At 49.1% G+C, this 57,671-nt stretch carries 42 protein-coding genes (2 of these 42 cut by a window edge); 20 read left to right on the forward strand and 22 right to left on the reverse strand.

From position 1 onward, the window contains the following. From RGU75_RS05670 to RGU75_RS05685, 4 genes are all read left to right on the forward strand, one after another. Positions 1 to 1,421 carry the 3' portion of a 4Fe-4S binding protein gene (locus tag RGU75_RS05670; RefSeq protein ID WP_322233816.1) on the forward strand. It extends 610 nt beyond the left edge of the window, so the window shows 1,421 of its 2,031 coding nt (coding positions 611-2,031); its start codon lies beyond the left edge, outside the window; the stop codon is at positions 1,419 to 1,421. 10 nt (positions 1,422 to 1,431) lie between these two features. Beyond that, on the forward strand, positions 1,432 to 2,475 hold the full coding sequence (locus RGU75_RS05675) for an FAD:protein FMN transferase (RefSeq protein WP_322233818.1): 1,044 nt from the start codon (positions 1,432 to 1,434) through the stop codon (positions 2,473 to 2,475). A gap of 168 nt (positions 2,476 to 2,643) precedes the next feature. Further along, positions 2,644 to 5,508 carry an insulinase family protein gene (locus tag RGU75_RS05680; RefSeq protein WP_322233821.1) on the forward strand — a complete coding sequence of 955 codons (2,865 nt, stop codon included), beginning with the start codon at positions 2,644 to 2,646 and terminating at the stop codon, positions 5,506 to 5,508. Between the two features lie 458 nt (positions 5,509 to 5,966). Continuing rightward, positions 5,967 to 8,267 (forward strand): EAL domain-containing protein, encoded by a 2,301-nt coding sequence (locus RGU75_RS05685; protein WP_322233823.1) that lies wholly within the window; start codon positions 5,967 to 5,969, stop codon positions 8,265 to 8,267. Here RGU75_RS05685 and RGU75_RS05690 read toward each other — a convergent pair. Further along, positions 8,250 to 9,224 carry an alpha/beta hydrolase gene (locus RGU75_RS05690; RefSeq protein ID WP_322233824.1) on the reverse strand — a complete coding sequence of 325 codons (975 nt, stop codon included), beginning with the start codon at positions 9,222 to 9,224 and terminating at the stop codon, positions 8,250 to 8,252. The genes RGU75_RS05685 and RGU75_RS05690 overlap by 18 nt on opposite strands. A gap of 373 nt (positions 9,225 to 9,597) precedes the next feature. On the opposite strand from RGU75_RS05690, the gene RGU75_RS05695 reads away from it, so the two are divergent. Continuing rightward, positions 9,598 to 10,485: a dienelactone hydrolase family protein gene (locus RGU75_RS05695; RefSeq protein WP_322233827.1), complete on the forward strand. Its 888-nt coding sequence runs from the start codon at positions 9,598 to 9,600 to the stop codon at positions 10,483 to 10,485. 47 nt (positions 10,486 to 10,532) lie between these two features. Here RGU75_RS05695 and RGU75_RS05700 read toward each other — a convergent pair whose 3' ends face one another. From RGU75_RS05700 to RGU75_RS05715, 4 genes are all read right to left on the reverse strand, one after another. After that, positions 10,533 to 13,883 (reverse strand): DEAD/DEAH box helicase, encoded by a 3,351-nt coding sequence (locus RGU75_RS05700; protein ID WP_322233830.1) that lies wholly within the window; start codon positions 13,881 to 13,883, stop codon positions 10,533 to 10,535. 154 nt (positions 13,884 to 14,037) lie between these two features. After that, positions 14,038 to 14,433, reverse strand: a complete 396-nt coding sequence (locus RGU75_RS05705; protein WP_322233832.1) for an RHS repeat-associated core domain-containing protein — start codon at positions 14,431 to 14,433, stop codon at positions 14,038 to 14,040. 456 nt (positions 14,434 to 14,889) lie between these two features. Further along, on the reverse strand, positions 14,890 to 15,432 hold the full coding sequence (ssb, locus tag RGU75_RS05710; RefSeq protein ID WP_322233833.1) for a single-stranded DNA-binding protein: 543 nt from the start codon (positions 15,430 to 15,432) through the stop codon (positions 14,890 to 14,892). Between the two features lie 31 nt (positions 15,433 to 15,463). Continuing rightward, the gene (locus RGU75_RS05715) at positions 15,464 to 16,660 is read right to left on the reverse strand and encodes an MFS transporter (RefSeq protein WP_322240288.1); all 1,197 of its coding nucleotides are present in this window, start codon (positions 16,658 to 16,660) and stop codon (positions 15,464 to 15,466) included. A gap of 480 nt (positions 16,661 to 17,140) precedes the next feature. On the opposite strand from RGU75_RS05715, the gene uvrA reads away from it, so the two are divergent. After that, positions 17,141 to 19,990, forward strand: a complete 2,850-nt coding sequence (gene uvrA / locus RGU75_RS05720; RefSeq protein ID WP_322233835.1) for an excinuclease ABC subunit UvrA — start codon at positions 17,141 to 17,143, stop codon at positions 19,988 to 19,990. Between the two features lie 237 nt (positions 19,991 to 20,227). Beyond that, complete coding sequence (locus RGU75_RS05725) at positions 20,228 to 20,998, forward strand: phytanoyl-CoA dioxygenase family protein (protein ID WP_322233838.1); 771 nt, start codon at positions 20,228 to 20,230, stop codon at positions 20,996 to 20,998. A gap of 30 nt (positions 20,999 to 21,028) precedes the next feature. Here RGU75_RS05725 and RGU75_RS05730 read toward each other — a convergent pair whose 3' ends face one another. Both RGU75_RS05730 and RGU75_RS05735 read right to left on the reverse strand, forming a co-directional pair. Then, a complete protein-coding gene (locus RGU75_RS05730; protein ID WP_322233840.1) occupies positions 21,029 to 21,964 on the reverse strand; it encodes an alpha/beta hydrolase in 936 nt (311 codons plus the stop codon). Positions 21,965 to 22,130: 166 nt separating this feature from the next. Next, a complete protein-coding gene (locus tag RGU75_RS05735; RefSeq protein WP_322233843.1) occupies positions 22,131 to 24,119 on the reverse strand; it encodes a cation:proton antiporter in 1,989 nt (662 codons plus the stop codon). Positions 24,120 to 24,632: 513 nt separating this feature from the next. On the opposite strand from RGU75_RS05735, the gene RGU75_RS05740 reads away from it, so the two are divergent. The 8 genes from RGU75_RS05740 to hpf all read left to right on the forward strand — a co-directional run bounded on the left by RGU75_RS05740 (position 24,633) and on the right by hpf (position 33,049). Next, entirely contained in the window at positions 24,633 to 27,131 is a 2,499-nt protein-coding gene (locus RGU75_RS05740) for a S8 family peptidase (RefSeq protein WP_322233845.1), read from the forward strand. Between the two features lie 326 nt (positions 27,132 to 27,457). After that, positions 27,458 to 28,510, forward strand: coding sequence for a KpsF/GutQ family sugar-phosphate isomerase (locus RGU75_RS05745; protein WP_322233848.1), 1,053 nt, complete (start codon positions 27,458 to 27,460; stop codon positions 28,508 to 28,510). Then, the gene (locus tag RGU75_RS05750) at positions 28,510 to 29,082 is read left to right on the forward strand and encodes an HAD family hydrolase (protein WP_322233851.1); all 573 of its coding nucleotides are present in this window, start codon (positions 28,510 to 28,512) and stop codon (positions 29,080 to 29,082) included. The genes RGU75_RS05745 and RGU75_RS05750 overlap by 1 nt, the downstream gene beginning before the upstream one ends. Continuing rightward, positions 29,079 to 29,681, forward strand: coding sequence for an LPS export ABC transporter periplasmic protein LptC (gene lptC / locus RGU75_RS05755; RefSeq protein WP_322233853.1), 603 nt, complete (start codon positions 29,079 to 29,081; stop codon positions 29,679 to 29,681). The genes RGU75_RS05750 and lptC overlap by 4 nt, the downstream gene beginning before the upstream one ends. A 73-nt stretch (positions 29,682 to 29,754) precedes the next feature. Further along, positions 29,755 to 30,294 (forward strand): lipopolysaccharide transport periplasmic protein LptA, encoded by a 540-nt coding sequence (gene lptA / locus RGU75_RS05760; RefSeq protein ID WP_322233856.1) that lies wholly within the window; start codon positions 29,755 to 29,757, stop codon positions 30,292 to 30,294. Position 30,295: 1 nt separating this feature from the next. Beyond that, the gene (gene lptB, locus RGU75_RS05765) at positions 30,296 to 31,048 is read left to right on the forward strand and encodes an LPS export ABC transporter ATP-binding protein (RefSeq protein ID WP_322233858.1); all 753 of its coding nucleotides are present in this window, start codon (positions 30,296 to 30,298) and stop codon (positions 31,046 to 31,048) included. A gap of 26 nt (positions 31,049 to 31,074) precedes the next feature. Then, positions 31,075 to 32,562, forward strand: a complete 1,488-nt coding sequence (locus RGU75_RS05770; RefSeq protein ID WP_322233861.1) for an RNA polymerase factor sigma-54 — start codon at positions 31,075 to 31,077, stop codon at positions 32,560 to 32,562. Between the two features lie 133 nt (positions 32,563 to 32,695). Further along, on the forward strand, positions 32,696 to 33,049 hold the full coding sequence (gene hpf, locus RGU75_RS05775) for a ribosome hibernation-promoting factor, HPF/YfiA family (RefSeq protein WP_322233864.1): 354 nt from the start codon (positions 32,696 to 32,698) through the stop codon (positions 33,047 to 33,049). Positions 33,050 to 33,416: 367 nt separating this feature from the next. On the opposite strand, the gene RGU75_RS05780 is transcribed toward hpf, so the two are convergent. The 8 genes from RGU75_RS05780 to RGU75_RS05815 form a co-directional block, all read right to left on the reverse strand. Continuing rightward, positions 33,417 to 34,115, reverse strand: coding sequence for a DUF4197 domain-containing protein (locus tag RGU75_RS05780; protein ID WP_322233867.1), 699 nt, complete (start codon positions 34,113 to 34,115; stop codon positions 33,417 to 33,419). A 285-nt stretch (positions 34,116 to 34,400) separates the two neighbouring features. Then, a complete protein-coding gene (locus RGU75_RS05785; RefSeq protein ID WP_322233869.1) occupies positions 34,401 to 35,582 on the reverse strand; it encodes a deoxyguanosinetriphosphate triphosphohydrolase in 1,182 nt (393 codons plus the stop codon). 21 nt (positions 35,583 to 35,603) lie between these two features. Next, a complete protein-coding gene (aroKB, locus tag RGU75_RS05790; protein ID WP_322233872.1) occupies positions 35,604 to 37,406 on the reverse strand; it encodes a bifunctional shikimate kinase/3-dehydroquinate synthase AroKB in 1,803 nt (600 codons plus the stop codon). A gap of 257 nt (positions 37,407 to 37,663) precedes the next feature. Then, a complete protein-coding gene (pilQ, locus tag RGU75_RS05795; protein ID WP_322240290.1) occupies positions 37,664 to 39,808 on the reverse strand; it encodes a type IV pilus secretin PilQ in 2,145 nt (714 codons plus the stop codon). A gap of 101 nt (positions 39,809 to 39,909) precedes the next feature. Next, positions 39,910 to 40,458: a pilus assembly protein PilP gene (locus RGU75_RS05800; RefSeq protein WP_322233875.1), complete on the reverse strand. Its 549-nt coding sequence runs from the start codon at positions 40,456 to 40,458 to the stop codon at positions 39,910 to 39,912. Further along, positions 40,455 to 41,114 (reverse strand): type 4a pilus biogenesis protein PilO, encoded by a 660-nt coding sequence (locus RGU75_RS05805; protein WP_322233877.1) that lies wholly within the window; start codon positions 41,112 to 41,114, stop codon positions 40,455 to 40,457. The genes RGU75_RS05800 and RGU75_RS05805 overlap by 4 nt, the downstream gene beginning before the upstream one ends. Before the next feature lie 28 nt (positions 41,115 to 41,142). Further along, positions 41,143 to 41,781 (reverse strand): PilN domain-containing protein, encoded by a 639-nt coding sequence (locus RGU75_RS05810; protein ID WP_322233879.1) that lies wholly within the window; start codon positions 41,779 to 41,781, stop codon positions 41,143 to 41,145. After that, positions 41,781 to 42,860 carry a pilus assembly protein PilM gene (locus tag RGU75_RS05815; protein ID WP_322233882.1) on the reverse strand — a complete coding sequence of 360 codons (1,080 nt, stop codon included), beginning with the start codon at positions 42,858 to 42,860 and terminating at the stop codon, positions 41,781 to 41,783. The genes RGU75_RS05810 and RGU75_RS05815 overlap by 1 nt, the downstream gene beginning before the upstream one ends. Before the next feature lie 465 nt (positions 42,861 to 43,325). On the opposite strand from RGU75_RS05815, the gene RGU75_RS05820 reads away from it, so the two are divergent. Next, positions 43,326 to 45,641, forward strand: coding sequence for a penicillin-binding protein 1A (locus RGU75_RS05820; protein ID WP_322240291.1), 2,316 nt, complete (start codon positions 43,326 to 43,328; stop codon positions 45,639 to 45,641). Between the two features lie 206 nt (positions 45,642 to 45,847). On the opposite strand, the gene cyaY is transcribed toward RGU75_RS05820, so the two are convergent. Continuing rightward, positions 45,848 to 46,180 (reverse strand): iron donor protein CyaY, encoded by a 333-nt coding sequence (cyaY, locus tag RGU75_RS05825; protein ID WP_322233885.1) that lies wholly within the window; start codon positions 46,178 to 46,180, stop codon positions 45,848 to 45,850. Positions 46,181 to 46,232: 52 nt separating this feature from the next. On the opposite strand from cyaY, the gene lptM reads away from it, so the two are divergent. Continuing rightward, on the forward strand, positions 46,233 to 46,502 hold the full coding sequence (gene lptM / locus RGU75_RS05830) for an LPS translocon maturation chaperone LptM (RefSeq protein WP_322233887.1): 270 nt from the start codon (positions 46,233 to 46,235) through the stop codon (positions 46,500 to 46,502). A gap of 27 nt (positions 46,503 to 46,529) precedes the next feature. Continuing rightward, positions 46,530 to 47,819, forward strand: coding sequence for a diaminopimelate decarboxylase (gene lysA, locus RGU75_RS05835; RefSeq protein ID WP_322233889.1), 1,290 nt, complete (start codon positions 46,530 to 46,532; stop codon positions 47,817 to 47,819). A 123-nt stretch (positions 47,820 to 47,942) separates the two neighbouring features. Here the strand turns inward: lysA and msrQ are convergent, their stop codons facing one another. The 6 genes from msrQ to RGU75_RS05865 all read right to left on the reverse strand — a co-directional run bounded on the left by msrQ (position 47,943) and on the right by RGU75_RS05865 (position 55,337). Next, on the reverse strand, positions 47,943 to 48,608 hold the full coding sequence (msrQ, locus tag RGU75_RS05840) for a protein-methionine-sulfoxide reductase heme-binding subunit MsrQ (protein WP_322233891.1): 666 nt from the start codon (positions 48,606 to 48,608) through the stop codon (positions 47,943 to 47,945). Between the two features lie 270 nt (positions 48,609 to 48,878). Next, positions 48,879 to 49,859 (reverse strand): protein-methionine-sulfoxide reductase catalytic subunit MsrP, encoded by a 981-nt coding sequence (msrP, locus tag RGU75_RS05845; RefSeq protein ID WP_322233893.1) that lies wholly within the window; start codon positions 49,857 to 49,859, stop codon positions 48,879 to 48,881. 480 nt (positions 49,860 to 50,339) lie between these two features. Continuing rightward, the gene (locus RGU75_RS05850; RefSeq protein WP_322233896.1) at positions 50,340 to 51,050 is read right to left on the reverse strand and encodes an HAD-IA family hydrolase; all 711 of its coding nucleotides are present in this window, start codon (positions 51,048 to 51,050) and stop codon (positions 50,340 to 50,342) included. A 4-nt stretch (positions 51,051 to 51,054) separates the two neighbouring features. After that, a complete protein-coding gene (gene ccsB / locus RGU75_RS05855) occupies positions 51,055 to 52,200 on the reverse strand; it encodes a c-type cytochrome biogenesis protein CcsB (RefSeq protein ID WP_322240293.1) in 1,146 nt (381 codons plus the stop codon). A 115-nt stretch (positions 52,201 to 52,315) separates the two neighbouring features. Next, entirely contained in the window at positions 52,316 to 54,472 is a 2,157-nt protein-coding gene (locus RGU75_RS05860; protein ID WP_322233898.1) for a cytochrome c biogenesis protein ResB, read from the reverse strand. 202 nt (positions 54,473 to 54,674) lie between these two features. After that, positions 54,675 to 55,337 carry a c-type cytochrome gene (locus tag RGU75_RS05865; protein ID WP_322233901.1) on the reverse strand — a complete coding sequence of 221 codons (663 nt, stop codon included), beginning with the start codon at positions 55,335 to 55,337 and terminating at the stop codon, positions 54,675 to 54,677. 261 nt (positions 55,338 to 55,598) lie between these two features. Between RGU75_RS05865 and yihA the strand changes: the two genes are divergently transcribed. Together yihA and hemB are read left to right on the forward strand one after the other, a co-directional pair. Continuing rightward, on the forward strand, positions 55,599 to 56,324 hold the full coding sequence (gene yihA, locus RGU75_RS05870; RefSeq protein ID WP_322233902.1) for a ribosome biogenesis GTP-binding protein YihA/YsxC: 726 nt from the start codon (positions 55,599 to 55,601) through the stop codon (positions 56,322 to 56,324). 370 nt (positions 56,325 to 56,694) lie between these two features. Continuing rightward, positions 56,695 to 57,671, forward strand: the 5' portion of a protein-coding gene (gene hemB / locus RGU75_RS05875; RefSeq protein ID WP_322233905.1) for a porphobilinogen synthase. 49 nt of this gene lie beyond the right edge of the window; 977 of the gene's 1,026 nt are visible here — the first part of the coding sequence; it begins with the start codon at positions 56,695 to 56,697; its stop codon lies off the right edge, out of view.

Consider the following 57,671-nt stretch of genomic DNA (forward strand, 5'->3'; position numbering starts at 1 on the left):
TTAAAAAGACCGCCGGTGAAGGTCTTGATCCCGAAGCGGCGACGGATCCAAAATCCATCTTTATTGATCTCTATGTTGCCTATGTATCGGTCCCCAGTATTGGTCGCAATTTGTTGAGCGCAGATAGCTGGAAAAAACTCGAGAACCGTTTGGACAAAGGTGATCACGCACTTCTGGTGATGTCGAAAGGCCGTTATAGCGTACTCAGCGATACCTTTGTCAGTGGCACGATTCCAGACCGCTTGCAATTGCAGCAGGACAAGCTACCGATTGAAATGCGCGACCTGGATCTGGATATTGCCCTTGCTGGCAACGATGATCTGAAGATGGATTCAATCAAGGTATTTCGCGTCATTAGCCAATCCGGATTGGACCCTTCGCGATCACTTGATTTTTCACTGGCAGTGACGCGTAATCGTGGTGTCATTTATCCAGAACGCATCACCGAAAACTTTCCGTTCAGTTTTACATTACCAAAGCAGTTTTATCAGGAAGCAGAAGGAGATGACAAGACATGGAAAAGTAGTTGGATAAAACGATGGTGGGAGATTGCGCTTCTTGTCGCCGGACTTACCGTGCTTGCTGTTGCCTTGACGCTGCAGAAACGACTGACAACCAATGCCACGGCGTTTGTCTGGTTCAGACGCGGTTTTTTGACCTTCACGCTCTTGTTTATCGGATGGATCGCGCAAGGACAATTGTCGATCGTCAATATCACCGGTTTTTTGCAGGCAGTGATTGGACGCCGTAGTCTGGAATTTTTCTTGTACGACCCAATGACGGTCGTTATATGGGGATTTGTCGGCGTGTCATTGTTTGTGTGGGGGCGCGGCACTTTCTGTGGTTGGTTATGTCCGTTTGGCGCGCTACAGGAATTGGTCGGGAAGCTTGCCCATTTTTTTAAAATTCCTCAGCTTAAAATAAAATCAAAAACAGATGTAAAGCTCAAGCGCATTAAATATTTTGTCCTGCTCGGCATTCTGATCAGTACTTTCTTTACCCCCAGATTAACCGATGCATTAGTCGAGGTGGAGCCATTTAAAACCGCCATCACGCTGAACTTTATCCGTTCATGGCCGTATGTTGCGTACGCCGTTGGATTATTGATCGCCAGCAGTTTTGTCTATAAATTTTTCTGCCGTTATCTTTGTCCCTTTGGTGCGGCGCTAGCGGTGCTGGGACGCTTCCGTCTTTTCGAATGGCTACCAAGACGTAAAGAATGCGGAACGCCTTGCCAGACCTGTCGTCATCGATGCGACTATCAGGCGATTAAGCCGGATGGAAAAATCGTCTACGAAGAATGTTTTCAATGTCTGGATTGCGTCGTTATTTATGAAAGCGACGACAAATGCGCGCCACTCATATTAGAAAAAAAACGTGCCCGGATAATTCCAATTCAGCCATCCCCCGTCAACCTTTAAGGAGATTATCATGCGACGTCGCACCTTTATTTCAGCTTCTATTGGCGGCGCTGTGGCTGGTTTGACCGGTTTGGCGGGATGGCAATTTTTGCAACCGCAGGCCATCTCTGGTGAGTTTAGTCGCAGCGATGTGCTTCCATGCGGCCAACGACTATTTTCTGGTGCCGATCTGGCGTTTGGTACAACGATTGGGGTTCAATTGTTGCATCATGATCAGCGCCTAGCAGAATTGGCTATACAAGACGCAATACATGAGGCGAAGAAGATTGATGCACTCATGAGCATCTATAGTGACACTAGTCAGGTCTTTCAGTTGAACCGCGATGGCCGTTTGCCGCACCCCGATCCTCATCTGTTAGTCGTTTTGAAAGAGGCGCAACGCTTCTCGGCACTGACAGACGGTGCATTCGATATAACGGTGCAACCGCTTTGGGTTAAGTTTAGCCAAGCCGCTGCTGTCAATACATTACCGTCCTATGCCGAAGTAGAGGCCGCAAAATCTCTTGTCAATTGGAAAAAACTATCCATTGATGCGCGTCAGGTTCAGTTTGAGAAATCCGGTATGTCAATTACGCTCAATGGCGTCGCCCAAGGCTATGCTGTCGATCTGGCGCTCGCTGCGATCCAATCCCGCGGTATCAGGCATGCATTGCTTGATACCGGCGAATTTATCTCGATTGGAACTAAAACACCGGACCGTCGCTGGACTGTCGGGGTGCAAGACCCCAGGATTGTTGATGCATTTACCGCAGCTTTGCAGATGGATGGACGCAGCGTGGCAACCTCGGGCGATTATGAAACGACTTTCACACCGGATTTTGTCCACAATCATATCTTTGATCCCGCCACCGGCGACTCTCCTGTTGAGTTAGCCAGCGTCACCGTTATGGCGCCAACCGGATTGTTAGCAGATGGCCTGTCTACCGCATTATTTGTCCTGGGATCTGAAAAAGCCATGATTCTTGCACCCAAACTTGATAATGTGGACGTTCTGCTGGTCGACAAAAAAGGAAAGAGCTGGAAAACCCCCAACCTGCGCGAATCATTGATTTAAAGACATAGATTTTAAGACCAAATGATGTCCACATTAGCAATAATTGTGTGTTGTCCTTTCGCTTATTTCACGAGAGAAAATTGTGGATGAAATCGCTTTTGAAAACCGTTAATCGGGTTTTTCAGGCACTATTGAATACTGGTAATTAAACTATTCAATAATTCATACATGGCTTTCAAACAAACCCGTCTGCATTCTGTTCCTGCTCTCCGTGCTGTAGTAGAAGAATACGAAGACTCTTCCTTCGGCGCGCGTCATATACATTTGCGTACCGACGATCAGGAAATGGTATTTCTGGTCGCTTTCCCCACCATTCCAGAGACCAGCGACGGCCGGGCACACATCCTCGAACATTTATCGTTGTGTGGTTCGGCGCGTTTTCCCGTGCGCGATCCATTTTTCTCGATGACACGCCGCTCGTTAGGTTGGATGAATGCACTCACCTATCCCGAGAAAACCGTTTATCCATTTGCTACGACTGATCGTACCGATTTCTTCAATTTGCTCGATGTCTATCTTGATGCGGCTTTCTTTCCTACCCTGGACTATTACGATTTTCTGCAGGAAGGATGGCGTCTTGCTTTCGAAGACGGCAAACTGGGTGTGCAAGGTGTTGTGTTGAATGAAATGAAAGGAGCGTTTTCGGACCCGATGCGGGCTCTGGATCAGGGTATTAATCAGCATCTTTTTCAACACACGACGTACATGATGGAATCCGGCGGCGATCCGCTGGAAATTCCATCACTGACACACGCAGCGTTAAAAGCATTCCATGCAAAGCATTACCACCCATCCCAAGCGGTATTTATGACCGCCGGGAACGTTGATATTACAGCGGTGCAAGCCATTATTACTGAGCGTGTACTGACAAAATTACCCGGTCGTTCAGAACGCATGATGCCGCAACTCGCCGCGACATGGGATGCGCCCAAAAATGCGACTATCGTCATTCCTGCGCAAGAAGGAAATGATAATAAATATGGATTTCAGATGAGCTGGCTATTAGGCGAATCATCCGATGCCGCGGGTAATATTCGGGCCAAATTATTAGAAGCAGGGTTATTGGGAGACGCATCAGCGCCGTTATCGCGCGCGATGGAATCCGCAGGATTTGGCCGCCCATCTGCCCTGAACCATGCAGAAACCAGTTCACGCCAAATCACTTTTCACACCGGCATGGAAGGTTTGAAGAAATCAGAAATCAGCAAAGCCAGAACACGTATTTGGGATGCACTGGAAAAAACTGCCATTGAGGGCGTCCCATCGTCAACGCTACAAGCAAGCCTGCGCGACCTGCGGTTTCATCAGCGCGAAATTAAAGGCGGCGGTCTGCCGTATGGCCTGCATCTGTTGCTTAACGCCCTGCCCTTCGAGATGAATGGCGGCGATATCATCCAGGCCTTTGATGTCGAACCTGTTCTGCAACAATTTGACGATGAAATCAAAGATCCGGCCTTTTTCAAAGGATTGGTGCAAACGTTGCTCGATTCTCCGACGCGACTCGAGTCAAGTGTCGTCGCCGAAGCGCGTTATGGCACCGACCGCATGGAAAAAGAGACTGCGCGTCTGGCTGAAATCGAAAAACATCTCACCACTGACGATCGTGCGCGTATCGTTAACGAATCCGCGGAACTGCTCCATCGGCAACGGCAGACAGTCAACAAGGATATCCTCCCACGCATCCGCCCTGCTGACGTTTCGCCGGTAGCCAAACCCGGCTTCCCCATCCCGGAACCAAAACAAGGTGCAATCGTCCTCCCAATCGCTTCCAACGGGGTGAGCTACGCATCAGTTCTGTTTAACGTTTCAGATTTTTCAGCAGATGAGTGGTGCTGGCTAAATTTGTACGCCGGATTGATTCCGGATGTCGGCGTAGGAAAAAAGAACTATGAAACAGCAAGCGCCTGGCGACAGGATTTAGTCCCTGACTTTGAAGTCAATCTGGATGTACATCAGCCGCTGGACCACAATGCGGCATTGCATATTTCGGTGGAGTTTTCTGCCAAAGGCTTGCAAGAGGAGCAAAATCAACTCCAGCAATCATTGCACGAGACGATTGCCGATGCGCGCTTTGATGAACTCGATAGACTGGCATTTTTAATTGACAGCATGGTGCGCGACGTACAAAACGACTTAGCAGAAGATGGCAGTCGCTATGCTGCACTGGCAGCGTCGGCGCCGTTATCTCGCTCAAGTCAGTTTGAGGAAGCGGTGTTTGGCGCACCGGGACTACCTTTTTATCGGTATTTGCAAGAACAGCTTGAAGATGAAAAAGGCATTAAGGCAATCGCAGACCGACTGACCACATTACATCAAAAAGTCATCAGCAGCCCCGTCACAGTGATTGTTGCGGCGGAACCAGAGGTGGCGTCTCTATTTGCTCAGTCATTAGTCAAACCCTTCACAACAGCTTCACGACTGATGGGGGTCGCGCCACGCTCTGCCGCTCTGCCATTAGCCAATTCGGCATTGCATGCATCGGCCCAGATCAATCATTGTTTCGCTGTCTGGGCCGGACCGACTATCGCAGAGCCGGACGCCGCGTTTGTTTCCGTGCTGGCGGAATTAATGACCAACGAAGTGTTACACCGATCAATCCGTGAAGAAGGTGGTGCATACGGCGCGCAAGCCTCGCATGCGGTTGGATCCGGGCTTTTCAAAATGACGTCGTTCCGGGATCCGCGTCTGTCTGCCACGTATGCTGATTTTGAACAAGCGATTGCTTGGGTGTTGGCGTCCGAGTTGACCGAAGAAAGTATCGAAGAAGCAATCATTAGCGTCGTGCAATCAATGGACCAGCCCCGCTCACCTTACGCGGAAGCCCACAATAGTTGGTCGCGCAAGCAGATCGGTGTCACTGAAGACATGCGGATGCAATATCGTCAAAATGTTCTGCGCTGTACTTCGGCTGATCTAAAGACTGCAGCAAAAAAATGGCTACTCAACATTACTCCTAGCCGTGCTGCCTTTGTCGGAAAAATAGATCAGGATATGGCAGCACTTAGCGTCACCAAGTTGGCTTCGCTGATGTAAGTTGCATCCTTGAAAAACGTTTTCTTTCCACTTTTTATGTCCTAATCGTCGTAATTAAGCTGCCAAAAGCGGTGGTAAAAACGAAAACGAAAACAGCAGAAAAAACAGCGATAATGGCGGCAATAATGGCGTTCGTACGGAGCATATATCAAGCATGAACATCAGGCACCACGATCAGACATGAAGCTGCATGTGATCACGCGTACAAACAATACACAAAGCAAAGCACAAAGCGAGGTTAACGTTGTTAGCCCTTAATAATTAAAACGATAAGCTTCTCTAAGCTAAATTTTTACTCTACTAATGAAAAATAACACATTACCGCCACAGACTCTCTCAGTCTGGCGCTACCAAAAACGGTGCACCGATGTTCTTTCCAATCTAAAAAAAATCTCCGAAAACTTGTGGGTATTTTTTAGATCGTCGCATATATGCTGGCTATAACGTAAGGGCGTCGTATGCCACTCAAAGCTGCTCTCTTTCGTCGGGGCCACGAATCCTTGCTGGCCCTCCTCATCGCTTTCAATTTTTTATTGTTGGTGGGCTTATGGGTCGGAATAAATATATACACAAAAAATGAAAGTACGGCCGCTATTCATGCCGCTAATAGCGACATGGAAAACCTTGTGCGTGGCTACGAACAATACATTTTACGGACTCTCCATCACGATGACGAGGTGGTCAAGTTTTTAAAGTTTCAGTACGAAAGTAGAGAGGGCGCAATCGATCTACCAGACTTTGTTGAGCGCGGTCTGCTGTCGTCCGATGTGCTAACGCTGGCGTCCATCATCAACGAAAATGGTGACCTCATTGCAACCACGCGACCAGAACCGTTCGAGAGAGTCAATCTGCGCGATCGCGAGCATTTCTATACGCACGTCTCAGCAGACTCGCAGAAAATGTTCATTAGCAAGCCTGTCGTCGGTCGTGTTTCGGCGACAGAAACCTTACAGATGTCCCGTCGTCTTAATCATGCTGACGGGACATTTGCCGGTGTCGTTGTGTTATCTGCCGAACCCTCAACCTTCACCGATTTTTATAATAAAGCAGATTTTGGAACCCAAGGTTTAGTCAGCTTGCTTGGAACCGACGGTATCTATCGCGCAATCCGCATCGGTAATACCTCAAAAAGAAATATTACGGTCGACTTTACCAGCACGGTAAAACTATATTCTGAGGCCCGCAAAGCGGAGACCCCGGTAGTCATTAAAGCGATTGATAACACTCCCCGCGTTTCCGCCTACCGACAACTCGAAGAATATCCTTTTATTGTCAGTGTCGGTATTTCCATGGAGGATGTGTTGCGGGATGTCAATTTAGCAGCGGTGACCCACTATCGATGGGCAGCCGCCGCAACCTGTCTCATAGCTATATTTTTATTGGTCACTAGTCTGTTAGCTTTCAGACTCAAAAATCATCAGGCGCAGATGGAGTACTTGGCGGGACACGATACGCTTACCCAGCTGCCCAATCGCCTGTTATTTCTCCGCAGTCTGCAAAACGCGATTAACCATTTTCAGGAAGGCAATGGTGGTACCGCCGTACTGTTTATCGACCTGGATAACTTTAAAAATATTAACGATAGTCTGGGACACGAAACAGGAGATCAGTTGCTATGCGCTGTGGCCGAACGCCTGAAATCTTCTGTTCGCAGCACCGATAGCGTATTCCGACTTGGCGGCGATGAGTTTACCGTAATCTTAAATAATTTCACCGATGACAGACTGGCGGTATTGGCCTGCAACCGCATTCTTGCGGCACTGGAACGACCATTCCCGATGAATGAAAGATCGCTATCGATTGGCGCAAGTGTGGGCATCAGCCGATATCCGCTGGATGGCAACACAACGTCAGAATTGCTACAGCGCGCTGACATCGCAATGTACCAGGCCAAGACCGAGCAAAAAGGTGCTTATAGGTTCTTTTCAGCGCGATTGGGGAACGAACTGGCAGATCGACTGGCGCTGGAGCAATCAATCAGGGAAGGGATTTCTAACGGTGAATTCTTTCTCACATACCAGGCGAAGGTTGACTTAAGAACTGAGCGCATTGTCGGATTTGAGGCACTTATGCGCTGGCGACATCCATTTAAAGGGATCATTTTGCCCGGAGAGTTTATTCCTGTGGCAGAGGCGACAGGTCTTATCTTGCCATTAGGTCGGCGCGCATTAGAAATGGCTTGTGCGCAAATGCAATTCTGGCATCAGGCCGGATTAGGCTGGATACCCGTTGCGGTCAACGTCTCCGCCCGTCAATTTAATAGCGACAGTTTGCTAGAGGAAATTGTTGCGGTTCTGAAAAAGTATGACGTCCCTCCTTCCATATTAGAAGTCGAGCTAACCGAAAGTCTGGTAATGGATGACCCTGTGGCAGCCGAGGTGATACTGCTTGAACTGAGGGCAATCGGCGTCAAGATCTCGATCGATGATTTTGGCGCTGGCCATTCATCGCTTGCTTCGCTTATGAATTTCTCAGTAGACTGCTTAAAAATCGACCGTGCGTTTATCCAAAGCAGTTCGATCGAAATTATTCGCACTGTCATCGCACTGGCAAAAAGCTTTAAGTTACAAGTCATCGCAGAAGGTGTCGAAACCAGTATCCAGCGAGACATGTTAAAAGAACTCTCTTGTGAACTTGCACAGGGATATTTCTATAGCCGGCCGTTGCCGCCGGAAGAAATACCGGCTTTACTTGAGAAATTTTCTGGCATGACCGCGTTTAACCGTTCGGACGTTGGTGAACTACCGACGGTCGTTTAAGCCAGTGTCACCAGGATTAATCTGCATGGGCAAGACGCCTGAAGGAATAGAAATAGCCAGATCAGCTAATACCGGCGAGGTAACATTAGCGGTCACTTCAATATCGACAAGAACAGCCTCAGAAACTTCATTAAAATGTGTCGTAAGAAATTCAGCGATGCAATCCTGTGTTGATTCAAGATAAGGGATGGTGCTATGGTCCGAATCAGGAATGGTTTCATCGCGCAAAACGGAGGTCAATTTTGCCACTAGCAAGTCTGTGTGCGAAGCCGGAACAACGTCATCACTCGCAGCACGAATGACAAATGTCGGCGCAGATAGTAACGGCGCATGCTTGACTGAATCAAAGCGATGCCTCAGAACGAAGCCCGGTATCGAGGGAAAGCGGCGCTTTGCAATCGCCAGCAACGAATCATAAGGTGTGATTAACACCACCGCTGCGACAGGTCTGCTGACGGCTAACTGGACAGCCACGCCCGAACCGAGGCTGCGACCGACTACGGCGATTTTCCCCGCAGTGACATGCCGATGCTCGACCATCCAGTCAAACAACATGTGCGCGTCCTCAATCATTTTTAGTTCACCCGGAATTCCTTCCGAATCCCCATAACCACGATAGTTAATGGCCAGCACCGTCATATTAGGAAACATGCGCCAGGCATCGCGCGCCACCCAGGAAACCTCCTCCGAACGCCCACCAAAATACACGACCGCGGGATGCGGGCCGGGCGCACGCGGTGTCAATAACCAACCGGAAAGCCTTGTACCATCAATGCTGCGCAGCACGACTGGCCGAGTGCGATGCCCAATACTGCGAGGACGCTCAACTTCCTTAATGCGGACCGGCTTGAAAATCAGCTTGCGTTGCGTCACAGCGACTGCGGTGGTAAAAATCAACCACCCTAGGGCGACGATCCCGCCCATTCCCGTCATTTTTTTGTATTTAATTTGCTTCATATACAATCGATTGTACTAACCTCTTCCCGATGCCGCGATAATTAATTGGTCAGGAATTGTAACGGCGCAAGGGGTGCCGCTGCACATTGTGTCGGTAGATTAAGCGCGTATCTGCCCCTATTTCCTTTCAGAAAAAACCTGTAATTGTCGGAATGACGCAACTAAACTGCGCCGCCACTTTGCGCAAAGAAGCCAACTTAAACAAATAAACGCAAATTAACAAATATACAATTAGTCTACGCCAACATTACGTTATCGCACTGACGCAGGTCACTTTCCAATATATTGGCACCAAGACTGGAACAATTCATCGTCCACAATGTAGCGCAACAAAATGGCCGCATGCCTTTTACACATTCATGGACCGATACAGATGCAAAATAAAATAAAAACCTTTCTAGTCGGCTTCATATTAGCGCTGCTCAACAGCGCCTGCATGGCGCAAGAACCGATATTGAATGCCGCATTAGGCGAACAGGTCGTGATGATACCGGTCGGCTCCGGCATTTTTGGCGTCAAACTGGAAACCACTATTTTTAAACCGCCGGGAGAAGGCCCTTTTCCCTTGCTGATAATGAATCACGGCAAGGCTGCGGGCAATCCGCATTTTCAACCACGTGCGCGTTACACGGTCATCAGCAGAGAATTTGTCAAACGCGGCTATGCGGTGGTGATCCCGATGCGCAAAGGTTTTTCTCAATCCACCGGCCTTTACGTCGCGGGTGGATGCAATATTGCTGGTAACGGACGCGCGCAGGCCGATGATTTGCAAAGTGCGCTGGAATACGCGCTAGCCCAACCCTGGGCTGATAAAAAGCGCATTATCATTGCGGGCCAATCACACGGCGGATTGACCACAATGGCATTCGGATCGCGCAATTTTCCCGGCGTGAAGGGATTGATCAATTTTGCAGGAGGACTGCGCCTCGAGGATTGCACATGGCGATCTGCATTGGTGGATGCTTTTGCTGACTATGGCGCGAAGACAAAGGTGCCTAGTGTGTGGTTTTACGGCGCGAACGATAGTTACTTTAATCCGGAAGTCGCCACCAAAATGCTTGCTGCTTATAATGCTGCTGGCGGTCAAGCCATATTAATCGCCTACGGCCCATTTAAAAACGATTCACACGGCATGAGCAGCAGTCAGGACGGCGTGGACATTTGGTGGCCGGAAACGGAAAAATTTTTAAAGGGAATCGGCATGCCGACGGACACAGGGATCTCTCCGATTAACGCCTCGGCAAACGCGACATTGCAATAAAGTTGCCATCACCCAAACCAAAATTTCAATAGAACTCAAGGTAATTTCTATGGGAGATACATCGGCATTAACGGCGCAGCCTTATTCTGAGCCGATGCGTTCCTAACAGCATCGGCGACAAATTGGTCATCTTTACCATCAGAGGAAAACGCGCGTGTTAATTCCCCACCAAAGGTCGAAGTCTCCCATTTTTTGCGATTCCCCACTACGTAGAAACGTCGCTTTGCCCTTGTGGCTGCGACATTGATAATGTTTGGCTTGTTTCCGCCCCATCCTATGGCTCCGGCAGTTTGCCCGCCCAGGACAAAGATTACAGATTCACATTCCTTTCCTTGGAATGTGTGAACTGTTCCAACATGGCTCTTGAGCCACTTCTTGACCGCGCCTTCATCTGCCTGTGGAGCCCATTCTTTGAGTCGCTCAGCAAGGAGATTTTGCAGTCCGTCAGCAACTGACTTGAATGGCGAAATGACGAAGATATCTGGCAAGCCATCGATCTGATTTACCCATTTTTTTTGTTGGTATCGAATAACAATTTGCGTGGCAACTAAGCCTTCGGCGGTACTGAAATGCTCATCGAAGTCATCCGATTCCACATGAATCCATCGGGAACGCCCGAACAGAGGCCGAGAGATTGTGTTGGCTATTTCATCTTTTGGGTTGGGACCAAATACCATCTTATTATTGTAGGCAATAGCGTTCGACAATGAGAACATTGGAGCAACGCATCGTCGATGAACGCGTAAAGGTGAACCGACCCACAGCTCTGCTCCGTCATATTGCGTCACGTGCGAGCCATGGGAATTACCGCGGTCTGCCAGATGCTGTGCGGAGTATTCTGTCAGGAGATGGCGTATCGGTGCACCATGATATTTCAATATTTCGTTATCTAGTTTTCTGTTCACTGTAATCACCGGCTCAACCTGCAGCGGGTCTCCGACAAGGAGGGCACGTTTTGAGCGCCAAATTGCACCAAGCGCATTAGATGGCACTGCTTGACCGGCCTCATCAATGAGAAGAAGCCCTATTGCACCTTCTCCAAGATTGCCAAAACAACGAGGAAACGACGCGAATGTACTAGAAACGACAGGCACTGCCAAAAAAAATGTTGCCCAGAAGTGCGGTGCCATCGTCGGCAGCAACTCTTGAACATGCGGCTGCCGCTCAAGCATGCCGAGTGCAAGTTGGAAATTTATATCAAACGCCTCTCCCGCATGCTTCATAAACGATTTATGCAAATGCATCGCTGCAACGAAAACCGCGGCACGCGCCTCTTGATAGAGAGTGTTATTGCGGGGCAGACTCGTTTGTTGAACGTCTATTGGTAAGGATTTAAAACCCGTATGGTCATGCGCGGCCACACCCAGGGTTTCCACGAGCGATGCAGTGGATTTTTCAATACGCGTCACCTCCTTCGCGGATGCCGCAACAGCGAGTCGTGCATCAGAGAGGATTCGCTCCAATTTTGCTGCACGCTCCTCAATTTCAAGGCAATTTCTTCTTAAGCCTGCGGCGGCCTGCCAAAGAGTGTTGGACGCATCCGAAAGCACAATCTGTCGTGTGCGAAATTTTCGGTATTCTTCTCGGGCAAATAGCCATTTTAAGATTTGGCGCAAAACTGGCCATTCTTGATGGAGTATTGTGCGCGCATCAAGGGTAGATTTTGCCTGCGTTTCTATGTCAGAGAGCCTTCGTTTTAAACCCTCTCGCTCTTTCACCACCGGCGTTAAGTTATCGAGCGCCTGCCTTAAGCGCTCCTCTGAATCAGAGAATGATTTTACTGCGACATTCAATCGGGATAAGTTAAGTTCGTATTCACACATTTTGGCTTGTGTGGCCCGCACGTTATCCATCGCGGTCCGAAATTGTGTACGCGCTTGCTCCCAATTCAGATCATTTGAAGGCTCAGCGTCGAGAGCCCCTGACAATCCTCCCTTTTCACTCAACCGCCTCAACTTTTCAGCAACGAGATTGCAGTTTGCCCTCTTTCCGAGAGGTACTGATATCAATCCCCAGCATTTCATCAGGTCTTGCTCTATAGAGATTTGCTCTTCGAGATTTTTATCTTCCGCGCTGCTGATAACATCCCCGTAGGCAGAGGACATTTTATTACTTTTCTTTCGCTTATTCGCTTCGTCATTGACAATCGATTCGGCAATAGCGCCGAAATAATTAAACGGGGTGCCGTTTATGGTGAGTGACGTTGAAGAGACCTTTTTGATGTTAGGCAGATCACGCGTAATGTTTTCGACCGCATTGTTATTTGCGCTAGCAACTACGATACCAAAATCTAATAATCGTTGATCCACCAAGTAACAGCCGTCACCCACAGGTAACTTACTCGTTTCAGGATATTCGACGCGCTGCTCATTGCGAGAAAATGCCTCTGCTGGATTGGCAAAAGACGCTAGAACTTCTGCGCGGTCAATAATACGGGCAGCGATAACATCCATTAACAGCGTTGTCTTTCCCGTACCTGGTGGACCATTTACCGAAAAAATTCCTCCATCTTTCATTTCATGCAGCGCAGTGTTGACCGCAACCTGCTGCATCATGAACAGCGGGAACTCAGACGGCCAGCGCCCCAAAGGAAATTTCTCTGCGGACAAGAGGCGATTCGCTATGTCCAGTTGACTCACATCAATCTTTTGCGCCATAGGCCGCTCATCTTGCAAATATCTCTTTATTTGCTGTGATTCTGAACCTCTTTCCCCGAGGTTCAGAATCCGCTGAATATCCTCAAGATAGAACGAATTAATTGGGTCCATTTCAGTCGGTGGCGAGATGGTCCTACCATTCTCATTAAGCAGAGGGATCGTGTGGACGTATATTTGAGACGAAGCCATTAGCGCTCGCGGGCTCCAATCTAACTCTTCAATCAGAATTTCAATAATTTCCTCGAACCAGTACCCGTCGACGACACTGTCGTGGTCTCGTGATAGAAGGTTCTCAATCTTTGTCTTGAGCAAAAAAGAGATTGCTTCGTAATCGTATCTTTTTTGATTCTTTCGTTCGGCAAACGCGATGGCATATGCAGCCAATTGCAAACTTGAAACAACCGGACCGCCAGCGCCGGTCATTTCGATGGCACAAAGGAATGTGTTCCCGTATACGTTACGCTTTTGATTTCCTGAGTAATTTTCGGCATCCTCTGCGCCGGCATACAGCTTTAATAGTTCCTTCTCCAATATTTTTTTATCGACCACTCCAAAATAAACAAAATATTTAAACTCCTCTTGGCGTGTGTCATAGGGCGGCACCTGCCACGGTAGCAGCTCAGCGTATTGTTTCTTAAAGGCGCGTCGTCGTCGCTTAACATTTTCTTTGGGGATATCCGGATACATTAGGGCTTCGACGTCAAACCAGTAACGGAGTGTTTTGATATATTCGGAGGTCATATTTTTTGTGTGCGCAAGAAAATGAAAACACTGCTTTCTTGTCAGCAACTCATTAAAAAGGGAGTGAAGGATTCAGCAAGAAAAATTCGTGATACTTACAGATGACGAATCAGTCATGCGAACGAAATGCCCAATTTTCATTGGACGTATGTAACTATCGTCGTTCAACTGCGGCAGTCGGAATCTCTGGATAGACAATAGGATCGCCAGAACCATTTTGGTTAATAATCGGCCCAACCACATTCCGGCCAAACCAAGCACTAACACCCGTCCCAACGACACCGCCAACGACCGGTCCAAACGCAGAGCCAATTCCCGCACCGCCAATAGCGCCAGCAACGGGATTTAACCCAAACGGATCACTACACGAAACCGGATTTCCACCCACATACCCATACGTATTAATCCCGCCCTCCAACCCAATCGGGTCGCTCTGCAAATACCGTCCCCACTGCGGATCATAATCCCGATAGTAATTATAAAAGTGGTCCGTCTCCCGATCTGCTGGGTGTCGCCTGTACGCTGGCGACTGTGCCGCCGAGACCGGCAAGAGTTATCAATACGACGACGGTGAAAAATTTCCAGCCGTGATATCGGCAGCGTGTTAGTGCTTTAATAATAATGCCGAAATTTGCTGCACTGCTTGCTTCTGTAAATGATCCTCATCCCACTCAACAGATTGCCCCATACATCCCACCTCCCAAATATTGCATTTGAAATTTCGTGCTAAATAATAGGCGGGGTTGTTGCGCTATGGATGGCGTTGAACTATTGAGTTAGGGGAATTACTTACTCAAGGAATGTTCAGCATCACGCCTATCCGATACGATAATCGCGGGGATTTGATACTTTTTTGGAGCGAAAAGGCAGTTCATTACTCACACCTTTCTAGATTAACTTGCGACATTTATCATGTATGGTCGTCGAAGAAAAAATGTAAGAATTAAAAAACCCGCTAAATCAGTGACTTAGCGGGTCTTGTTTTACAAATTCAGTTAGTAGGGTCTCAAAATGGAATATCGTCATCCATATCCGAGAAGTTCGGTGCCGGACGCGAAGCAGGTGCTTGTGCCGGACGGGATGCGGGCGCTTGGGCCGGGCGTGAAGGAGCGTTACCGGATGGTGCATTATTGTATGACGATCCGCCGCCGCTTTGACGTGGTGCATCGCCGCCATCGTAACCGCCGTCATCCATTGAGGCGCCGCCCTGACCTTGGCGACTACCTAGCATCTGCATGGAATCCGCGATGATTTCGGTTGTGTAACGCTCTACGCCTTCTTTATCTTGCCATTTGCGGGTTTGCAGACGGCCTTCGATGTAGATTTGCGAGCCCTTTTTCAGGTATTGCCCGGCGATTTCAGCCAGTTTGCGATAGAAAGTAATACGATGCCATTCGGTCAATTCTTTCTTTTCGCCACTATTTTTGTCTTTCCAGCTTTCCGTAGTCGCCACGGCGATGTTGGTCACCGCTTCGCCATTCGGCATGTAGCGGGTTTCCGGATCGCGGCCTAGATTACCGACGATGATGACTTTATTGACCGACGCCATATATTTCTCCTAAATCTTGATTAACTATAATTTAATGTGTAACCGCGGTGGCTGGCTTACCACGACGCGGTAAATTTATCATTCCGGAAGCGATTATAAGCCAACACAGGGTTGAAATTCCACCCAAAATGAATACGGAGGGCGTGCCAAAGTGTTGTTTAAGTAAACCGCCTATGGCACCGCCGCAAAAGAGGCCGAGCGCCTGAAGTGTGTTGTAGACGCCCAGCGCCGCTCCTTTGGCTCCGGGCGGCGCGATACGCGAGACCAGCGACGGCTGGCTGGCTTCGAGCACATTGAACGCAATAAAGAATGCCAGCAATAAACCAACCAATAACGGCCAATGCACGGTTGCTTGGGAGAATGCCAGCCACATGCCGATCTGCACTGCCAACAGCATAGCGATAGCGGCAACGAATACTTGCTTCATCTTGCCTTGCTTTTCGCCAACAAAGACGGGCGGCAGCATCAATGCGAAAGAGATCAACACAACCGGCAAATAAATCTTCCAGTGTTGCGTAACTGGCAAGTCTGCGTATTGCACCAAGGCGGATGGCATCACGACGAACATCGCCATTTGCGTCAGATGCAGAGAGAACACGCCAACATTTAGCCGCATCAGCTCGCCATTGCGCAGAATTTCCGACCAGGAGACTTGCTTAACTTTTATCAATGGCGCGTCAGGCACACCGAAAATGATCATGGCAATGGCTGCGAGCGACAATATCCCGGTGATAGCAAAAATACCGCCCATTCCCACCCATTCATACAACAACGGCGAAGCGACCATCGACAAGGCGAAGGTCAGACCAATCGAGCCGCCAACCATGGCCATGGCTTTGGTGCGATGCTCTTCGCGCGTGGAGTCGGCAATGAAGGCCGTGATGGCGGCTGATATCGCGCCCGCGCCCTGCACTGCGCGTCCAATGATGATCCAATAGATATTGGGTGCAGCAGCGGCTATGAAGGATCCAATTGCAAACAGGATCAAGCCGATGATGATGATTTTTTTACGACCATATTTGTCGGACGCTGCACCAAACGGAATTTGTCCGAACGATTGCGCCAATCCGTAAATCCCCATAGCAAGACCAACCAGCGTTGCACTTTGACCGCCCGGGAGGCCTTTGGCGTACACCGAGAACACTGGCAAAATCAAAAACAAACCCAACATACGTAAAGCAAAAATCGACGCGAGAGATGCACTCGATCGAATTTCAGCGCTATTCATGCGTTGACTATCGTCAGGAGAGCCTGGATCTGATTCTGCCCTTGGGGCAATGGCGGGTGTAGATAACGAGCTAGTCATGTGGAGTTTTGTCATGCCTTGCTAGCAAGGCGAGTAAATGGGGGTAATTGAGGGCGTTGGCGACATTGCATTCGTCTGTGCAATCTTCATCCAAGGACTAAAGTATAGCGGCGTATATGACGACGATGTTCGAAACCCGTTATGATATCAGGTTGACCCTTTTCCGTTGATTGCTTGGCAGTTAATAAACAAATCTGGCAAGGCGCTTAAAGAATCTACTGGCTTATGGCTGATCCCACGCATGTTTCGGCTGGTACGAGATGTGATTGCCAGAGATGCTTAGGTATTATTTTAATGCTAGTTAGACGCCGGGCTCGACGGTAACGAAGCGGTAATTCAGAACAAGTAAGCTGCAACTCCAACATAAACTATCGCCGTAAATATTTACGCAGAAAGCTGTTAATGGAAGAAATTCGCATCCGGGGTGCACGTACGCACAACCTCAAAAACATCAATCTGGACTTGCCTCGTAATAAACTGATTGTCATTACCGGTTTATCTGGTTCTGGCAAGTCGTCGCTGGCTTTCGATACGCTGTATGCGGAAGGTCAGCGTCGTTACGTCGAATCACTGTCTTCCTATGCGCGCCAGTTTTTGCAGTTGATGGAAAAACCGGATGTCGATTTGATCGAAGGTCTTTCTCCTGCCATTTCTATTGAGCAAAAAGCGACTTCGCACAATCCGCGTTCAACGGTCGGTACCGTCACTGAAATTCACGATTATTTGCGTCTGCTGTACGCACGGGTTGGCACGCCCTATTGCCCTGATCATCCTGAGAAACCGTTAGCTGCGCAATCTGTGTCGCAAATGGTTGACGCGGTGCTGGCAATGCCGGATGAGACCAAGCTGATGATTTTGGCGCCAGTGGTGGCGAATCGAAAAGGCGAACATGTCGATCTGTTTGAAAACATGCAAGCGCAAGGTTTTGTTCGATTCCGGATTCAAAGCGGTACTAACAAGGCAAAGATTTATGAAGTCGATGATTTGCCGAAGCTGAAAAAAACCGAGAAGCACACCATTGACGTGGTGATTGATCGCGTGAAGGTAAAAGAGGACATCAAGCAGCGATTGGCAGAAAGTTTCGAGACCGCATTGCGTCTGGCCGAAGGACGCGCCATTGCACTGGAAATGGATGGCGGCGCTGAACACATGTTTTCGAACAAATTCGCCTGCCCGACTTGTGGCTATTCTCTGCAAGAGCTTGAGCCACGCCTGTTCTCTTTCAACAATCCGATGGGCGCGTGTCCGGAATGTGATGGGCTTGGTCATATCGAGTTCTTTGATCCCAGGCGGATCGTTGCTTTTCCGAACCTGTCGCTTGCCAGTGGTGCAGTAAAAGGGTGGGATCGACGCAATCAATTTTACTTCCAGATGTTATCGAATCTTGCTGCGCATTACGCATTCGATCTGGATATGCCATTTGAAAAACTGCCTGAAAAAGCGCAGCAAGTTGTGTTGTATGGTTCGGGGCGCGAGACGATTCCGTTCACGTATATTAACGAGCGTGGCAAGGCAGTGATCAAAGATCATACCTTTGAAGGCGTGGTCAACAATCTACAGCGCCGCTACCGCGAAACTGATTCGATGGCGGTCAAGGAAGAGCTTGCCAAGTTCATCAACGAGAAAGAGTGTCCGTCCTGCCACGGTGCGCGTCTGCGAATCGAGGCACGCTTCGTTAAGGTCGGCAATGGCAAGCAAGAGCGCGCCATTTACGAGGTGGCGGCGACGCCATTGCGCGAGACTTTGCATTTCTTTGAAAAGCTGAAACTGACCGGCGCGAAGAAAGAAATCGCCGACCGGATTATCAAGGAAATCATTTCACGTTTGACCTTCCTCAACAATGTCGGACTCGATTATTTGTCGCTGGAACGCAGCGCCGATACGTTGTCCGGTGGCGAAGCGCAACGCATCCGCCTGGCATCGCAAATCGGCTCTGGCCTGACCGGCGTTATGTACGTACTGGATGAGCCGTCCATCGGTTTGCATCAACGCGACAATGACCGGTTGATTGAAACGCTGCGTCATTTGCGTGATATTGGGAACAGCGTTTTGGTCGTTGAGCATGACGAGGATGCCATTCGCACCGCTGATTACGTGGTCGACATGGGTCTCGGCGCTGGCGTGCATGGAGGCGAGATTATTGCTCAGGGCACGCTCGCCGAAATTCTCAAAAGTAAAAAATCACTGACGGCGAAATATCTGAACGGCACACTCAAAATTGCTGTTCCGAAAAAGCGTACACCAGCCGATCCGGATCGACAATTCATCATCTCCGGCGCTAGCGGAAACAACCTAAAAAACGTCACGATGCGGTTGCCAGTCGGATTACTGACTTGCGTCACTGGCGTCTCTGGCTCTGGCAAATCAACGCTGGTCAATGACACGCTATATCATGCCGCGTCGCGCCATTTATATGGCTCGCAAGCCGAACCGGCGGCGCATGAATCGATCAGCGGACTGGAACATTTCGACAAAGTTATTTCCGTCGATCAGGCGCCTATCGGACGTACTCCGCGCTCCAATCCTGCAACCTATACCGGCCTGTTTACACCGATCCGCGATTTGTTCTCTGGCGTGCCGATGGCGAAAGAACGCGGCTATAACGCCGGACGTTTTTCGTTCAACGTCAAAGGCGGTCGTTGCGAAGCGTGTCAGGGCGATGGCGTGATCAAAGTCGAGATGCACTTTTTGCCGGATGTCTATGTTCCCTGCGATGTGTGCCACGGAAAGCGTTATAACCGCGAAACGCTAGAGGTCCAATACAAGGGAAAAAATATCACTCAGGTGTTGGCAATGACGGTCGAAGAAGCGTATGAATTCTTCAAACCTGTGCCGGTGATCGCGCGAAAATTGCATACATTGCTAGATGTTGGTCTCGGTTATATTCGTCTGGGCCAAAGCGCTACAACGCTTTCTGGTGGCGAAGCGCAACGGGTCAAGTTGTCGCTCGAATTATCCAAACGCGATACCGGTCGCACACTGTACATCCTGGATGAGCCGACTACCGGTCTGCACTTCCACGACATCGATTTATTACTGAAAGTGATTCATCGTTTGCGTGATCAGGGTAATACTTTAGTGATCATCGAACACAATCTGGATGTGATTAAAACCGCCGACTGGTTGGTTGATCTGGGTCCGGAAGGTGGCGCTGGAGGCGGGCTGATTATTGCAACAGGAACGCCGGAAGATGTGGCTAAAAATCCGAATAGTGTGACGGGAAAATATCTCGCCCCGCTGTTGGAAAAATAAAAGCAATTGCACACGCGCAAGAGGATAATAGCATTACAGGAAGGTAGCAGAGCGAGTAAGCGCTAAGCGCCAAAGATCGATCCGGTACGGCGCAACATAGGCGTACCAGGATCGGCGAATAGCGCTCGACTTGGATGTTCGGTAACGCGTCGTTATCGATCAGCTCTGCGGCTTCTGCCTTGTTTTGTTTTGTTTTGCTTACGTTTTGCGCTTTCTTCCAACCATAGGAACGTCGTAATGAACAGCACCCCTCTTTCCGCCGAACAAATTGCGGCATTTGAAACAGACGGTTTTCTGATATTGCCACGCTTGGTGTCGACCATTGATTGTGCCGAAATGGCATCGATCACCAACCAACATTTACGCGATGCGGTGGCGCCACTGGAATACGAGTCCGCGGTCGGCTACGCTGGCGCGCCAACCTCACTCGATAGCGTTGGGGGGCGCACCGCGCGGCGCTTGCGGGATGCTTATCAACGTCATGCATCGTTTCGGGAATGGGCGGGCAATCCACTTCTGGTAGCGATGCTTGCCCAGCTTCTCGGAGAACAGGTTTGCTTAACGTTGGCGCATCATAATTGCGTGATGACCAAACATCCTGACTTCGGCACTGCGACCGGCTGGCATCGGGATATCCGCTATTGGTCCTTTCCGCGCAATGCGTTGATTTCGGTCTGGTTGGCTTTGGATGATGAAAACGAAAACAATGGCGGGTTACGTCTTATTCCTGGTTCACACCGACTCGACATTCAGCCATCACAAATGGATGGCCTTGATTTTTTGCGTCCCGATGTCGCTGAAAATCAAACACTATTTGCGCAAGGTTTCGCACTCCAGTTGAACCCCGGCGACGTGGTCTTTTTTCACAGCGGTCTGTTCCATGCTGCTGGCAGGAATAATAGTCAGGCGATAAAAGAATCAGTCGTTTTTGCGTATCACGGCATCACCAATGCGCCATTGCCAGGCAGCCGTTCGGCCGCTTCTGAGGATATCGTGCTGTCCTCTTAAAATGCGCCATTCCGCAGCAAAATTCAGCGTTTACTGCGCATTCAGCGCGACCGATTTTTGATCACTTTGATCAGGTGAAATAGGTGACGCAATTCGACCGGCATCGGATTTAATAAACTTATCGACAGTATCTAAAACCGGAGCTAAACCCCGCAACGGGCGCGAGATCGCACCGACCAGTGTGGCATGGCTGACATGGTCAAAATATTGCTCAGACACGGGCACATGCGCAGTCCGCAATGCGGCTGCCAAGCCGCCGGTATTGCGGACTGGGTTCACCAAACTATCGGTATTCGCCGCAATTAACAACGTCGGAGGCGCTAACGAGGTTACGTGATTAATGGGCTGAGAATCAACGGGTGAATTGGGGAAGAAAAATACTGGTCGCACCCCGCGATTTTCAATCGGTAGGAAATCGTAAGGGCCAGCCAATCCAATCCATCCTCGCAGCACGGCAGGCGTCAGATGAACCTCGGCTAACCAACGCGGGTCAAGCGCCAACATCGCCGCATTGTAGGCACCCGAACTGTGACCCATGACATACAACCTTTTGGGGTCGCCACCGTATTTTGAGATTTCCCTGACTGTCCACGCTATTGCGTGTGCGCCGTCTTCGAGAAATGTCGGGTAGCGGACTTCGGGATAGAGTCGATAGTCGGCTACAACAGCGACGACGCCGCGTGAGGCCAGCGCCTCTCCCACAAACGCGTAATCGCCACGCGCCCCGCTACTCCAACTGCCGCCGTAAAAAAATACCACGACCGGCGCGGCGGCATGCAGATTTTTAGGAGTGTAAATATCTAGTTGATTACGGTCATTCGCGCCATAGACAACGTCACTGGTTTTGTCGTAAGTACTTTCGGTCGTCAACGCATTGATCGCGGTGAGCGGCGAACAGGCAACCGTCGCTACCAAAGCCAACGTCACCGCGCAGAAAATTAATGCAATTTTTGACAAAAGAACCATGGACTAACTCCATAACATCACCACATTAAATTGTGGATTGACGTTATTTATACGACAAAATATCGGTGATGGATTCAACTTTTTCAAATAATTCAAGCGAATTCACGCATTACTGTGACTAAACGCCACAATAGATTCAGGCATAATTTACTAACGGCCGCCTAATTTAGCCGGCGAACAACCGTTCTTCCGCTTTGGCAATACCCTCGGCAGCACCACGTAAAATGATGATATCTCCACTTTCAAGCACTGTCTCGGGCGTAATATTAAGTCGGCCCTTGCCACGACGAACACTGCTGATTTCTGCTCCGACTTTTGCCAGATCAAGCGCGGCCAATGACTTTCCGACCGCTTTTGCGCCCTCTAATAAGGTCACGGAATGCAGTCTTTCCTGCAAATAGTCGTCGATATCACTCGCATCGCCTACGCCGTGAAAGTATCCTCGCAGGGAAGCGTAACGTTCATCACGGGATGCTTGCACCCGATGCACAACGCGCCGCAACGGTACACCCAACATCACTAACGCATGCGATGCCAGCATCAGGCTACCTTCCAATGCTTCTGGCACGACTTCAGCAGCGCCTGCCGCACGCAACTTATCAAGATCCGTATCATCGTAGCTTCGCACAATCACAGGCAATTCCGGCGCCAGTTCGTGGACATGGTGCAGCACGCGCAACGCCGATGGCGTGTTGGCATAGGTGATGACCAATGCCGCTGCCCGATGTATCCCGGCTGCGACCAGACTTTCCTTGCGTGACGCATCGCCGTAGGAAACTTGCGCGCCAGCTCCGCGCGTTTCAATCACGCGATCTGGATCGAGATCAAGCGCGTGATAACCAATCCCTTCTTCTTCAAGTAACGTGGCCAGACTTTGGCCACTACGGCCGAAACCGGCAATAATGACGTGCTTCTTGGTCGACATGGTGCGGGTCGCCAATTGGGTCAGCGCTAGCGATTGCATCATCCATTCGTTAGCGGAAAGCTTCATGACGATGGCGTCTGATTTATTTAAAATAAAGGGTGCAACCAGCATCGACAGCACCATCGATGCGAGAATTAACTGGATCAGCAGAGGATCCATCAAATGCAAGCCACCGGCCTGACTCAACAGCACAAAGCCAAATTCGCCCGCCTGCGCCAAGGCCAAACCCGTTCTTAGTGCGACACCGGTAGTAGAGCCGAAAATTTTTGAGAGCGCCGCAATCAGGCCAAATTTAAGTAATACCGGCCCGGACAACAATAGCAATACCAGCCACCAATGTTCAATGACTAGCCGTATGTTGAGTAACATGCCGATGGTAATAAAAAACAGGCCCAACAAGACGTCACGGAATGATTTGATATCCTCTTCAACCTGATGCTTATATTCGGTCTCTGAAATCAACATACCCGCGATAAAAGCGCCAAGCGCCATCGACAAACCAGCGCGCTCGGTAATCCATGCGGCGCCTAAAGTGATCAGCAGCAAGTTGAGCATGAACAACTCTTGCGAACGCCGTCTGACGACAATCTGAAACCAGCCGCGCATGAGTTTTTGTCCGATGAAAAGCAACAATACGAGCACGATCACCGCTTTGGCGCTGGCCCATCCCAGCGTTGCGGCGAGGTCACCGGAATTTTTTGCTAAAGCGGGAACGATGATCAGTAACGGCACCAGCGCCAAATCCTGAAATAATAAGACGCCGATGATGCGGCGTCCGTGTTCTGTCTCCAGTTCCAGCCGCTCAGTCAACAGTTTTGAGACGATGGCGGTGGAGGACATGGTCAGCGCAGCACCCAATGCGAAGGCGGCTTGCCAGCTGATATTGGTCAGTTGCGGCAATATATAGGCGACCATCCAACCAAACAACATTGTCGCGCCGATCGTCAACAATACCTGCGCCATGCCAAGTCCGAAGACGATCCGGCGCATCGCTGACAGTTTGGATAATGAAAACTCCAATCCGATGGAGAACATTAAAAACACGACACCGAATTCCGCCAGCGTATGCGTGGTTTCATTGTCCTCGGCAAACCCAAGTGCGTGCGGGCCGATAAGTATACCGACAGTCAGGTAGCCCAACATTGGTGGCAAGTGGAACATACGAAACGCCACGACACCTAATACCGCGGATCCGAGTAACAAAATAGTCAGTTCTAAACCAGAAAGCATGCTTGCTCAGTTCTTAATTAATTAACAATAAAAAGAATTTCACGACTTAATCTACACAGCGATGGTGTTGTATGTCGCATTGCATTGTCTTAAATGATACGGACAATTTTTGCGATTGATAATTCGTTTATACCTTAGAAATCAGTGTCATTGATGCCAAAATCTTTTGGCCGCATTTGCGTAATGAACGTTTATCGCAAGAGACATTCCGGTGGTGACTCTTCAGAGGCCGAGAATATTCCACATAAAAACAAGACACTTTCTCTGCGATTCAGGCTGGTTGTCTCCTAGCCTGCTGCAATACAAAAACTGATAATTCCGGGGCTGGTTCACGCTATGTCCCGCCAATGAATGCGTGGCGTCAAATTGCCGCAAAAAACTGGCTTAAACGTAACTGAAGCCGTTTTAAGCCAGCCAAAAACTCCCGCCGACTTTGTTACTAAAGCCGTTTAAACGTACGCCAATGCGACGCACGGGTTCGCTTGCGACCTATTAAAGAAAATTGTTACCATCATGCAAAATACGTTCACGAAACTATTTCTATGCGCCACGATTGGCGCGCTATTCTCAGGACCGCTACACGCGAAAGAGGTTGAGCCGACCAGCATTACCGTGCTCTTACGCGCCACCATTACTTCACTAGAGTCGCAACAGCAATTACCTAAAAGAACCTCCGCTGCACTACACCAATTAGAACAAATTGCACCGCGTCTCAATGCAATATTTCCTGTGCCGATGACGTTTTCAGCCGATGAGATAGCCGCAATGGAGCGGCACAATCTGACGCGCTATTACGCAATCGATACCAGCGGTAAGTCAAACGATGCCGTAAATGAAATGTTGGCGGATTTAAGAAATAACCCGCTAGTCGAGTCGGCCCAAGTTGCACCGGAATTAGCACGTCAAGACGAGAATTTTGTCGTTGCTGGGGTGCCGAAAACAGATGCAAAACAAAGTACCGCAGGATCCAACGCCACTCCCGATTACACTTCGCGCCAGCTTTATATGCAAGACGCAACGTCTAAAGGCGGATTTAAACTGGGCGGCTTGAATGCGATTGCGGCGCGCGCTTATCCTGGCGGTGACGGGGAATACGTACGCATTATCTCAACTGAATGGAACCATTGGTCTTATGATCACGCTGATTTGCCTCGTCCCTTTCTGCAACACGGGGAAGTGGCGGAGCGCGCCCCGAACTCCCATGCCACGATGAGTGCGGGAATTATGTTTTCGAAAGACAATGGTTTTGGTACCACAGGATTTGTGCCAAAAGCGCAAGCAGGCTATAGCAAATTTTCTCAGCCAGGAGGAGGAAGCTTGTTTAATCTGGGCCAACATTTACAACCAGGAGATGTAGTCCAGGTTGGCATCCACTTTGGGCCGCCGTTGCCCATTCCAATTGAAGTCTGCGATAAAGAAAATCGTTACGCTTGTTTCTTACCCATTGAATCGGTTCAATCTGTGGCCGATGAAATTAGCTACCTAACGCAAGAAAAGGGGGTGCATGTCATTATTGCTGCCGGCAACGGCAATATCAACCTCGATCACCCTTATTTTAAGGGTCGATATGATCGCAATCTGAATGACACTGGGGCTATTTACGCCGGTGCGGCAAATCCGGGAAGTGGACAACGCGCCAGTTTCTCAGAGTATGGAAGCCGGGTTGATCTCTTCAGTTGGGGCGGAGACGTTACAACCACGTCATGCAGCGGTAAAGACTGCTCCAACGACATTTACAGCCATACTTTCTCCGGCACGTCTTCCAGCAATCCGATCATCGCAGGTGCTGTCGCACAAGTTCAAAGTATTGCATTTGCCCACGGACTCGGGGCTATTTCACCTAAAAAAATGCGCCAGGTATTGGTAGATACGGGACATCCGCTGCCGTCTCCTGATGCGCAGCGCCCGATTGGCATGCAACCGGACGTGCAAGCTGCGGTTGAGTTGTTGTTAAATAAAGGCGAGCCGCCGGTAGATATTGATGTACCGGAAGCGGTTGTCAAAGCAGATATACATGCTGTTTCAACCACCAGCACCTCCTTTGCCTATCAACTGGACGGTAGTAAAAGCCAAAACGCGACGACGTATCAATGGAAAATGTTGAGCGGTCCTTTTTCGCTACGCCATGCAAATAAAGCCATTGCCGAAGCGGTCGTGAACACACACCAGACTGGCGAAAGCATCTATCAACTCACCATTACCAACAAAAAGGGTGTGCAAAGCAGTTCCACCATGAAAGTAAGTGTAGTAGCCACGAACGTAGAAATTGTCGGTCCGACGTCAATCGTACAGGGGCAAGCAGCGAATTTGAAGGCCGCACCAAACTTTAAAGGCGAAGCTGGTACACCCCCGGTGTATAACTGGAAAATTCAGGATGCAACTGGTGCGGGAGTGTTGCAAGGCGCGCAGCAGGAATTGACGCTTTCAACATTAGCCGCCGGCAGTTATCAGGTAACAATTGATGTCTCCAGCAGCCATGGCGGACGTAAAGCGCACGCTGAGCAAAAAATTACTGTGAAAAAGTCGGAAGAAAGTCGACCACCGGTCGTCGTCGTTAGCGGTCCCACGCAAGCAACAAGCGGCACTTCGGTGAAGTTAGACGCTGCGGGCTCAAGCGCTGCCGATGGCGGCAAGCTAGCTTATAGCTGGAAAGTATCGCCTCCACTGGCATTCATAGCGGATGGCGCGCAACTCACTTTCACTGCTCCTACACTGGCACAGGAGACACAGTATCACTTCACCGTCACCGCAAATGACGGAAAGTTGAGCGCGCAGAAGAACCACACCGTAATAGTGAAAGCAGATGACGTCGCACCAATACCAGTGGAAGAATGCAAACCATTGTGGAAGCAAAGTCAGAGCTATCAAGGGGGAGATATGGTCCAGCATAACGGTCGCATCTATCTTGCAATGTGGCATTCGCAACGGGAACCGGGCGATCCGGCTTATACCGATACCATCAATCAAGGTTGGGGCTTTGAGTGGGCTGATCGTGGGGCATGCAACCATTAATGGTTTGATTGCGCTGTCGTGCTGGCTACGCAATCTCGCTCATCAAGTATTCACCCGGCATCCGCTAGGCGAGCCTGCGATGGGCAGGATAAGCATCTAATACTGTGTAACAGCGCATAGAAATGCGTCAATCCTGATGTGGAAAACATGTTTGCTTAGTTATTGCTCAACAATTGCATGATTGATAATTAATTTAATAATTAATTTAATAATTAAAATGATTATCCGACGCTGTACGCAACACCACCGTGCAATATGTCGATATTAATTGCACCATAATGACACTGGCAAGTTTTTTGCTTTAGGAATTCGTTTATACTTTCGAGATGAGTGTAATCCATGCCAAAATCTTGCCAAAATCTTTTAACGCCAAACGAGCGCTTGAGCTCGCGTGTCAAACGCTACAAATCGAAGCGGATGCAATAATTGCGCTAAAAAACCGCATTTCTGACAGCGCCGGGATGTCTGCCGACAGTGCAATGGGGGCCATTGAAGCTCCCTTTGCGCAAGCGGTCGCACTATTGTTGAGCTGTACCGGTCGTGTCGTTGTTTCTGGTATCGGCAAGTCCGGTCATATAGCCCGAAAAATTGCCTCAACGCTGGCATCGACCGGCACACCGGCCTTATTCATTCATCCCGCCGAAGCCGCCCATGGCGATCTTGGGATGGTGACAGAAAATGACGCTTTTATCGCTATTTCCAACTCCGGCGAAACCGCCGAGTTAATGGCGATCGTGCCGATCGTTAAACGCATGGGCGCGACGCTAATTGCGATGACCGGCAATGACCACTCTTCCCTTGCACAGTTAGCAACAGTTCATCTCAACGTCAAAGTAGACCAAGAGGCGTGCACCCTTAATCTTGCGCCAACTGCAAGCACTACCGCGACCTTGGCGCTAGGTGACGCGCTGGCGGTAGCATTGCTGGATGCGCGTGGCTTTCGTGAAGAAGATTTTGCTCGCTCCCATCCTGGCGGCGCGCTCGGCAGACGCTTACTGACCCACGTGCGTGACGTTATGCGCAGCGGTGTCGATATTCCTGCGGTCACCGCAGAAGTATCGTTATCGGCAGCATTGCTCGAAATCACACACAAAGGTATTGCCATGACGGCAATCGTGGACGATAAATTTCACCCTGTCGGCGTATTCACCGACGGCGATCTGCGACGCCTAATTGAACACGTACAGGACTTTTCCAAGCTGACAATTGCCGACGTGATGCATGCTAATCCGCGTACTGTTGGCCCTGACCAATTGGCAGTTGATGCTGTACAAATCATGGAAGAGTTCCGAATTAACCAGTTGCTGGTGGCAGATGCCGATGGCAAACTGGTCGGTGCGCTACATATTCATGATTTGACCCGTGCCAAGGTGATTTGATGGTAGCCGCCCCCAATACTATTAACATACCCGCAGAAGTCATGGCGCGCGCCGCCCAAATCAAGATGATGATTTTTGACGTCGATGGCGTGTTGACCGATGGTGGCATATTGTTTGGTCCCGACGGAGAGGCAATAAAACGTTTCAATGTACTCGACGGACTCGGCATCAAATTACTCCAACAAGCAGGGATTATCACCGCCATTATCAGTGCGCGCAGCTCAGCCATCGTCAGCCGTCGGGTGAGCGATCTCGGCATTACGCACGTCTATCAAGGCGCGCATAACAAAAATACCGCATTTGCCGCGTTATTGGCCGATACCAACCTTACCCCAGATGTTTGCGGTTTTATTGGCGACGACATCATTGACCTGCCTATTTTGACGCGTACCGGTTTTGCTGTCAGTGTCCCCAATGGTCATCAGGAGGTCAAATCGCGCGTTCACTATGTTACGCAGGCAAACGGCGGGCAAGGCGCTGCGCGTGAAGTCTGTGATTTAATTCTGCGTGCGCAAGGCAAGTACGCCGCCGCTTTGGCACAGTATTTGACCGGCGTCATAGAGGCGGCATGAAAAACCTGCGGTCAACTTTTCGCCTACGCTTCATGCTGCTGCTGACGGTGTGTGTGGCACTCACTCTCGGTAGTTTCTGGATCATGGAAGTGATGCGTAAAAATACAGAGCAATTATTGCCGGGTGCGCCGCGTGTTGCGCCTGATTATTACGTCGAAAATTTTAATTATGTGCAACTCGCACTTAATGGTCAGCCACGCTACAACATCTCAGGTCAACGCCTGACGCACAATCCCGCCGACGATTCATTTGACGTGATTCTTCCCGTCATTCGTAGCCTTGATAAACAACAACCGCCGATGACCTTGCGCTCCAATACTGCCAAAATCGAAGACAACAACAGTAAAGTGAATATGTACGGCAATGTGAACGCAGACCGCTCAGCGACGCCAAAGTCGTCAAAGCTTCATTTGCAGTCCGAGTACCTTCAGCTATTGCCAGATGATGACATTATGACAAGCAACAAAGCGGTCGAAATCACGATCGATCAGTCGAAAATGACCGGTGTTGGTATGTATGCCAATAATGCGACTATGCAATTACGCCTATTAAACAATGTCCGTGGCACCTATCGCGCAACACCGCGGCAGACTAAATAACTCACATGATTACCGGATAATCCTATTGAAGCCATTGTTGCTTTTAGTGCCAGTATCCCCTTTCAGGATTTTTATGAAACGTATTCTATTTTTAACCCTACTCGCGCTGCAACTGACTTGTATTTCAGGTGCCCATGCTGAAAAAGCTGACGCAGATAAACCATCCAACGTAGACGCAGACCAGTTCACGCTGGACGACGTAAAACAAGTAAAGATATTCACCGGCAAGGTGATACTGACCCGCGGCACGCTGATCATGAAAGCCAACAAAGTCGTCGTCACGACGGACCCATCAGGCTATCAATTTGCCACCTTATACGCACCTCCCGGTGGCTTAGCCACGTTTCGCCAAAAGCGCGACGGCGGTCCTGACTTATGGATCGAAGGTGAAGCTGAGCGAATTGAGTACGACGATAAAACTGAAATCGTTAAATTATTTTCGAAAGCGCAAATGCGACGTCTGCAAGGGACCAAAGTCACCGATGTTGTAAACGGCGAATTCATCTCTTACGATAGTCGCGTGGAGTTCTACTCGGTCAGTAACAATGTTTCCGGCAATAGTCAACCTGGCGCGGGCCGCATCAAAGCAGTCATCCAGCCGAAGAGTAAATAAGATGACCTCTACAAATTTAAGCACCTTGATCGTTAAAGGGCTGCAAAAAAGTTATGGCGCGCGCCAAGTAGTCCGCGATGTCTCTTTGAAAGTAAATAACGGCGAGGTCGTCGGCTTGCTTGGTCCTAACGGCGCTGGAAAAACGACTTCTTTCTATATGATCGTCGGTCTGGTGCCATCGGATGGTGGAACAATTGATTTAGATGGCGTTGACATCTCGCGTTTACCGATTCATCAACGCGCGGTGCTTGGCCTGTCTTATCTGCCGCAAGAGGCCTCTGTTTTTCGCAAGCTAACGGTCGAAGACAATATTCGTGCGGTACTTGAGTTGCAGCGGCCAAACGGCAACGCACTGACTAAAGATGAGATCTCGGACAAACTCGATTCGCTGCTGCAAGAATTGCAAATTGAGAAATTGCGAGAAAATCAGGCGTTATCTTTATCCGGTGGTGAACGACGACGTGTCGAAATCGCCCGCGCTTTAGCCACTAATCCGCGCTTCGTGCTTCTTGATGAGCCGTTCGCCGGTATTGATCCTATCGCCGTTATCGAAATTCAACGTATCGTCAGGTTCCTTAAAGAGCGCGGCATCGGTGTCTTGATCACCGACCATAATGTGCGCGAAACGCTCGGCATTTGTGACCGGGCATACATCATCAACCAAGGTAGCGTGCTAGCCAGCGGCAGTCCAGACGACATCATCGCCAATGAATCTGTGCGACGAGTTTATCTGGGTGAACATTTCCGCATGTAACGGATTCAACGGATTCCCTAGCGCCCATGAAACAATCTCTTCAACTCCGTACCTCGCAGCATCTGGCGCTAACCCCGCAACTGCAGCAATCGATTCGATTGTTGCAGTTGTCTACGTTGGAGTTACATCAGGAACTCGAACACATCCTTTCGGATAATCCGTTACTGGAACGTCTAGACGATCCTTTGGATAATTCAGTGCGATTACTCGCCGACGGGGCGATCAGTACCAGCGCCTCAACAATGGATGCGCCACCTGGTGACAGCGAAGTAAGCAGCTCGCCTACAGAGCCCGAGGGCGGTGGTGAAGCCCCTGAGTCTGGCGAAAACAATCAAGAGAACGGCAATACTGACAGCGAATGGAGCTTTGACGACGTTTCCCGAACCTCCAAAGCCCCAGATGATGAGGATTCACGACCACAATTAGAAGCCTGCGAATCGACGTTGCGCGAACATTTGCTCAAACAAATGCGTGAAGCTGTTGATCAGCAACGCGACCGTGCATTGATCGAGTTGATCATTGATGCGCTTGATGAAAACGGCTACCTGGAGGAATCACTAGACGATATTTTTGCACGTCTTCCAGAGCAACTTGATATCGAGATCGAAGAATTGTCGATGGCCTTGAAGATGGTCCAAAGCTTCGACCCAACTGGTGTCGGAGCACGCAACGCGTCAGAATGCCTCGCATTGCAAATCAAAGCATTTCCCAAAGTAGCGTTCGTCACACGCCGACTGGCACTAACAATCGTTGAAGGTTATCTGACCTTATTTGCCCAGCGCGATTTTAATAAAATCAAAAAAGCGCTGGAGTGTGATGATGAAGATTTGCGCGAGGCACAAATTATTATCAAAAAATGTAATCCTCATCCCGGCGCGACCTTTGCTGGCGGTGCGTCAGATTATGTCGTACCAGATGTAATTGTCAGAAAAACAAAAAATGGTTGGCAGGTAATGCTCAACAATGACGTTATGCCAAGGCTTCGAGTTAATGCTCTTTATGCCAACATTCTCAAGCAGGGCAAGAGCGAGGGATCACTTAACTCGCAGCTACAGGAGGCAAAGTGGCTGATCAAAAATATGCGTCAGCGCTTCGATACCATACTGCGTGTAGCGCAGGCAATTGTTGAGCGTCAACGGAATTTTTTCTCACATGGGGCGGTTGCTATGCGACCTCTTGTGTTGCGCGAAATAGCTGATACACTAGGATTACACGAGAGTACTATCTCACGTGTAACTACTCAGAAATACATGCTCACCCCACACGGGATGTTCGAATTAAAGTATTTCTTTGGCAGCCATGTTGCTACAGAGGCAGGTGGAGAGGCTTCCTCAACGGCGATACGGGCGTTAATCAAACAACTGATAGGAGCGGAAGATTCTAAAAGTCCTTTCTCTGACAGCAAGATTGCCGACATGCTCGCGGAACAAGGTATGGTAGTGGCCCGTCGCACCGTCGCAAAATATCGCGAAGCTTTACGAATTCCGCCGGTCAATTTGCGTAAATCTTTATAGCTGTTTGCTTGTTTGCACAAACGTCGCTGTGTTCTGACTGATTGATTTATGGTTGATGAATAAATTGGTGATTCAACACTGAATTAATCGTCCCGGTCCGAACCGCCAACGACACACTTGATAGGAGCGCTGTATGAATTTCACAATTAGTGGGCATCACCTCGACGTAACTCCCGCCATTCGCGAACACGTGCTAAGCAAATTGGAGCGTATCAAGCGCCACTTCGATCAGGTCATAGATATTAGTGTGATCCTGACGGTAGACAAAATCACAGAGAAAGAAAAGCGTCAAAAAGCCGAAATTAATCTGCGCGTTAAAGGCAAAGACCTGCATGCCGAGAGCATTGCGCATGACCTTTACGCCGCCATCGATTTGTTAATCGACAAACTCGATCGACAAGTGATTAAATATAAGGACAAATTGCAGAATCATCAACATTCGGCAATCAAGCATCTACCTGAGGATTTGCCCATCGCAGCAACGTGATGGACGGGGTTCTCTAATGCGGTCAACGTAAGTATTGCTCAATAAATAAATTGAAAAATACTATACTGACAAATGAGCAAGGGCGCAGTTAATGCGCCCTTTGTCATTTTAAAATTATATAACTTACACACGCCCTGCCCGAATATGTTCGTAACACTTTGCATCGTTTAGCAGTGTTCGGAGGCATCGCCGAATGTCTCGAATGTCTCGAACGCAACCGGGTACACCTCAAACAGCGGCCAAAACAAATAACTAAGCAAGAAGCTTTATAACGTCACTCTCAAAAGAGTTTTCATAAAGTCGCCAGACCCGTAACTTTCCCAATTCGGTCCACATCAAAAATACCATGACGATGGTATGCCGCAGCCTATTGCTTTAATGCGCCAAAAACTTTTCCGATAATTGCACTGCCAGCACCGATCGGATCACGTCGAATCGCTTTTTCCTCTTCCCCTATCATGTAAAACAAGCCATCCAAGGTGCGCTGCGTGACATAGCCTTCAACAGTCGCCGCCTGACCTGGCACAAGACCCGTTTTACTGACCAATCCCATCGTCGAATTGTATTGTGTGGATACACCGTTACGGTCGGTGATTTTCTTTACTATCGGGAGAAATTTTTCTCCTAACGGGGTGGCAGTTTTCTCTCTGAAAAAATCGGTTACCGATGTGTCGCCGCCACTCAGAATATTCTTCGCATCCGTGACCGACATGGATTTCACCGCATTCAGGAGCAACGGCTTCGCCAATGGCACGGCAGACTCTGCGGCATGATTCATCGACACGACCAGATCATCCAGTTGTTGGCCCTTCCCTGTCATTTTAAGCAGCGGTCGTGCTTTCTCTAGCATCCCTGGCAATCCGATTTTTACTTTATCGTTATTTAAAAATCCGTTTTCGACGCCCAGCTTGGCAACTGCAACGTCCGCGCCTTTATTGAGCGCCGCCTTCAGTCCTGAGTTGGCATCCTGATTGCTCAAATCCGCCAAAGAAAATGCCATCGCGGCGGTAGAGACTAAAGAGATCACCAGACCTAAACGTAATGCCGGTTGAAAGATAAATTTCATGTAAAGTCCCTTTTATAAAGACGAAAAAGCAAACAAAAACACGCGCAAAAATATATAAGAAACATCAGCTGATCACTTCGCCGATCATCCTGTCAATGCAGCCATTGATCCAACTCAATAAAAACAGCGGTGCATTTTTATGTTCGTATGAGAATAACGCGACGACATGTATTGACAGAAAGTACGATAAGACGTTCAGATATCAAAACGTATATTGCTATGTATCATCGCATTGATATCTGCTGCGCCATCACGCAATGACGTAACGCGATTCAACAAAGGAGATTATAAATGTCCATCATCGACCAGAAACAACCGGCGATGTTCACGTATTGCATAACGATCGGTCATCCCCGCGATGTAATCGGCGACTTGACGCGCTTGCAATTGGACACTATCAACCTGTGGATCAGGGAGCCCTTGCTGCGTAACAGCTTGTATTAACTGATAATCCGGCGGCAGCAAAGCCGGTTCATTAACAAAGCAGTCAAATAACTCCACCACGATCCGCCTGGCCTTGCTGGTCATCCGATTGACTAGATAATGGCGATAAAGATTTTCACGCAAGAACTGTTTCAGTGCAATGGCCTCACGCGCCATTGGGTCCGAGAAAGCAATCAGTGGCGCCGCATCCCGCACGTCATCGACCGTCTGCGGTGCAGCAGCCTTAATGCGTTCACGCGATGTATTGATTAAATCGTTGATCAAGGCATTAATCATGCGGCGCACAGTTTCGTTGATCGCACGGCGTCCACGTAGTCCGGGAAAAGTCGTTTCGACCTCGCGATTATGACGTGCAAAAAAATCAATTTGCATCATCTGGTCAAGTGTCAGCAGTCCCGACCTTAAGCCGTCGTCAATATCGTGATTGTTATAGGCAATTTCATCCGCAAGATTGGCAACCTGCGCTTCCAGGCTGGGCTGTTTGCGCTGGAGGAAGCGATGACCAATATCGCCCAATCTTTTGGCGTTAGCCACTGAACAGTGCTTCAAAATACCTTCGCGCGTTTCAAACATCAAATTCAAACCGTCGAATGCGCCGTATCGTTGCTCCAGTTTGTCGACCAGTCGCAGACTTTGCAGGTTGTGCTCGAAGCCACCGAAGTTATTCATACAGGCGTTTAGGGCATCTTGTCCAGCATGCCCAAAAGGCGTGTGACCAAGATCGTGCGCTAACGAAATCGCCTCCACCAGATCTTCGTTCAGTTGCAGATTGCGGGCGATAGAGCGGGCGATTTGAGCAACCTCAATACTATGCGTCAGCCGGGTACGAAATAGATCACCTTCGTGATTAACGAATACCTGCGTTTTATATTCTAGCCGACGAAAGGCTGTGCAATGGACAATGCGGTCACGATCACGTTGAAACTCAGTGCGGGTGTTGGGCGCAATTTCGTCAAACAAGCGTCCCCGTGATGTCGCTGAATGTGCAGCATACGGTGCAAGAGACGCTTCTTGATTTGTCATGGGACGGCGCTAAGCGGGTTATTAAGCGATGGATTTAGGGGGATTAACGGACGGATTAATTGATGGGTTAACCGGCACAGTCGATAATTGTTGTATCGTCGCCAATAGTGGTTCCTGTGGCACCGTGCTAACCAATGATCCACCCAGTTGATTCATTAAAATGAATTTGATTTGACCATCTTCGTTTTTCTTATCGACCTGCATCAACTCAAGCCAGCGCCCTGCACCAAGATTCGGCGCGGCAGTTGGTAAGCCCGCCGCCCGCACTAACGCGCTCACGCGATCACGTGCAACGGCATCGATATAACCCAGACGGTGTGATAATTCAGCCGCCATGATCATGCCACAGCCGACCGCTTCGCCATGCAACCATACGCCATAACCCAGACCGGATTCGATAGCGTGACCAAAAGTATGTCCAAAATTCAAAATCGCTCGCAAACCACCTTCGCGCTCATCCTGTCGTACCACATCAGCTTTGATTTCGCATGAGCGCTGGATAGCGTAAGCCAGCGCTGCGCTATCGCGCGCCATCAATTTGCCAATATTCGCCTCGAGCCAATCGAAAAATGCGGCGTCAATTACCGCGCCGTATTTAATAACTTCCGCCAAACCGGCAGATAATTCGCGCTTCGGCAATGTTTGCAGTGTTGTGATATCCGCAAGTACCGCCTGAGGTTGGTAAAAAGCACCGATCATATTCTTGCCAAGCGGATGATTTATGCCGGTTTTGCCACCAACGGATGAATCAACCTGCGCCAGCAAAGTAGTAGGAATTTGCACAAACGGCACGCCACGCATATAAGCTGACGCCGCATAGCCAGTCAGATCCCCAATAACGCCACCGCCCAGTGCAACCAATGTTGTCTTACGATCACACTTTTCACTCAATAAGCGATCGAAAATCACCATCAGATTGGTCCAGTTTTTCTCTTCTTCACCATCTGGCAGAATGATTTCAACAACCGACTTGCCTGCCGAAAGGAGCGATGAACGCAACACATCCAGATACAGCGGGGCGACTACAGTATTGGTGACAATAGCAACCTGCTTGCCCTTGACCAGTCGGGCGATCAATTCACCATCCAACAACAACCGCTGTCCGATCTCTATCGGATAACTACGCTCACCTAACTCAACTTGCAAGCTGACGGATAAAGTAGAAGTTGCTGCGTATGGAGATGCATTCAAAGTATTTTGTTGATTCATAGAAAAATTGGTAGAAAGATGGTCGCTTGAGGATACCGCGTTTGTAGCAGTCAGATCCGTTGCGTTATTGTTCATTAGCCCGACATGCTCATCGACGTTGACACGCGTCATATCAAGCTGAGACAAAATGCTATGAACCAAAAATTGTACGTTAGGACGGCCCGTATCAATGATGATATCGGCAATTTCCCGATAGAGTGGATCGCGCTGGCGCGACAACTCCTCTAGCCGTCTGCGAGGATCAGCTGTTTGCAATAAAGGACGATTTTTATCACGGCCTGTACGCTGCAAAATATGATGCACACTGGCGCGCAAATAAATGACAGTACCACAACTCTTTAACAAAGCCCGGTTGTCCGGATTTAAGATCGCGCCCCCACCCGTTGCCAACACGATATTTTGACGTGCAGTCAGATCGCGGATGACTTCTGCTTCGCGCTGACGAAAACTCGGCTCGCCTTCAATCTCAAAAATCAATGGAATTGAAGCGCCAGTACGCGCCTCAATCTCATGGTCCGAATCGATAAAAAGTTTGTTTAGTTTTCTCGCCAAAGCACGACCAACCGTGGTCTTGCCTGATCCCATCAGGCCGACCAGAATAATATTGCCTTTCATGTACACCGTACCATTTCACCACTAAGCCGTTTCGGAACCTGTTTCGTATCTTATTAGTCGGATTCGGAGTTGCCATTTCAATACGCTAACTTATCGTAGTAAAACTCAGAGAAGCGTTTCGCTGAAAATCCGATTACCAATAAACAAGTGTATCTCAGCTTTTGCGCTTTTTATCCAGCCTTTAGCCAACCAACAACAGATACGAACAAGTTCACTACAAATCCAGACACCCGCGTAAAGCCGGTATCTTTAGGCATTTAGCGCCCAGCGATCCGGTCTATGACGACTTTTGGTGTAAGGAAAATCAATAATTCCGTTCTTTTGTTAACAATTGCTGTTTGTTTGAAAAGATAACCCAGAACCGGAATATCTCCAAGCAAAGGCACTTTATTGACGGCATTCGAAATTGTTTGCGTGTAAATACCACCAATAACGACTGTTCCGCCATTTTCTACCTGAACCTGCGTTTGCACATGCTTGGTGTTGATTGATACGCCACCCGGAACAACCTGGCCGACACTGTCGTTAGTCACATCGACAGTCAAAATGACGTTACCGTCCGGCGTAATTTGTGGCGTCACTTCAAGTTTCAGGTTGGCTTTTTTGAATTCAACCGAAGTTGCGCCACTACTGGTAGCACTTTGATAAGGAATCTCCGTTCCTTGCTCAATTAATGCCTTTTGCTGATCGGCAGTAACAACGCGCGGACTGGATATGATCTTACCTTCCCCATCCGCCTCAAGCGCGGACAATTCGAGACTAATAAATTTTGATGCAGCCGCATTAAACAACGTCAATGCAACAGAACCCGCTGACCCAGTAGCAGGATTAGCCGGCAAATTCACCGCACTTTGTCCAATACCTGGGATAGTCGCCCCTGTCGAGGTAGTCGTCACTGTAGTTGGAACTTGCTGTCCACCAGCGGCGACGTTATTGCTATTAAAACCAAATCCAAGCTTCGCACCCAGATTACGACTAAAACCATCGTTAGCCTCCACCATACGCGCTTCGATCAGTACCTGCCGCGAGGCAATGTCGATCTTGGTGACTAGCGTACGAATATTTTCAAGGACGGTCGCCGTATCTGTAATGAATAACTGATTCGTACGTGGATCAATCACGGCGCTTCCGCGTTTGGACAAAATACTGTTCTTTTTGTCACCTGCGCTGCTGCCATCATCATTAATACCAAATACTTTTTTGAACGCATCGGCCTTTTGATAGTTCAATTGAAACGACTCGGTCCGCAAGGGCTCCAGATCGGCAATTAAGGCGCGTTGCTCCAACTCCAACTTCTCTTTCGTCAGCAACTCGTCTTTCGGCGCAATCCACACGACTGAGCCATTCTTACGCATGTCTAATCCTTTGGACTGCATGACGATGTCGAGCGCCTGATCCCAGGGCACGTCTTTTAGACGCAATGTCAGGTTACCGCTGACCGTGTCACTGGTAATAATATTTAAACCAGTAAAGTCCGCAATGACCTGCAGTACTGCACGGACTTCAATGTTTTGAAAGTTTAACGACAATTTGTCGCCACGGTAATTTTGCACGCCTTGCCCTAACTTGTTCGGCTGCTCCTTGATCGGCTTGACTTCAATCACCAATTGGGAATCGCTCTGGTAAGCGGTATGCTCCCACAGGCCCTTAGGTTCGATCACCATACGAACATTTTCACCCTGCTGCATGGTGGTGATAGTCCGTACTGGCGTTCCGAAATCCCCAACATCCAATTTGCGACGTAGAGTTGCCGGTAAACTTGTCTTACTGAAATCGACGACAATCGACTGTCCCTGTTGTCGCACGTTGACCACAACTTGCTTACTCGGCAGATCAACCACGATGCGGCCTTCACCTGCGCTGCCACGACGGAAATCGATATCGCGCAACGCGGGCTTACTGTCTTCAAGAGTCGCGGGATAAGCAACCGTAGATGTTGTTGTCGGTACCACAGAGCTATCGAGAACAGCGGGGCGATTCGGCGCGACAGGTAGAACTGGCTCACCGACTGAGTTGACCGCCGTCGCCACACCGCCCGATCCATCAATCGTTACAACGACTGCGTTACCTTCCATAGCCAGGGCATAATTTAACGAGCGCTTAAGATTAATAACCAGACGCACGCGATCATCGTTCTGAGCAACAATTACATTGCGAACATCGCCTAAGCTAACGTCCTGCACAGTCTTTCCGGTCGCATTACCGATCCCGGGAAAGTCCAGCGCGATTCGCGCAGGGCTGACAACCGCAAAGCCCACCGGCAGCGTTTTTATTGGTTTTTTGAGGTGAACCGTCACAATAGTATTACTACCCTGATGATTCGCACTAATTGACGTCACGGCATTGTCGTCGGCCAGCGCAGCGCTCCCAAACCCAGCCAATAGAACCATCGTCACCAGCATCAATGCTTTATGACGAATTACGTCCAGGCAGTTGAATGGCGCTCTTGCTACGGATTTTGTTACACCCTTTATGCCACCCGTTACTGCACCCATTGCTGCACTCATTTTATGCTCTCCTGCAATACTAACTTGGCTTCGCGTTCGACCCATTCGCCCGACGCATCTTGTACAATTTCTTTTAAACTTACTTCGGTCTCACTAATGTGAGTGACCATGCCAAAGTTCTGCCCGACATAGTTTCCGACTTTCACCGGAAATACCGTTTTATCAATTTGCAGCAACGCATAACTCAAGCCAACTTTTTGTAATGTGCCCACCATCTTGATGGTGTCTAGCGGATAATTTTCCAGCGCTTCGCGCCGCCGTTCCAGGTTCGGCTTTAGACCGTTGGAATTAGCCTGCATTTTGGCCAACACGACCAGTAACTTGTTAGGATCAAACGGATCAATACTGGTGTTGCCTGCATAAATAAAAGGGATAAATCTTTTGGGTTCCGTCAGCTGAGGGATAAATGCACGGGTATGCATTTTGACATCTGCCATCCACTCTCTTACCTCTTGCACTCCGCTATCACCGCAACCGGATAAGGTAGCAATAGCAATAATGGCGATCACTGATCTGATCGAACTGGGCACGGGAAAGGGGATCATTTTGCACCCTTCTGCTTGGCCGCATCACTGATGATGCGTTGCGCCGCCACTTCTTCTGGATCAAGATAACGGAACGTCTTTGCCACCGCTTCCAACGTCAATGCGCCATCTTTACCGGCGCTCAAACTCATGTTATTTAATGTGACAATGCGGGGCAAATTGGCGATATCGCTAGTAAAAGAACCAACATCGTGATATCCGCCCGTAATCTTGATGTCAATAGGCAACTCGGCGTAGTAATCCTTCACCACAACCTGACCCGGCTTAAATAGTTCGAACTGCAATCCCCGGCCTAAGCCAGCCTGGTTGATGTCTGACAGCAACGCGTCCATTTCAGCCTTGCTTGGGAGTTGCTTTTCTAGCGTAATAACGTATTCAGCGACCTGTTTTTTTTGCTTACGCAAACCATCCAGATTAATTGCCTGTCCAATCTTGCTTTTGTATTGATCCTTTAGCTGCACCTCTTGTTGCTGGCCATTGGTAAGATCAGTCTGTTGATCGCTCCAATAAAAAAACCATCCGAGGAATAACACCGCCAATAAAACACCGACGCCGCAAAGATTGCGGGGAATAGCCGGCCACTGACCAGGATGGCGTCCGTTCAGCCCCTTAAACTGGGTACTGACTATCGCCTGTAATTCTTTCAAATCCGTCATCGTGCATCTCTCTTTGAATGCTGCGGTCTCACTTAACGATCACCGGGCCGGTAACTTGACCGCCATTTGACCCATCTGTCGCTTTAACTGCGTTGCCAGGTACGGTGTCGCTAGGTCTTTTAATGCCGACGTTTATCGTAAAATCGAAAACCCGCTTACCATCCTTCCCCACTGCAATATTTGCAGCACGGATTTCAATTAAATCAGGACGCTCCAACCAAGGGGAGTTGTTACTCAGATTGCGCAGCAGTTCAGATACGCGCTCATTAGATTGCGCATAGCCGCTCAACACGACGCGTTGCTCCTCTTGTTTGAAACTACGCAGATAAATTCCTTCCGGCACTTGCTTAACCAGTTCATCCATTAAATACACAGGCTGATTGCGGTCGCTTTGTAAATTTTCGACTGCTTGCTGACGCGCTTTAAGAGAGGCGATGTCTTGCTTGAGGCTGATGATTTCCTTGATTTGACCATCCAGGCGCGTGTTTTCAGCCTGAATGAAGAGATTACGTTCGCTTTGATTTGAAATACTATGAGCAAAAAAGGCACCGAGTACCAATACCAAAAGCAATCCGCAGACAGCCGACAGCGCAAGCATGGCAAAAAATGCCTTCTTACGTTGTTGTCGCGCTTCTTCACGGTGAGGGAGTAGGTTAATTTTTATCATCAGCCAAATCTCCGCATTGCTAGGCCGCAAGCGACCAAATACGAAGGCGCTTCAATTCGCAACTGCTTTTCACGCACATTGGAGGCCAATTGCATGCCGGCAAAGGGATCAACCAAGGAGGTAGAAATCTTGACGCGCCCAGCGACGGCTTCAACTATGCCGGGAATGATTGCACAGCCGCCCGCCAGATATATCTGGTCGATACGGGTGTAGGGAGTTGAAGTGAAGAAAAACTGAATCGCTCTGCTGAGTTCGATAGCAGCACTTTCCAAAAACGGATTGAGTATTTCTTGTTGATAGCTCGCAGGCAAATCGCCTGTGCGCTTTTTGGCGTCTGCCTCCTCGTAAGACAATCCGAACGCACGCACAATATCTTGCGTTAGTTGATGTCCACCAAAAGGTTGTTCGCGCTCATAAATAAGCTGCCCATCCAACAGCGCCGAAACGTGGGTACTTTGGCCACCAATTTGAAAAAGTCCAATCATTTGGCCGCGCCCAGCCTGGGGCAATTGCGCGACAATGCGGTTGATTGCCCCACGTGCAGCGTACGACTCAATGTCCATGACGATCGGCTTCAGCCCTGCCGCTTCAGCTACGGCTACGCGGTCCTCGACTTTCTCCTTACGTGTAGCGGCCAGTAACACCTCAACATCTTCCGGCGCCTGTTGCGAGGGACCAATAACGTGGAAATCCAGGCTCACCTCATCCAATGCGAAAGGAATGTACTGATTTGCTTCCGATTCGACTTGTAGCTCTAGCTCGTCATCACTCATACCGCCGGGCAAAATAATTTTTTTTGTAATAACTGATGCGGACGGCATGCCAAGGGCAACATTTTTTGTGTTCGAGCCGCTTTTTTTCCAAAGTCGCCGAACCGTGTCAGCTACTAATTCGATGTTCTCGATATTGCCGTCCACAACTGCACCACGCGGCAACGGCTCTGAGGCGTAGCGCTCCAACTTCAACTGATCGCTACCCGCCGACGCCAACTCCACCAACCGCACGCCTGAGGCGCTAATATCTATCCCCACTAACGGTGGGTTCTTTTTGCCGAACAATGATCCAAGATCTAGTACCAAGAGCCTATCTCCGGTGAGCGTATTTTTTGCAGGAACATTTACTGATCAGCAAATCAAAATAATATTTTGGCAAGTCCAATTAATTAATAAATAAATAAATACAGTGTTGGTTATCCGCACTATTTATTACATTTATTTATTCAACCAGAACAACATTTTTAAGTGCCTTGAATTAACTTTTTTCCAGGCGGCAACTAAGTCCAGATGGACCGCCAATTTCGGTCACATCGATGGCAAATAATTGTCAAATGTAATGCTTTTTGTCCACTTTCTGTGTGATTTTGTACGAGAAATAACAAATTTAAGTATATTGCCAAGGCTTGCAAGTTTTATGCCCTGTTGTACGTTTAACGCGTGCCGTTATAATGCGTCCCATCACTACAGATATTTCACACGCGCATGACACCTCCAGTTTCCGATTTAAATTCTAGCAATCCGACATCAGTCCCAACGCCAAAGCGTCGCATGCCGTTGGCGTTAAGGCTGCTCATTGGATTTTTCGGTATCGTCGCGGGCCTTATGGCAATCGCGGCACTTACATTTGGATTCATGCTTGCGCTGGCTTGGCCGAACCTTCCTGCTCTGGACTCGCTGACCGACTACCGTCCCAAAATTCCGCTTCGTATTTTTTCGGCAGACGGTGTGCTAATCGGTGAGTTTGGCGAAGAACGGCGCAGTCTGGTCCATATTAACGACATTCCTGATGTCGTTAAAAAAGCCGTTCTTGCGATTGAAGATGATCGCTTTTATCAACATGGCGGCGTGGATTATCAAGGTATTTTGCGCGCCACATTCTCTAACCTGACCGGCGGCGGCGGCGGTGCCAGTACGATTACACAACAGGTTGCGCGTAATTTTTTCCTGACCAGTAACGAACCAACATTTCTCCAGAAGGCCTCACGTAAATTTCTTTATGAAATTCCCCTGGCCTGGAAAATCGAGCAAAATTTGACCAAGGATCAAATTCTTGAGGTGTACATGAACCAGATTTATCTGGGACAACGAGCCTATGGTTTTGCTTCGGCTGCACAAGTTTATTTTGGTAAAAAATTACAGGAACTGACTATCGCCGAGGCCGCCATGCTCGCAGGTTTGCCCAAAGCACCATCGGCCAACAACCCTGTTGTTAATCCGAAACGGGCCACTGCGCGTCAACAATATATTTTGTTGCGGATGCTGCAGTTGGGCTACATCACGCAGGGCCAATATGATCAAGCCAAAAACGAGCCACTGCGCTTAAAAACCGGGGCGACCGAATTTGGTATTCATGCGGAATATGTCTCTGAAATGGCCCGACAATTAGTCTATGAACAATTTAAGGACGCCACTTACACACGTGGTTTGAATGTGTTCACCACAATCACCAAGGCCGATCAGGACGCCGCCTACTTTGCGTTGAGACGGGGCGTGATGAGCTACGACAAACGACGCGGTTACCGCGGCCCCGAAGGCTATATGACCATTCCTACCGGCTCAAAGGAAGAGTTGGATGGCGCGATCGAAGTGGAGCTAGCCGACCATCCTGACAGCGATGATATTGTTGCCGCTGTGGTGTTGGAGGCGAATCCGAAAAGCGTCCGTGCCGTGCTTTCCACCGGAGAAGAAATCACGATTACCGGTAGCGGCTTAAGTATTGCCACAAATTTATTGAGCGACAAAGCGCCACCTCAACGCAAAGTGAAACCCGGCGCTATCATCCGCGTGATGCAAAATGAAAAGTCCTGGATCATTACGCAAATGCCTGCGGTGGAATCGGCGTTAATCTCCACCAGCACCAGCGATGGCGCTATTCGCGCTTTAGTGGGGGGCTTTGATTTTAATCGGAATAAATTCAATCATGTGACGCAAGCGTGGCGTCAGCCGGGCTCTGCGTTCAAGCCATTCATTTATTCTGCGTCCCTCGAAAAAGGTTTGTCGCCAGCGACAATAATCAACGATGCGCCCATTACTTTTGGCGGCGGCCTGACAGGCGGTCAGGTATGGCAGCCAAAAAATTATGGCAATAAATACGAAGGTCCGATGACCATGCGCAGAGGATTGATGAAATCCAAGAACATGATATCAGTACGTATTCTCGATAAGATTGGTGCGCAATACGGGCAGGAATATGCGACCCGTTTTGGATTCGATCCAGACAAGAATCCTCCTTATCTGACGCTCGCCCTCGGAGCAGGGGCCGTGACGCCTTTACAGTTAGCCGCTGGCTATGCGGTATTTGCCAATGGCGGTTATAAGGTCAATCCTTACCTCATTAGTAAAATTCTGGATGCGAACGGCCAGGTGTTGGCAGAAGCGCACCCCGCCAAAGCTGGCGATGAAAACAATCGGGTCATCGATGCACGCAACGCATTTCTGATGGATAGCATGCTCAAAGATGTCGTGCGTGCTGGCACCGGATTCAAAGCGATGTCACTCAAACGCACCGATCTGGCGGGCAAAACCGGTACCACCAACGATTCGATGGATGCATGGTTTGCGGGCTATCAACCGACGTTGGTTGCTGTCACCTGGATGGGTTTTGATCAGCCAAAAAATATGGGAGATCGCGAGACTGGTGGTGGCCTGGCACTTCCAATCTGGGTCGACTATATGGAAAAAGCATTAAAAGGACTTCCGACTGTGGAGCGAGAAGTACCAGAGGGCCTGCTGCACAGTGGCAGTGAGTATTATTATGCTGAATATCCGCCGGGCACCGGTACCCAAAGTATTGGCGTCGGCAGTACTGGCGCTCCTGGTGGCGATGATAAAGCGCAAGACGAGGTTAAAAACGAATTGTTCTAGACACAAGCAGTTAGGTGCGTTTTGACAAACGTACAAAAACAGCGCTGGTCAGATGATAACTCACGCAAAATCGAACGAACGAACGAAAAAGACAGACAGGCAGACAAACAGACGATGACATTAAAAACGTGGGAACGGTATCGCCCGGAAACCATTCAGGTGGCTGGGCGTTAGCCAGCCACTGATGCTATTTTGCGTGAGTCCGACTAAGGCTTTAGTTGTAATGTAGTTCCGCCTTGCTCGCCGACCATAGTTGATAAAGCGGCAAAAAACTCAGAGTCATCACGTGTATTGCGCCAGACGTTACCTTTCAATTTATAGTGAAAACCGCCCGATTTGGCCGCAATCCACAGCTCTTGCATCGGTGCCTGGCTATTGACGATGATTTTTGATCCGTTATCGATAAATTCGATTTCCAGTACATTGCCGCGACGACTGCACTCAACATCCAACTCGTCGTTATCGTTGGCACGCTCCAATGCCGCCTCTAGCGCGCTCAAGGTCGCCTCAGCCGCAACCAGAAATTCTGATTCTGTCATGCTAAACTCCAATCCATTCCATGTTGTTAAACTTACTCAGTGATTCTAATCCGTGAAACCATCATTTGATTTGTCCCGCGTAGCAATTTTAGGTAGTACGCTTGCATTTTCGCTCTTCCTGACCGCCTGCGGTCAAAAAGGCCCTCTTTTCATGCCAAAAGTACCTCCACTGGCCACGCAACCATCTGGAACATCCGCGCCGCTAGCGACACCGGCAACAGTGACGGCACCGGGTACCACGGAGAGCGGAGCAGCGAAAGCGGGACCACACACTCAAATGGTACCGCCTGAGCCAACTGGGCCTGACACTATTTCCCAATAATTTATTGACTTCATAACTGACTTTTCCATGTCCTATTTTTCGTATCAAAACGGTGCACTGCACGCCGAAAACACCTCTCTGACCTCTATCGCGGAGCAATTTGGAACACCGACTTACGTTTATTCCAAAGCAGCTCTGACCGATCATTTCCTGGCTTATGCCAACGCTTGTACCGCGGGCGGCCGCGAGGCTGCAGAATCATTGGTTTGTTATTCGGTCAAATCCAACTCTAATCTGGCCGTGCTGCAAGTACTGAGTCAACTCGGTTCCGGTTTTGACATCGTGTCGGGTGGCGAATTATTGCGGGTTCTGGCTGCTGGCGGTAATCCGCGCAAGGTAATTTTTTCCGGTGTTGGCAAAACACGTGATGAAATGCGTTTGGCGCTGACGCACGATATTTTATGCTTTAACGTGGAATCAATTCCAGAACTGCACCGACTTAACGAGGTCGCTGGCGAAATGGGCAAGACCGCTGCTATTTCGTTGCGGGTTAACCCCAATGTCGATGCCAAAACCCATCCCTATATTTCGACCGGCCTGAAAGATAACAAATTCGGTGTCGCCTACGAAGACGCGCTGTCCTGCTATCGTACAGCGGCTACTTTGCCACATATTGACATTACCGGTATCGACTGCCACATCGGCTCGCAATTGCTGGACGACGCGCCATTGCTTGAAGCGCTGGAAAAGGTCATCCAATTAATAGATCAGTTAGCGAGTGAAAATATACACGTGCACCATCTCGATATCGGTGGCGGTATCGGGATCACTTACGATGATGAAAAACCTGTTGCGGTAAGCGCCTATCTCGGCCGTTTGTTCGCCAAAATTGACACATGGCGCCAGGAAAAATATCAAGGGATACCTTTGAAAGTGCTGTTTGAACCAGGCCGTTCGATTGTAGGAAATGCCGGTATCTTACTCACTGAAGTGCAATATTTGAAATATGGTGCGAGCAAAAATTTTGCGGTGGTTGATGCCGCAATGAATGACTTGATGCGTCCGGCATTGTATGAAGCATGGCATGGTGTTCAAACTGTTATAGAACTGAACCCTAAGGCCAGCAGCGCCACCTACGACGTCGTTGGGCCGATCTGTGAGTCGGGCGACTGGTTGGCTCGCGCACGCGTCCTGGCGGTCGAACAAGGCGATTTGCTAGCATTCCAGTCCGCTGGCGCTTATGGTATGACGATGGCGTCCAATTACAACACACGTGGACGTGCTGCTGAAGTGATGGTGGATGGTGACGAGGTCCATTTGATACGCAAGCGGGAAGCGCCGCAAGATTTGTTTGCGCTGGAATCCATGCTGCCATAACAGTCAGCATACGAAAGTGATGGAGTAAAAAAGGGGCACGGTAAAAATACCCTGCCCCTTTTTATTTCACACCATGCCAGATTGCAATGCCTTGACAGTAAATCAATTTTTATTGCTGTGTGCTCATTGCGGAGAGATTATCTGGCGCTTTTGAATACCATCTGTCTGACGGTTGCTTGCACCGCGCTTTTGCTTGAAATACCAATAAACGCGCAACAGTAATAACACGCCAACGATTGTGCCAAATACGATTGGTTTTTCGAAGTTATGCTTTCCTGCGCGCATCCACCAAAAATGTAAAATTCCCAGCATGGCAATGCCGTACACGGTGCGATGCAACCATTGCCAACGCTTGCCACCAAGCCGTTTAATCATGCCGTTAGTGCTCGTTAGCGCTAGGGGAATCAGTAGCACAAACGCGATAAATCCTACCGTAATAAATGGCCGTTTGTAGACGTCTTTGAGCATTGCTGTAACGTCAAAAAAATGATCAAACCAAAGAAAAGTAGTGAAGTGCGAGGCAGCATAAAAGAACGCAAACAAACCTAGCATGCGCCGCAATTTAATCAACCAGTTCCAACCGGTACAGCGTCTCAACGGCGTCACCGCTAAAGTAATACACAAAAAATACAAGGTCCAGTCGCCAGTACTGCGAGTAATAAATTCGATTGGATTGGCCCCGAGTTGATCCGTGAACGCGTACACAAATAATCGAATGAAAGGAAGCAAAGCCAGCACAAATAGTGCGGCTTTCAGAACACGGAATTGCTTAGGATTTGGATTAATCATTGTCTACTTTCGACATCAGAAAAACGTGTTGCGACATATTGTCTATACGTTTGTGCCAGACCGCTTAACGCCGCAATACCAGACTCAGTTCGTATTGTTTTATTCGACGCTGCAGGATTGTTGGAAAATTACTTCCACAAAGACTCTGCTCTAACTTCGTCAGAAAAAATGGCATCAATATCGGGTGCGACCCAAATTGTAGAGCCGACTTTTATGCATCTTTAAGACGCTCCGGGCTCATATATTTGGGTACTTTAAACCGCTTAACGATTAGAAATATTTCTTCAAATCCATCCCTGTGTATAACGATGCGACGTCGTTATACCCATTGAACATCAAAGTGGGACGCTTTTTGGTGAAAAAACCGTCTTCGCCGATTCGGCGTTCGGTTGCCTGCGACCAGCGTGGATGATCGACGTTGGGATTTACGTTGGAATAGAACCCATATTCATTCGCCGCAGTCAGATTCCAGGCAGTTCTTGGCTGCTCTTTCAGAAAGCGAATTTTGACAATCGACTTAGCTGACTTGAAACCATATTTCCACGGCAATACCATCCGCACCGGCGCACCATTTTGGTTGGGCAATACTTCGCCGTACATACCGAAGGTCAGCAGCGCCAGCGGGTGCATCGCCTCGTCCATGCGCAGACCTTCAACATAAGGCCACTCAAGCACTGGACTACTCAGGCCAGGCATTTGCTTTTTGTCAGCCAAAGTTGTGAATTCAATATATTTTGCATTGCTGGTCGGCTCAACTTTTTTGATCAATGCCGAAAGCGAATAACCGATCCAAGGAATCACCATGGACCACCCTTCCACGCAGCGGAGCCGATAAATGCGCTCTTCCATCGGCGCCAGTTTCATCAGGCTGTCCAGATCAAGCGTCATCGGTTTTTTCACTTCTCCTTCGATTGAGACGCTCCAGGGCCTGGTCTTCAAGGTCCCAGCATTTTGCGCAGGGTCGGCCTTGTCAGTCCCGAACTCGTAATAATTGTTATACGTTGTGGCGTCTTTATAAGGAGTCGCCTTATCGGTGACTACGTAGGTAGCATTGCGCTTCGCGGCAAGTTTTGGCAACGTAGAGTTTTGCGCAAAAGCCTCATGCGAGGCAAGTTCCAAGATCGATCCGGTGGCGATAGAACCCACGGCCAATTGACGAATAAAACTGCGGCGCGAATCAAATATCGCACGCGGCGTAATGTCGGATGCGGCGGGAATTTCTATGATGTTTTGGCTGCGGCGAATCAGCATGCGAATCTCCTGTGAAAATCGGTGAGACAATTTGTCTATTGTGCTTGGCTGTTTAAATACGAATAGGGGTGTTGCTGATATGCTCATTGGTCGACGGGCGTCACCTATCCTTACAGACCCTCTCTAACTTATACGCAAAATGTTGAGTCGCAGATGCAACTTAATCTAAGTAAAGGACTTTTTTCAATGCAATAAAAGCAATGGAGGTGCGTCATTAAACAGAAACCGCCATCACACTGCTACCTGAATTTTGCCATCGCTGTGCCAAAATCCCAATCGATCCGGCAGAAAGAGTTGCCGACCAATTAAGGCAGCCGAAATAGGTCGAGCTCGACTAAGCTGAGACTACCAAATGACATCGCCAAGGCGTAACCGCAAGTTAGCATTGTCGAAGCCGACGCCACCAATTAGCCATCATATAGGGATAAGGCAATTAAGGCAGAACGCGGACGTTTTAATGCGCAAGCGCACTCACGGCGATTAGCCGAAATGATCGTATAACTCATCCAACCGTTTGATAACGGTTGCTTGTGCCGGCATGCCAGGCTCGACGTCGCCGGTTTGTAACGCAAATACGCGCATGCCAGCTGCAACGGCCGCTTTTGCGCCGGGAACACTATCTTCGACTACGACGCAACGCGAGGGGTCGACGCCCATTTGCTCGGCTGCGTGTAAGAATAAACCTGGCTCGGGTTTCCACGTGCCCACTTCATAGGCGCTAAAAATGCGTCGCTCAAAATAGGGTAACAAACCAGTGACTCCCAGGCACAACTCAATTTTGTCACGCGGCCCATTGGAGGCCAGACAGAAAGGTATGCTGAGGGAGCGCACCAATTCCAGGGCGCCTTCAACCGGCTGTAGTCGCTCCCGAAATAGAACGGCGGTGCGTTGACGTAAGGTCAAAGCAAATGACTCTGGCAACGCCGCGCCACCTAATTGCTCCATGGCGAGAACCCAATCGGCCATTTTGCCGCCCTTGAATCGCTCCATGATTTCGGTCACGGTCATGACTATCTGGAACTCGGCAGCATAATCTACCATTGCCTCAGCAGCCAGTAGCTCGCTATCAACCAAAGTACCGTCAGAATCGAAAATAACCAGATCGACTTCGCCATCCGTTAAAGAGTTTTTAATCGCACTCTTCAACGAACCATCAAGCGGGCTTGCAATAATAGGCAATAGTGCGGACATCTTTTTACAACTCGCCGTAAGAATGCAAACCAGACAGAAACATATTCACGCCGAGGAAAGCAAAGGTCGTCACCAAGAGGCCGATTAACGCCCACCAAGCGGCGACGCGACCGCGAAGGCCCTTCATCAACCGCATGTGTAGCCAGGCGGCATAATTGAGCCAGACAATCAGCGCCCACGTTTCCTTTGGATCCCATGACCAATAACCGCCCCAGGCTTCCGCAGCCCAAAGCGCACCGAGAATGGTAGCAATAGTGAAGAATGTGAAGCCAACCGCAATCGCCTTGTACATCACGTCGTCCAGCACTTCCAACGGCGGCAGACGATCAACCAGATAGCCGCTTGATTTCAGCAAATAGGCCATCGCCACCATCGCGGACATTGAGAACGTGCCATAACCGATAAAGTTGGCCGGTACGTGAATTTTCATCCACCAGCTTTGTAGTGCAGGCACCAGTGGTTGAATTTCAGCGGCATCGCGCGCAACCGTGTACCAAAGCAAAAAGCCGACAGCAGCAGAAATCACCAGCATGACAAACGGACCAAGTTGGCGCGTACCGTAGCGTTGCTCGTAATATAAATAAAATAATGCTGTAATCAGACTAAAAAGAATAAAAACTTCATACAGGTTAGAAATTGGTATATGACCGATATCCACACCAATCAGATAGGACTCATACCAGCGTACCAGCAAGCCGGTAAATCCCAATATCACCGCTGCCCAACATAATTTGGAACCGATCGACGAACCGAAATCTGACCGCGCAATTAAACCGATCCAATAGAAAAATGTGGATAGAAAGAATAAAGTGCCCATCCACAGAATTGCGGATTGACTGGAAAGAATATATTTGAGAAAAAATTTCTTATTTGCCATATCAAGCACGCCGCCATACATGGCAATCGCAGACAGCGCCAATAAGGCTAGCAACGGCATTAACCAGCGGACCGATTTCCAGTTCCAGCCCACTAGCGCAAAGGTCGGAGCAGCCAGAAGCAACACGCCTTTTTCGTAATAGTCCATATGCGTGCCATACCGACCCAATGCGAAGAGTGAACCGGCCACCAGCGCAAAAGCGAACAACCAGTCTAGTATCGACAAACGCTTAAAAAAGCCATCCGGTGGTGAATAAGTTTGGGTCAGTTCCATCATGATCTCCGAATCGTTCTTATCTTTGCGCAGGGCGCATGTATGTATTTAATTGCTGAATCTGAGGACGCGTAATGACGATTGCATTTTAGTCATTACTGCGGGCGGATTCGGGTTAGCCTTGCGATTGCTTTAAATGTATTTTCATCACATCAACTTCTTTTTCAAAATCCAGCGTCTTTCGCTGCGTGCTCATGGCCATCAATATGTGCGACTGACCTTCGACCAGACTGTCGGGACGTATCCATACCCACAAGCGCCGCTCTCGTATGTATAACATCGAAAAGATACCTAGAACCAAGAATAAACAGCCCAAATAGACCACTTTCTTACCCGGCGAACGCGTCACCTGGAATACCGAGGCCTTGATTTCGTCGAAGCCAGTGAGTTGAAGATATACCGGAGCATTATAGAAGGTTGCGTCAGACAGTGCATTACTGCTCAATTGTAGGAAGCGCGTGTTTTTTTCATTCACAGGAATATCCTTCAAACCATCCTTTTCACGCGCCACCTGCCATAAATCCCACAGACTGCCGTTCAATATTTTCATGAAAATATCAGCTGCTTTTTCTTGCTCCTGCGCCGGAACCTGCTCCAAGAATTTCGATATCGCCATATATCCGGCCTGTTTGCCATCACCGGCAAACATCGACAATCCGCGCAATGCAGATTGCTCCAACTGGTCGCGCAAAGTTGGCATATCGGCTCGTGCTTGAGGAATAGCACGCTGTGCATAACGCTGCGCTGCCAGTTTCCGCAACTCCGGGTTCATCAACGCCGAACGCAGGCGCATCCACTCTTCTACCGAGTCATTTTCATCAGCCGGAATGCGCAGATAACGGAATGGCTCATCCGGCACATCGCGCACACCCGCCAGGAACACATAATCCTGATCGACTTTCACCGGTTGCATGTAATTGCTAAACTCGCGTGCCTGACCCGTTTTGTCACGCAACTTATACTGAACACTCGGCCCGACGTTTTTCAACTCTTTAACATTGGCGCTTTTAGCACCCGAACCCATATGCTTACCAATGTCGTCCGACAATGTCTGGTTAAAACTCCTTTTGGTCTTGGTAACAGCACGTAAATCTTGACCGGATTGCGCCATATTCTCCACGTTAAACGGGCGAAAACCTGACCATTCAACCGTATACTCATTATTAGGACCGGCAGTTAGTGGCGTCGTTCCATTGACAACACCGGCCAAAGGTGAGGTCTTGTTTTGATCGCCTAGCATCGGAAATGCGGTAAGCCGTAATTTGCTGCCACCGTCCTCAAAGCTGGATTGGTAAATCGATATTCCTTTGTAAATCAGGGGCTGGTTAACCTTGACGGTTGATGTGACTGTTTCACCCGTGACGTTGTCGCGCAATACCACGTCACTGGCAAACAACTTAGGCATGCCGGTGCTGTAATAATCAATGACAAAACGTTTGAGTTGCAGCGTAAATGGCAAATCCTGAATCAAGACCCCATTTTGTTGCGGAATAATGGCCGTGCTACTGGCAGAACCTTCAGGTATCAACGAGTTGCCCCGAAAGGTTGGATTTCCCAACCCTAAACGGTGCTCCGGACCAATATCGGCGATGACGCCCGTGCCGCTGAAAGGCGTTTTATTAAAAATTAACTTTTGGGCGCGAATTGGCAGATCAGAATCTAATAGTCCGCCGATACAAATGATCACAATGGCACTGTGTGCGAAGATGTAGCCCCACTTATTCGCTGCGCCCTGTTTTGCCGTTATTAATACTGCATCATTCTTTTGAACAACTTTAGTCTTATATCCTTTGGCAGCGATCCGTGCCAATAACTGCTGCGTCAGCGTGGCCGGTATCACTGGAGCGGTCCACTCCGCTTTGTGATGGAAGTTGCGCAATGATTGCTCGCGGACATTTTCTTTCCAGCTACGCATGTCCTTTAGCATTTTCGGACCATTGCGGCTAATGCAGAGTGACGTAGACAGGACCAAAAATCCCATTATCAGCAAAAACCACCATGTCGAATACACAGCGTACAAACCTAGTTTTGCAAAAACATCAAACCAAAATGGCCCAAACTGGTTAACGTAGTTCGGCATTGGCTCGTTTTGCTTTAGTACGGTGCCGATGATTGAGGCGATCGCAATTAACGTCAGCATGCTAATGGCAAAACGCATCGAGGACACTAATTCCACTGCCTCGGCGAGCCACCGGTGTTTGGTCTTCAACTCTATGCCGCCAGTGCGCGGTGCGTCGTCAAGGCCGGTCGTCGGTTTGTTACTGATGCTCATAAGTAATTGCTCTTTTGAAAAGAAAAAGGGACGACCTTCGCCGCCCCCCTTTATTTGACTTCTTTCAGAACCGTCGCGACCACCTTCAAGGTTGTGCCGAAAACCGCAACTGTACGCAGCTACGGCGAGCATCACGGGCGCAATCTTGATGGTGCGTATGAGGTTTCAAAAAAAAGTCTATTCGCGAATTTAGTATTTGTTGCTACTTCAAGCCAGCAATGTAGTCTGCTACAGCTTTCATTTCGTCGTCGGACATGCGTTTGGCAATGGTCATCATTTGTGGACTATTCTTACGCACGCCGCTACGGAAATTGGTTAGCTCGGCGACAGTGTAATCCTGATGTTGTCCGCCAATACGCGGAAATTGATTTGGAATGCCAGAACCGCCAGGACCATGGCAAGCTGCGCAAGCCGGAATATTCTTTTCTGCTATGCCTGCGCGGAAGATTTTTTTGCCCATATCGAGCGTATCTTTGTTTTTGGCCGCACCTGGCTTGGCTTTTTGCGCATCCAGATAACCAGCGATATTTCTCATTTCATCGTCAGTCAATGCTTTGGCAAACATCGTCATGATCGGATTATTGCGATCAGGGCCCTGGAAATCTTTTAGCTGCTTATAAACATATGCAGCGTGCTGACCACCCAATTTCGGATTTTGGCTAATTGTGGAAGCACCGGCAGCACCATGACAAGAAATACAGGCGGCAATATTCCGGGTTGGATCGCCATTAGTATATAAGGCTTCACCCTTCGCAAGATCGACTTTTGGAGCCACTGCCGGTGCATCTGCTGCATAGGCAAAGGACGACAAAGCCAGCATGGAAATAAATACTGACTTTAAAACGGATAGAAACGCACGGTTCATTCAAACACCCTGAGACTTTATAATTAAACTTGACAATAAATTCTGCCCAGACGGCGAGTAATTATTGCTGCTATCGCTTATGGCGGCTGTCACTGCTATCAATGTTACGCATGGTCTGTTGGCGGTTTAACAAACTCCAACTATATCTCCTCTGCGTTAGCGGCATGCTATTGACATACGCAATGCAGCATTACACAACCCCTTATTGTACAATAGCTTTCCGGCATTTTCGCCGCCTCTACCGCATTTTCTGCTCATTCCATGTCTCTACTCTGGCAAGCCCGTTTTTTTACTACGGTAAATCACCTCCGTGATTTACCCAACACCCAAATCCCTGAGATTGCCTTCGCGGGTCGTTCAAACGCAGGCAAATCAACCGCCATCAACCTTCTGTGCAATCAGAAGAAGCTTGCGTTTGCCTCTAAAACGCCCGGGCGCACCCAGCATATCAACTATTTTTCAATCGGTGGCGCGCAAGTCGGTCAGCATCGCAAAGATGAAACTAAGGTCGATGAAATTCGCGCAATGTTGGTCGATTTACCCGGTTATGGCTATGCGCAAGTTTCAGGATCCGCTAAATTGCACTGGCAGGAGCTACTCGGCGATTATGTTCGCCGTCGTTCACAATTAGCTGCATTAGTACTTATTGTAGATTCCCGTCGGCCATTTACTGACCTGGATGTGCAAATGGTCGAGTGGTTTGCCCCAACCGGCAAGCCAATTCATTGCATATTAAGCAAGGTTGACAAGCTCAATCGAAACGATGCAACCAATGCTTTACGCCAGGCACATACTTTTTTAGGTAGTTACGTTGACGAAAATAATCAACCACTGCCATTTACGGCACAGTTGTTTTCAGCGTTGAAACGCACTGGTTTAGATGAAGCCAATCAGCGCATTCTTGAGTTAGCGGGTTTAGTTAACGTCACGAAAGAAGAACCTGACGCCGACGCTGGCGTTGATACCCAGAAAGCAGATAACAAATAATCTGGTTCGTGCGGCTGCTGATAAAAGAAATTTTAGTGAAACCTGTAGGAACCGACAGGGAAACTAAAGCACATTATTAAATCCGTGGATGCCATGATGTTTACATCGCAAACCTCTCGGGAATAAAAAAGCCCTGAAGAAAGGGGAAGATCTTCAGGGCTGAATGCCTTATCACTAAAAGCGACATGGCCCCGCTCAGGGAGGGAAGCGGGAGGTGAATAATGCACCTATCGCTAAGAGGCGGTTAAACATGAAAAGTTCAAGAGTTTCTAATTTTTTCTAACATTTTATTTTTTCTTCCTCAACACTCAGCCCAGACACCGATTAACGAATACCGCACCACGCGTTGACTAAAAATCTCGGAGCTCATATGCAAAATACCCCAAAAGCCAACCAGTTGGTTGCCCCATTCCCAGCATTGCGTATGCGTCGTATGCGCAAGGACGCCTTTTCTCGCGCGATGATGCGCGAAAATACCGTCACCGTGTCCGATCTGATTTATCCAGTCTTTGTGGTCGAAGGAAATAATCATAGCGAGAAGGTTGCTTCCATGCCAGGCGTGGAGCGCCTCTCCATCGATTTGCTAATAAATGTGGCCGAGGAATGCGTCGAACTGGGCATTCCGGTTATAGCCCTATTTCCCGTAATCAATCCCTCACTAAAAACCCCCGACGGAATAGAAGCGACCAATCCAAACGGCTTGATTCCGCAAGCGGTCCGCGCGCTAAAACAGCGCTTTCCTGAGTTGGGTATTTTGACTGACGTAGCGTTAGATCCTTATACCAGCCATGGCCAGGATGGCGTCATGAACGCCGATGGCTATGTGCTCAATGATGAGACCTGCGTCCTTCTGGTCAAGCAGGCACTCACTCAGGCCGATGCTGGCGTTGACATTGTGGCGCCCTCCGACATGATGGACGGACGCATCGGCGCCATCCGGACTGCGCTGGAAGCGCATCATCACATTCATACGCGCATCATGGCTTACTCAGCAAAGTATGCTTCTGCATTCTATGGCCCGTTCCGCGATGCAGTGGGCTCAGCGGCCAATCTTGGCAAGAGTAGCAAAAATACCTATCAAATGGATCCGGCCAACAGTGACGAAGCCTTGCGCGAAGTGGCTCTGGATCTGGCTGAAGGTGCAGATATGGTAATGGTTAAGCCGGGCATGCCATATCTGGACATCATTCGCCGCGTCAAAGACGAATTCAAAGTCCCAACTTTTGCCTATCAAGTCAGCGGCGAATACTCGATGATTAAAGCGGCGACACAAAATGGCTGGCTAGATCACGACAAGGCAATGATGGAGGCAATGATGGCCTTTAAACGTGCTGGTGCCGATGGCGT

Source organism: Glaciimonas sp. CA11.2 (assembly GCF_034314045.1).
GTDB lineage: Bacteria > Pseudomonadota > Gammaproteobacteria > Burkholderiales > Burkholderiaceae_D > Glaciimonas.

Coding starts and splice junctions, on each gene's coding strand:
- RGU75_RS05675 (WP_322233818.1), top strand. CDS start 1,432: ATGCGACGTCGCACCTTTATTTCAGCTTCTATTGGCGGCGCTGTGGCT.
- RGU75_RS05680 (WP_322233821.1), top strand. CDS start 2,644: ATGGCTTTCAAACAAACCCGTCTGCATTCTGTTCCTGCTCTCCGTGCT.
- RGU75_RS05685 (WP_322233823.1), top strand. CDS start 5,967: ATGCCACTCAAAGCTGCTCTCTTTCGTCGGGGCCACGAATCCTTGCTG.
- RGU75_RS05690 (WP_322233824.1), bottom strand. CDS start 9,224: ATGAAGCAAATTAAATACAAAAAAATGACGGGAATGGGCGGGATCGTC.
- RGU75_RS05695 (WP_322233827.1), top strand. CDS start 9,598: ATGCAAAATAAAATAAAAACCTTTCTAGTCGGCTTCATATTAGCGCTG.
- RGU75_RS05700 (WP_322233830.1), bottom strand. CDS start 13,883: ATGACCTCCGAATATATCAAAACACTCCGTTACTGGTTTGACGTCGAA.
- ssb (WP_322233833.1), bottom strand. CDS start 15,432: ATGGCGTCGGTCAATAAAGTCATCATCGTCGGTAATCTAGGCCGCGAT.
- RGU75_RS05715 (WP_322240288.1), bottom strand. CDS start 16,660: ATGAATAGCGCTGAAATTCGATCGAGTGCATCTCTCGCGTCGATTTTT.
- uvrA (WP_322233835.1), top strand. CDS start 17,141: ATGGAAGAAATTCGCATCCGGGGTGCACGTACGCACAACCTCAAAAAC.
- RGU75_RS05725 (WP_322233838.1), top strand. CDS start 20,228: ATGAACAGCACCCCTCTTTCCGCCGAACAAATTGCGGCATTTGAAACA.
- RGU75_RS05730 (WP_322233840.1), bottom strand. CDS start 21,964: ATGGTTCTTTTGTCAAAAATTGCATTAATTTTCTGCGCGGTGACGTTG.
- RGU75_RS05735 (WP_322233843.1), bottom strand. CDS start 24,119: ATGCTTTCTGGTTTAGAACTGACTATTTTGTTACTCGGATCCGCGGTA.
- RGU75_RS05740 (WP_322233845.1), top strand. CDS start 24,633: ATGCAAAATACGTTCACGAAACTATTTCTATGCGCCACGATTGGCGCG.
- RGU75_RS05745 (WP_322233848.1), top strand. CDS start 27,458: ATGAGTGTAATCCATGCCAAAATCTTGCCAAAATCTTTTAACGCCAAA.
- RGU75_RS05750 (WP_322233851.1), top strand. CDS start 28,510: ATGGTAGCCGCCCCCAATACTATTAACATACCCGCAGAAGTCATGGCG.
- lptC (WP_322233853.1), top strand. CDS start 29,079: ATGAAAAACCTGCGGTCAACTTTTCGCCTACGCTTCATGCTGCTGCTG.
- lptA (WP_322233856.1), top strand. CDS start 29,755: ATGAAACGTATTCTATTTTTAACCCTACTCGCGCTGCAACTGACTTGT.
- lptB (WP_322233858.1), top strand. CDS start 30,296: ATGACCTCTACAAATTTAAGCACCTTGATCGTTAAAGGGCTGCAAAAA.
- RGU75_RS05770 (WP_322233861.1), top strand. CDS start 31,075: ATGAAACAATCTCTTCAACTCCGTACCTCGCAGCATCTGGCGCTAACC.
- hpf (WP_322233864.1), top strand. CDS start 32,696: ATGAATTTCACAATTAGTGGGCATCACCTCGACGTAACTCCCGCCATT.
- RGU75_RS05780 (WP_322233867.1), bottom strand. CDS start 34,115: ATGAAATTTATCTTTCAACCGGCATTACGTTTAGGTCTGGTGATCTCT.
- RGU75_RS05785 (WP_322233869.1), bottom strand. CDS start 35,582: ATGACAAATCAAGAAGCGTCTCTTGCACCGTATGCTGCACATTCAGCG.
- aroKB (WP_322233872.1), bottom strand. CDS start 37,406: ATGAAAGGCAATATTATTCTGGTCGGCCTGATGGGATCAGGCAAGACC.
- pilQ (WP_322240290.1), bottom strand. CDS start 39,808: ATGCTGGTGACGATGGTTCTATTGGCTGGGTTTGGGAGCGCTGCGCTG.
- RGU75_RS05800 (WP_322233875.1), bottom strand. CDS start 40,458: ATGATCCCCTTTCCCGTGCCCAGTTCGATCAGATCAGTGATCGCCATT.
- RGU75_RS05805 (WP_322233877.1), bottom strand. CDS start 41,114: ATGACGGATTTGAAAGAATTACAGGCGATAGTCAGTACCCAGTTTAAG.
- RGU75_RS05810 (WP_322233879.1), bottom strand. CDS start 41,781: ATGATAAAAATTAACCTACTCCCTCACCGTGAAGAAGCGCGACAACAA.
- RGU75_RS05820 (WP_322240291.1), top strand. CDS start 43,326: ATGCCGTTGGCGTTAAGGCTGCTCATTGGATTTTTCGGTATCGTCGCG.
- cyaY (WP_322233885.1), bottom strand. CDS start 46,180: ATGACAGAATCAGAATTTCTGGTTGCGGCTGAGGCGACCTTGAGCGCG.
- lysA (WP_322233889.1), top strand. CDS start 46,530: ATGTCCTATTTTTCGTATCAAAACGGTGCACTGCACGCCGAAAACACC.
- msrQ (WP_322233891.1), bottom strand. CDS start 48,608: ATGATTAATCCAAATCCTAAGCAATTCCGTGTTCTGAAAGCCGCACTA.
- msrP (WP_322233893.1), bottom strand. CDS start 49,859: ATGCTGATTCGCCGCAGCCAAAACATCATAGAAATTCCCGCCGCATCC.
- RGU75_RS05850 (WP_322233896.1), bottom strand. CDS start 51,050: ATGTCCGCACTATTGCCTATTATTGCAAGCCCGCTTGATGGTTCGTTG.
- ccsB (WP_322240293.1), bottom strand. CDS start 52,200: ATGGAACTGACCCAAACTTATTCACCACCGGATGGCTTTTTTAAGCGT.
- RGU75_RS05860 (WP_322233898.1), bottom strand. CDS start 54,472: ATGAGCATCAGTAACAAACCGACGACCGGCCTTGACGACGCACCGCGC.
- RGU75_RS05865 (WP_322233901.1), bottom strand. CDS start 55,337: ATGAACCGTGCGTTTCTATCCGTTTTAAAGTCAGTATTTATTTCCATG.
- yihA (WP_322233902.1), top strand. CDS start 55,599: ATGTCTCTACTCTGGCAAGCCCGTTTTTTTACTACGGTAAATCACCTC.